This is a genomic window from uncultured Thalassospira sp. (assembly GCF_963976115.1).
Taxonomy (GTDB): Bacteria; Pseudomonadota; Alphaproteobacteria; order Rhodospirillales; family Thalassospiraceae; genus Thalassospira.
This window is the reverse complement of record NZ_CAXBJJ010000007.1, coordinates 57,305-114,975: the sequence shown is the minus strand read 5'-3', so window position 1 is coordinate 114,975 and position 57,671 is coordinate 57,305. Positions and strand designations below refer to the sequence as shown.

Sequence of the window (57,671 nt, the reverse complement as noted above, 5' to 3'; positions counted from 1 at the left end):
TGTGACATTGCCAGACTTGTTGCTCTGCTGCGCCATTGAAACGCTCCGTCCTCAATATTTTCATTTTTGTTACACCGCTTAAATGGGCGAAACGCCATAAAGTGCAATCAAAAATTCATAAAAAAATGGCAGCCATGCAGAACCGGAAAGCCGAAAATGGCATCAAACACCGACAAGTCCTGGTCAGACCTGTGAGAGAACCGGAGCGGGCAAATAGATCCGCGCCCGCAAACCGCCAAATTTAGAATCCTCAAGATATATCTCGCCACCATGCGCCCGAATGGCCGTACGCGCAATTGCCAATCCCAGGCCGATGCCGCCGGTTTCCTTGTTGCGCGATGCTTCAAGCCGGAAAAAGGGTTCGAAAACGCGATCCCGCTGATCTATCGGAATTCCCGGCCCGTCATCACACACATCCACCCACAGGCCCCCATCCTCGGCCCGGGTGACAAAGACAAAAACATGTTCACCATAGGCAAGGCCATTTGCCAGCAAATTGCCCAATGCCCGCTTGATCGATAGCGGACGACACGCATAGGAAAAATGCTCAACCCCGGTTTCAAATGTTACCGGATGCCCGGTTTCTTCCAGATCCGCACAACAGGCCTCAACCAGGGCCACAACGTCAATTTTGCGGGTTTTCTCGTCGGCGGTTTCTTCTCGGGCAAATGTCATGGCGGCGGCCACCATTTGCTCCATCTCGTTTAAGGTTTCGATAATTTTACGACGGTTTTCCGGGTCTTCAACAAATTCGGCCCGCAAGCGCAAACTGGTAATCGGCGTGCGTAAATCGTGCGAAATCGCGGCCAGCATCCGGGTGCGGTCCTGCACAAAGCGTTTCAGGCGCGCTGTCATCTGGTTAAAGGCCCGTGCGGCATGACGAATTTCAAGCGGGCCGGTTTCGGCCACCGGTTCGGGAAAATCGCCCCGCCCGACACGATCCGCCGCAACAGCCAAAGCCTTCCAGGGCCGGGTAATGCGCCGGGCAACAAAAAAAGCGATAATGCCAATCGACACAGCAGACAAAACCACCCGCACGATGCTTTGAAACACCACCCACGGCGGGGCAGAGAAATTATTGATCCGGGCATCAAGCCAGATGGTCGGACTGGCGATAGTGGCCGCTAAAACGGTATCGTCGCTGTCCGAACCGTCATCCGTACCTGCCTTGCCCCCGGCGAGAGCATTATCTGACTGCTGCGAGGGTATTTTGCCAGAATCCGGGGTATTATTAACCGCCCCTGGTGTCGGGCCCCCGCCCTCAAACAGCCCAAAAATGGGAACTGCAACACCCATGACCGGCGGACCATCGCAGGAAATGTTGCTAAAGAAGCGATGAAATTTTACCTTGTCACGGTCCGGGTGACCGCCATCGGATTTTTCGCCCTTCATCCGCATATCTTCGCGGTTACGTTCGCTGCGACAATCGCTTTGCGACAAAAAACTGACATGGGCCGCGACCGGCGGATTACCAAGGGCGGCATTGACCCGTTCGGATAATAAACGGGTTACGTCTGTTTTTTCGCTATAGATAACGGGTTTTGTCAGCAACCGCAGTTGAAATTGTGGGCTTTGCGCTACCCGCAATACATCGTGCCAATTTTCGCGCGGGGTTGTTGCCAATATGCGCGAAATGGCCGCCACCCGCGACAATGCCCCGCCGCGCCGTTCCGATAAAACGGCATCATGGCGTTCTTCGGCCAGCAAAACTGCCAGCACAACATGGGTCAGGATCACTGCGCCCAGCAACAGGGCAATAAGCTGTGCGGCCAGGCTGCGCGGCCACAGACGATACAACACATGTTTCATTGCGAAACCGCATCCACGGTCAGCATATAACCCCCGCCCCAGACGGTTTTAATGATCACCGGATTTTTCGGGTCCGGTTCAATTTTTTTACGCAGGCGGCTGACCTGGTTGTCAACACTGCGGTCAAACGGGGCGGCTTCGCGACCCTTGGTAATGTCAAGCAACTGGTCGCGGGTTAGAACCATATGCGGGTGTTCGACAAAGGCATTTAACAGGGCAAATTCCCCGGCACTTAGAGGCATGACCATATCATCATCACTGCGCAATTCGTGGCGGTTGCGATCAAGGATCCAGCGATCAAAATAAACTTCGCCACCGGCCAGAGGCCGCTTGCGCCCGGTTGGCAGGCTTTGCGCCCGGCGCAATACAGCTTTGATCCGGGCCAGCAATTCGCGGGGGTTAAACGGCTTGGCCAAATAATCATCCGCCCCCATTTCAAGACCGATGATACGGTCGGTTTCCTCGCCCAGTGCGGTTAACATCACCACGGGGATATCGTGGCTTTCACGCAGCCAGCGACACAGGCTCAGCCCGTCTTCGCCCGGCATCATCAAATCAAGCACCACCAGATCGGGCATGATCTCGTCAGCCAGCAATTTGCGCATTTCACGGCCATCGCCAGCCAGGCTAACCCGATAGCCATGCTGGCGCAAATAACGACCAATCAGGTCGCGAATATCGCGATGATCATCAACGACCAGAATATGTGCTGTATCCGACATCCGCTTGATCCTGCTGTTGGTGGCATCATGTCATGCAAACTTAACGCAGTAAGCCTACCGGCGGTAACCGCCAATTTGTATCAGACTGTCGCAAAGACCAGCCCTGCGACAGTCTGCGACCATTTTAGCGGTTTACCGGGATCATTTCGCGACATTTATCGGGTTAGATGTCCTCGTCAAACGGTTCCCCCAAACTGACGAGGAAAAAATGAAAACAACCCGCAAATTGATGATGACAGCCGCCCTTCTTGCTTTCACCCTGGGGGTCATCCCCACCGCATCGGCACTGGCGCAAAACCGCCCCGATGACATGCGCGGCACCATGCAGGATGGCATGCGCGGCGATTGTCAGGGAGGCAAATTTGACCATGGCCGTTTCGATATGAAAAAAGGCGGTTTTGATGGTTATCACAACAAGATGAACGCTATGAGACGCGACACAGCGCTGTCCGTTGACGAAGCCCGCCTGTTGATGGATGCCATGCTACTGCGTCACGGCGACAATGACCTGAAAACCGGTAAGGTGGTTGCCAGCAAGGATGGCGCCGAAATCATGCTCGAAGTGGTGAATGCCAAGGGGGATCTTGTCAAAGATATTACGCTTGATGCCTTTACCGGCCACCCGGATCGCGGAGAATTTAGGGAATTGCGCCGCATGATGGGCAAGCCCGACCGCAACAACCGCTATGACAATAAATATAGCACCGCCCAAATGGAAATGCTGACCAAAGCCATGATCCTGATGCGTGGTAACGGTGATCTGGTGCTGGGCAAGCTAACCGAAACCGACCGTGGCACCTATATGGCGACCATCACCAACAAGAGCGGCGATGTGGTCCGCGAAATCGAGCTGAGCCGCGTGACCGCCCGCCCCATCAATGGCGGCCCGGCCTTTGGCGGTAAAAAAGGCTCCCAAAGAATGTAATGCCCTTATCGGGCATTCACAAAAAAGAACCATTATGGCGCCGGGCCGTTCCCCCACGGCTTCCCCCTCCGCTTGAGTCCTCGGCGTAAATGGTTCTTTTTCGTCCGGCATATTTCCCCCAACCGATATGATAACCGGACGAAATGGTGGCCCTGCCATGTGCAGGGCCACTCTTTTTTATAACCTGCCCAAGAATAATTGACGCACCGGAAATTTTGGATAATTCTTTCTTTTTAGAAGGATGCCATCATGACTATTGTCGAAATCTCTCCCCATCCCCGCACTGCAAGACTTGATGATATCACCGCCATAACAATGCTATGGCAGGATACAAATCTGTATCGCCCCTATAACCCGCCCGAATGGGATGTTTCCTTTGCCATCCGTTCAGACAATGCAACCCTGCTGGTATGGGAAGATGTGAATGGCGTTATCATTGGCACCGTGATGATGGGCCATGACGGGCATCGCGGCTGGATTTATTATCTAGCTGTCGCCCCTGACCTTCAAAAAACCGGGCTTGGCCGCCGCCTTGTTCAAAAAGGCGAAGACTGGCTGCGAGACCAGGGCATTTGGCGGATGCAATTAATGGTTCGGGGCGAAAACACAAAAACCCAGGACTTTTACCGCCATCTCGGCTATCGCGCCCTTGATGTAACGGTGATGCAAAAAGACATCGCCCCCTGCCCGGCAGGTTTGAACGTTTCGGCGGAACCCGCAGCCAGCGATTGCTGATTTTGCACCCTCAATTTCGGGCATAAAATCGCTATTTCGCCAATGGCACCCGCAACAAATACCATCGGGCGCACATCAATGCGCCCGGATTTTTCTGGTTTAAAGGATGTTTCTTTTCAAGCACATTTCCTTTAATCAGCCACCTCGGCACTGATGGTAGGTGCCGGGCCGGAAAGACTGGTTTTGTTTTCAGCCAGATGCAGAGCATTGCGGGCAATGCGGCGTGTGCGGGTAAACAGGCGGTGTATGCGCTCGATCACGGATATTTCCAGCCGATAAAGCTTCACATCCTCCTCACTATTGCCAACTTTTTCGGCAATCACCAACTGCATATGATCCAGCCGGGCGCTAAAGGCGGCTTTACCCGCAATCAGGGCCTCGGCACGGGGGCCATCTTCGTCGGCCAGGGCATGCAGGGCTGCCTGAAAGGCCGTTTCGGCATCCCGATACAAGGTCACCAACCCGTCGGTGGTTTCCCGATCAGGTTCGCGGCCCAGGCGGGTTAACCGTGTTAACAAGTCGGCCAGTTCCTTGCTGACAATATCGCCAATAGCTTCAAGGTTGTTGGCAACGGCAACCAGTTCTTCCAACCGGGCACGATCGACCGGGGCGGCATCCTCGTGGCGCAGGCGCACGGCATAGGCGACGATGGCTTCTTGCAATCCGTCAACGCCGGCATCCTGTTCGACGATGCCTTGCAAATGCCGGGCATCGTGATGCAACAGGCAATGCCGCCCCTGGCTGGCCATATCGCGCACAATGTCACCCATATGCAAAACTTCCTGCTTCATCACCGCCAATGCCGCCGCCGGGGTATTAATCATATCGTTGTTCAAATATTTGGGCTGCGCATCCAGCGCAGAGTCCGGCCTGGCATGATCCGGCACAATCCGTTTGATCGCGCGCGCCATCAGTGGAACGGCCCCGATCATCAGCACAACGTTCAAAATATTGAAAATACTATGGGCATTGGCAATTTGCCTTGCAATGTCTTCCTGCGCCACGCCACCAGCCAATACAGCCACATGGTCCGGGGTTATATCGCGCACAATATCGGCCAAAACCGGAATAAGCGGCAACCAGATCAAAACGCCAATCACGTTAAAGGTCACATGGGCAATCGCGGTGCGCAAGGCTTCGCGGTTTTTGCCAATTGTGCCCAACAAGGCGGTGACACAGGTGCCGATATTGGCCCCGAATATCAGGGCAATGCCGGTATCAAGCGATAATAATCCCTGCCCCGCCAGCACAATGACAATGCCCGTTGTCGCCGCACTTGATTGCACCAGGGCTGTAAACAGGGCGGCAATGGCAATGCCCAGCACAGGGTTGGTCATCTGCGCCATTGTCGTAATAAAAGGCTGATAATGGCGCAGCGGTTCCATCGCATCGCCCATCATGCCCATGCCGAAAAACAACAGGCCCAGCCCCAACACCGCCCGCCCCAGTTGGGCCCAGTTTTCGGTTTTGATAAAAAACATCGCAGCAAAACCCGCCGCAATCAGGGCCGGGGCAATTTCGTTAATTTGAAAGGCAATGATTTGCGCCGTCAGCGTACTGCCAACATTGGCCCCCATGATCACCGCAATCGATTGTTGCAGGGTCATCAACCCGGCCGACACAAACCCCACCACCAGCACCGTTGTTACCGACGATGATTGCAACAACGCCGTAATTGCCGCCCCCGACACCACGGCAACAAACCGGTTGCGGGTCATTTTTCCCAAAAACAGGCGCAACTTGGCCCCGGCCAGCACCCGCAACGCCCCGGCCAGATGATCCATGCCATATAAAAACAGGGCCAGCCCGCCCAAAAGCTGAACGGTCATCCAGCCTTTGCGCAAGGATGTTACCCCCGGCACCGGACTTGCATTTACCGTTTCCGATGCCGGCACAGCCTGCGCCCAAGCCGAAATGCCCAGATAAGGCAGCAAAACAACGGTGCAAACCAAAAAAAGCGCACAACAGGTCAGATAGCGGGCCGAAAATTTGAAACGCATTTGAATAATCCACAAAACAAAGTCGGCCCTAATCTATAGACCAGGTTGGGGGTTTCGTTTGGAATAGATCAAATACAGCGCGAAATATTTTTGTCACTCCGATAACAAAGCCCGTTGATCACAACAGATCAACGGGCTGGTTAACTGACCTGATAGAGGTATCGAGGGCGCAGGATCGGCCTATTGGGCCGCATCAATAACCGTGGCATCCTGTTCCAGACGTTGGCGAATGCGGGTTATTTCAGCCTCGCTTAACCGCAAACCCAGCTTGGAGCGCCGCCAGATGACATCTTTAACGTCACAGGCCCATTCCTGATCGATCAGATAATAGAGCTCAGCTTCATAAAGATCATGTCCATAATGCTGGCCCAGGTCATCAAGGCTTCCGGCATCAGCCAAAACAGACGTGATTTTGCTGCCATAGGCACGGAGCAAACGATACAACATGGTTTTGGGCACCCACGGATATTTCCGCCCGTACTGCTCGAGGGCAGCACCAAAACCACCGGGCAAATCACCGCCGGGCAAAACGGCCTTTGCAGTCCAGGAAACATCGTCCTTGCCCAGATTTTTACAAATGATCTGCAAGGCATGTTCGGCCAACTTGCGGTACGTGGTGATCTTGCCGCCAAAGATGTTCAAAAGCGGCGCCTTGCCCTGACCGTCATCCAGTTTCAGGGTATAATCGCGCGACACTTGTGACGCATTTTCACTTTCGCCCCCATAAAGCGGCCGCACCCCGGAATAGGTCCAGACAACGCGATCGGGTGTAACCGGTTTTTTAAAATAACTGGTTGCCAGTTCGCACAGATAGGCGGTTTCATCCTCGGTGATTTTCACCTTGGAAGGATCGCCTTTGTAATCCACATCGGTGGTACCGATCAGGGTGAAATCGCCCTGATAAGGGATGGCAAAAACAATGCGGCCATCAGGGTTTTGAAAAATATAGCACTGATCATGATCAAACAGTTTGGGCACCACAATGTGGCTGCCTTTGACCAAGCGAATGGATGCCGGTTTTTGCGCATCCACCACACCGTTTTGCGGATCAATCAAGGATGCACACCACGGCCCGGCAGCATTGACCAGCATTTTTGCCCGCACCTTGCGGCTTGCGCCCCCATCCTTGCGGCGCAGGGTGACATCCCACCCGTCGGCCTGGCGCGCCGCACCAACACATTCGGTCCGGGTTAAAATTTCGGCCCCGCGATCCCGTGCGTCCATCGCATTTAGCACCACCAGACGCGCATCATCGACCCAGCAATCGGAATAAACGAACCCCTTGCGCAAATCGCCCCGTAACGGCTGCCCGGCGGCGTGTGTTGCCAGGTTGATACCTTCGCTGCCCGGCAGTTTTTTGCGCCCGCCCAAATGGTCGTATAAAAACAGACCCAGCTGGATCATCCATGTCGGCCGCAAACCCGGCACATGGGGCAGCACAAAGCGCAGCGGCCAAATAATGTGCGGTGCATTTCCCCACAAAACCTCGCGTTCTTTCAGGGCCTCGCGCACCAGCCGAAATTCGTAATGTTCCAGATAGCGCAGCCCACCATGAATAAGCTTGGTACTGGCCGACGAGGTGGCACTGGCAAGGTCGTTCATTTCGCACAACAACACACGCAAGCCCCGCCCGGCAGCATCGCGGGCAATGCCGGTGCCATTAATACCGCCCCCAATCACCACAAGGTCGTAATCGCCATCCGAAACGGACGGATTTTCAATGGCTGGATCGGAATGCTGCGATACACGTGACATTGCACTGACCTTGATAAATTTTCTGAATGAACGCTATTTAGTTCACTTTCGAACATTCTTCAAGACGAAGATTATGACATTTTGAAAGATGCGCCGGAAAAGACCACCCGATGCAGGCGTTTCAGGCCATCCTGCATTTGGAAATCAATGAATTCAGACATAAAGCACATTTCCTTTAATATGACCCATTTTGTTTGTTTTTGGCGTGTCGTTTGGCAAGGCACAGCGCGCTGCGCGATGCGGCGCATCGGGCGAGCGGTGTAACGCCGCCAAACACCGCCAAAAACAAACAAAATGGGTCATATTAAAAGAAAAGTACTTTCGACAGCATGATGCGGGACGTAAACTGTCCTTCATAAATCAGGGATGCGAAAACAAAATGTAATATTTCGAAAATATTTATGGGAATTGAAGGTTGCCACATCGGAACGCGTCCTATTCCGGTGCGCGCCACATCAAACAAGCAGGAAACAAACAGAAAACATCTGTCCCGCCGGGTGAAAACCCGCCCTCTATTGCCAGCGTTGCTGCCAGGCTGACAACATCAGAATGGACCATAGACGATGGGCATTGTTCGCGGCCCCTGCCTGATGATCTTTCATCGCCCGGTCTATCAGGGTGCGGTCGAGGCCAAGCTCATCATACAGGGCGGGGCGGGCCAGCAAATCATTGGCCCAGTCGCGCAAAGGACCGCGCAGCCAGCTTGCCAATGGCACGCCAAACCCGGTTTTGGGCCGATTGATCAGATCATCGGGCACGTATTTATGCAATATCCGGCGCAAGGCAACCTTGCCCACCCCGTCACTGATCTTTAAATGTGCAGGCAAGCGCCAGCCAAATTCAATCACGCGATGGTCAATCAAGGGCACGCGCACCTCAAGCGATGCCGCCATCGATGCCCGGTCAACCTTGGTCAGCACATCATCAACCATATACATCATCGTATCCATGACCTGCATGGACGAGATATAATCAAGGCTGCGATTGCGCGAAAATTTTTCGCCCGGCACATGGAAGATGGCGGGTTTTTCATCGCCGCGGCCATTGGGCCGCACAATTAGCGGGTCCCACAATTCCAGCAAGGCGACATAACGGTCAATATCATTGCCAATCGCCAAAAGCGGCGCAACCTTGTGAATTTTATCGCCAATCGTGCCGGTTTTACCACCAACCGGCAGAACCGAACACACCTGGTCCCACTGGCGGGGGGATAACAGGGTTAACGCCCCTGCAATCTGTTTTGCCCCAAACGGAATCGATTTCGCCGTTTTTGCCAGGTTTTTGGCCCACAAATAGCGATTATACCCGCCAAATGTTTCGTCCCCGCCATCGCCCGACAAGGCCACGGTGACTTCCTTGCGCGTCAATGTCGACATCAGGGCCGTGGGAATGCCCGAACTGTCAAAAAACGGTTCATCATACATATCGGCCAGTTTGGGCACGATATTAAGCGCATCCTCGGCTGTGACATAAAGCTCGGTATGATCGGTGCGCAAATGTTTTGCCACCGCACCGGCAAAGGCGGCCTCGTTAAAGGCTTCGTCTTCAAAACCGATGGAATAGGTTTTTACCGGGCGATCCGACACCGACTGCATCAGGGCAACGATGGTCGATGAATCAATCCCGCCCGATAAAAACGCCCCCAAGGGCACATCGGCAACCATCCGGCGTTTGACTGCATCGCGCAGCAAATCTTCCAGCGCCTCAATCGCACTGTCATCATCGCCTGCCCAGCGGTTGTTGCGGCCATTTAAAACAACATCTTCCATCGACCAATAGACGGAATCGCGCATTTGCCCGTCGGCATCAATTTCAATCATATGGCCCGGGCGCAATTGCCGGGTTTTACGATAAATCGACTGGCCCGACGGTACATATCCAAAGCGCAAATAAGTGTCGAGCGCACCACTATCGACGTCGCGCGGGCACACCCCGCCTGCCACCAGTGCCTTTAATTCCGATGCAAAGCCGAATTTGCCGTCATGGTGGGTCCAATAAAGCGGCTTGATGCCCAAACGGTCGCGGATCATGACCATTTTGTGGGCCTGGCGGTCCCACAACACAATGGCAAACATGCCAATCAGCAATTTTAGAGTTTCGCCAACGCCCCAATGGGCAAAGGCCTCCAATATCACTTCGCTGTCGGAATGGCCGCGCCAGGCAATGTTGTGGCGGGCCAGTTTGGCGCGCAGATCCTCGGCATTATAAATTTCACCGTTATAGACCATCACATAACGGCCATCGGCGGAATGCATCGGCTGTTTGCCCGCATCGCTCAGGTCAATAATTGCCAAACGCCGCTGCCCCAGGGCAATTGCGGCGGCATCATCCACCCACACATCGCCGCCATCCGGCCCACGATGAAACAGGGCATTGTTCATGGCGCTAACTGTCGCGCCGATGCTGCCTTGTCCTGTCTGCTTTGGTATCCACAGGCCGGTAATGCCGCACATAGGAATCCCCTGATGCCCTAGAGTCCTGACCCTGATAAATTTAACCGCGATCATTGCCGCTTTTGGGTCTGCTCCGGTAATAGCGAACACCAGCGCGCGCGACAATGGAAATCAGTAACTTTTCTTTCATGCCAGGTTAAGGCATAAGCAAGGAATGTTGAAACTTGACCGAATTTTCATTCGCATATTGCAGATCTTGCAAACCAATGGCCGGATATCGAACCTCGATTTATCCGAAGCGGTTAACCTGTCGCCGTCGCCCTGCCTGGAACGGGTGCGTAAACTTGAAGAAAACGGCATGATTTCGCAATATATCGCCGATATCGACCTTGATAAAATCGGGGCTAATTTGCATGTGATGGCCGAAGTCACCCTGGGCAGCCATCTGGTCGAAGATTTCAAACAATTTGAAGCCGCCATTGCCGAGGTCGACGAAGTTATTTCGTGCTATAAAATCGCCGGACCATTTGATTACAGCCTTGATATGATCTGCCGCGATATTCCGCATTTTAACAGCGTCAAGGAAAAGCTGATCAAAGACAGCATCGGCATCGAAACCTTTCGCGGCCATATTGTCATGGAACGCACCAAAAGTTTCGCAGGCTACCCGCTAGACAGCCTGACCGCCCCCACCCCGCTGCGCGGCGCTTTTTCAGATTAATACAGGCCCAAACAAACAGCCCGAAAGCTGTTCGTTCAGGCCCGATATTATGGCACGATCAGAAATCCACCTTCACGCTCAGCACCGCATTAAACGGCTCGCCAATCTGGTTCGAAAGGGTGTTCGACCCGATTGAGGATGTGTAATAAACCTTATCGAAAATGTTCTTAAGGTTAAGCTGAAACGTAACCGGGCGCGCCGCATCGACAGTATAGGCGGCAAACAGATCGGCTGTGGCATATCCTGGCAAATCATAGCTGTTATTATTATCTCCCGGGCGTTTACCAACCGCACGAATGCCCCCACCCGCGCGGAACTTGCTGGCACCGGGAACGGCATTTTCAAAATCATAAGCCAAAAACAGTGACCCGGTATGGCGCGCCACATTTGGCAACCGTTTGCCCTGATAATCCGGGTCTTCCATAATGCGGGTATCGGTAAAGCCATAACTGGCGATCAGATCAAGATGGTCGCTCAGCGCCCCGGCCAGATCAACCTCTAACCCGCGCGCCCGCACCAGTCCCGCCGCCTTGACCACGGTTTCCCCGCCAATCACCTCGGAATAGGCAACGTTTTGCTTTTCGCTGGTATAAACGGCGATATTTGATGTTAACCCGTCGGCGATTTGCAATTTGGTGCCAATTTCGTAAGACACCCCTTCTTCGGGCGCAATATTGCCAACATAACTGCCAATCGAAGATTGCGGGCGGAAAGTTTTGGCCGCATTGCCATAAAAAGAAACATCCGGCGTCAGCTTATAAACGATCCCGCCATTGGGAATAACCTCGTGGCCGTAACGTTCGGTATTGGTTTTAAACGGGCGGCCCTTGCCCGCCAGAATATCGTAATACTGGAACCGTAACCCGCCAACCAAAATCCACTGATCGCTCAGATGCAGCGAATCCTGCCCGTAAAATGAAACGGTCGACAGCTTTTCGGTCTGATCGCTATTGGGGGCCGATACCGTGCTACAGGCCGGCAAGGTGCCGTATACCGGATTATAAATGTTAAACCCGCCGGTATTGCCACAGCGGATCATATCGGTGCGCAAGGTATCACTGTTATCATAGGACGACCCAAACAAAATATCGTTCCGATACCCGCCAATGTCAGCCTTACCCGTCACATCGAGCCGGGCAGAATGCTGAATGATGGTGGAGCCTTGGGTGGCATCGGCGCGCCGCACCAGATTGCCCGTTGCCGGGTCATAGGACCGCAAACGCGCCTGATTGTCAGAATATGTGTTGCGGCTATAGCCATAATCAAAACCAATGTTCCAGCCATCACCAAGGTCATGGTCAACATCAAGCTGGACGGTATCGGTTTTCCCTTTGGTAATATTATAAGGTTCATCGAAACGAATTTCAGGATCAACCGCCACAGCATGGCCGGTATTGGGGTCAAACACCGTGCCCCGGTCAAAGGGCACGCTATATGTTTCATGAAAATACGACACAGTCACATCGGTATCGTCGCCCTGCCAGCGCAGCGACGGGGCGATCTGGTCGTGTTTTATGTCGCCAAAGTTCCGCCAGTAATCGGTTTTTTCATGCTCGCCCAACAAACGAAACGACAGCGGCGATCCCTCGGCGACCGGTCCGGTCACATCAAAGCCGGTGGTACCGCCGCCAAAGCTGGAAAGGCTGCCATAAACATTGCCCCCAAAGGTATCTTGCGGTTTTTTGGTGACCAGGTTGATCATGCCACCTGGATCAAGAATGCCATAAAGCGACGATGCCGGCCCCTTTAAAACTTCGACCCGGTCTGTGGTGATATTAAAGCTGCGCGGCAATGCCGATTTCAAACCGTTTGTCAAAATAGAGCCATCACGGTTGCTGCCAAAGCCACGGCGAATGATGGCATCCTGCGTGCCGCCCAGCGTATTGGTTTGTGAAATACCGCTGACATTGGCCAGGGCTTCATCTAGCGATCTGGCGCGCTGGTCTTCAATCACCTTCGAACTGACAACATTTACCGCCTGTGGCACGTCAATCAGCGGCGTTTCCATTCGGGTTGCCGTAGTTGTGGCAACAGGCTGATAGCCATTGACCTCGCGGGCGGTGTCTGTCATCTCGCGGTCGGCGGTAACGGTTACCGGGGCCAGTGTTACGCCATCATCCGACTCAACCGCAGCATCCTGTGCCGTTTGCGCGGTTTGCTGCTTTGGCATGGCATCATCTGCCTGCGCTGCCCGTCCGACAGTTAAGCCCCCAATCGATGCGGCAACCAGCGTTACCCGACATAACCGATGATATTTCTGTTTCATGCTCCGCCCTCACTTCGGGATATCCCGAAACCCCATATGCTGATAATGAGAGTGGTTATCATTGTCATTTTTGTAGTAGTCAAATTTCTATAATCGTCCAAAACTACCATCGGGCGTCATTCCCCTTGATCAGCAGGGTCCAGCGCCCCAAAAAATCGCACAAAAGTGCCAATTTCGATAAAAATGTCCCGCGAACAAAAAAACTTCATCGCTGTTTTCTTGACTACTACAAACGCAAATGTTTCTCATTCGCCTTGATCATCCTGCATATACAAAGAACCCAGATGCCCCAGATTGACCCAAACCCTGCCCAACACCCTTTGCTGACACAGAATTTATCTCTCAGCTTTGGGGAAAGTACGGTTTTACACGATATATCGCTGGCGATTCCCAAAAACTGTTTAACGGTTTTGCTGGGGCCAAACGGGTCGGGAAAATCGACATTGTTGGGCGCCTTGTCACGGTTAAACCGTCCGTCAGGCGGCATCGCCTATTTGAATGGCAAAGACATTGCCAGCCAAAACACCCGCGACATCGCCCGCAAGCTGGGTATTTTACCGCAAAGCCCGCTTTTGCCCGCCAATATGACGGTCTATGATCTGGTATCGCGGGGGCGGTTCCCACATCAGGGCTTGTTTTCGCACTGGACGGCGCGCGATGAAAACGCCGTTATCACCGCGCTTGAAATTACCGGTACGCTGGAATTTTCAAACCGTGCGGTCGATACCCTGTCGGGCGGGCAACGCCAGCGCTGCTTTATCGCCATGGCCCTGGCGCAAGAAACCGACATCATCTTGTTTGACGAACCGACAACCTATCTCGATTTGCGTTATCAGGTTGATGTGATGGACCTGATTGCACAATTGCGCACCCAACACGGGCGCACAATTGTTGCGGTTTTGCATGATTTAAACTTTGCCCTGCAATATGCCGATTACCTTGTTTTCCTGAAAAACGGGCGCATTCACCAAACCGCAACCTCGCCGCAGGATTGCACTGCCGAACTGATCACTGAAATATTTGAAACCCCGGTCACCAAACTGATCGAACCCGTTTCCGGCCTGCCGGTTTTTCTGCCCCTTCGCAAACAGGGCGGGTTTTAAAATGTCGGTTGACGCAACGTCTGCTGCCAAACCCGCGCCGGGTTTTCCGGCCTTATTGCTGGCACTGATTGCATTTGCAGGCATTTGCGCGGGGTTATATCTGATGCTCGGCCCCCGCACCCTGACATTCCAGACCATCCTTGGCACAATCACATCCTATGACAGCCTTAATTTCGATCATCGGGTACTGGCGGATATTCGCCTGCCCCGCTTGCTGGCTGCCATCATCGCCGGGGCCAATCTCGGCCTGTCTGGTTTGCTGTTACAAGGCCTGTTGCGCAACCCGTTGGCAGAACCCCATATTTTAGGCCTCAATGCCGGGGCCAGTCTGGCCGTTGTGCTAACCCTGGCCCTGCCGACGGCATCTTTGGCTGTTTTGGCACCGTTGCGCCCGTTTGCGGCGGCAGTGGGCGGCTTTGTCGTCTTTTCTATCACCGTGCTTTTTTCATCGGCCGGGCGCAGCGGCCTGACCTTGCTGAAGGTCACATTTTGCGGCATCGCCTTTTCCGCACTGGCATCATCGCTCGCCACCGCGATTTTGCTGCTGGATGAAGAAACACTGCAAAAAATTCGTATCTGGCTGGTCGGTGATCTGGCGGGGGTGACGATGCACATGCTCTATACCAGCCTTGCCCCATCGGCCCTGGCGCTGGGGCTGGCCCTGTTTATTGCCCCTCGCCTCAATGTTTTGGAACTGGGCGATCATGTTGCCACCGGCCTGGGCATTTCCATACGCCAAATCCGGTTTTTAACCATTTTGGCAGCGGCATTATGTGCAGGCACGGCCGTTTCCCTTGTCGGCCCCATCGGGTTTGTCGGGCTGATTGTACCCAATCTGGTGCGCTATCTTAATGGCAATAATTATCGCCAGGCCATCCCCCTTACCCTCCTTGCCGGTGCCATCTTGCTTATTCTGGCCGATCTTGCCGCCCGTATGGTGTTGCTGCCCCACGAAATTCCGACCGGCATTGCCACGGCACTGGTCGGGGTGCCGGTATTTATCATGATCGTGATAAGGACAAGCCGATGATCCGCCCGCATCACGGTATTGCCACTGGCCCTATCCGCATTCAATGGCGCAATTGGCTGGTTGTGTTTCGGGTGCGCCCTGTCTGCATCGCAACAATGCTGGTTTTAGCCCTGCTTGCCCTTGCCGCCACATCGCTGATGCTGGGCAGTTACCCCACCAGCGTTAAAGACATTTGGGCACTGTTTTCCCCAACCATCGAAAGCCCGGCCCATACCCGGGCGATTTTAATTCAGTTGCGCATCCCGCGTATTTTACTGGCAGCCCTGTGCGGCGCGATGCTGGGCCTTGCCGGGGCGGCAATGCAATCATTTACCCGCAACGGGCTGGCCGACCCCGGATTAATCGGTGTCCGCGAAGGCAGCATTTTTGCCGTTCTGGTCACAATCCTGTTTATGCCCGCTATCCCGTTATTTTTCCGCCCCATCATCGGCATGGCCGGTGGGTTGGCGGTTGCCGGGCTGGCGATTGTCATTGCCCGGTCGGTCGCGCATTTGCGGTTTGTTTTAGTGGGCATTGGCTTGTCATGGCTGCTGGCATCGGCCATCGCCATGCTGTTGGTCACACAAGACAGCCAAACCGCACAAACCGCCCTGGTCTGGATTGCGGGTAGCCTGTCATCCGCATCGTGGGATTTTTTCCCCGTCGCCGTATTTTTCACCTTCATTTCCGCGCTTGCCCTGTTTGCCACCGCACGATCCGCCGATATTGCCCTTTTGGGCGAGAAAGCGGCGATTGGCCTTGGCATCAACTTGAAACTTACCGCCATGGTTCAGCTTATTGCGGCGGCTGTGCTATCGGCCACCTGTGTGGCAACGGTGGGCGGCATTGGTTTTATCGGACTTATTGCGCCGCATTTGGCCCGGCTATCGACCGGGCAAAGCCGCCAGTTTTCCGTTCTGTTTAACAGTGCCATCTGGGGGGCGTTATTGTTGCTATGTGCCGATACCATTGGCCGGGAGGCCTTTTTGCCACTGCAACTGCCTGCCGGTGTGGTGCTGGCCCTGATCGGGGTGCCGGTTCTTTTGGGTTTGCTGTGGAAACAGCGTCATCAGCTTTAGGAAACATCTGTGTTCGCATTAAAAATACGCCCCGTTCTTACCTGCTGCCTGATGCTTTTCCCGCTGCTGGCAATCCTTCCCGGCGCACAGGCAAAACCCTTTATCGATGACCTGGGCCGCACGGTAGATGTACCCGCAACGCCCAAACGCATTATATCGCTTTATGATGTGGATATTACCGTCCCGTTGATCGAACTGGGCATTATCCCGATTGCCAGTCACGGCCGCATGGGCCTTAATGGCAAACCCTATTTGCGCACATCCAAATTGCTTACCGGGGTGGATTTTGATACCGACAATATCCGCTATATCGGCTCCACCGAGATTGATCTTGAAGCCATCGCCGCCCTAAAACCCGACCTGATCATTACCAGCCCGATCCGCACCACCCCGATTGAACCTTTGCAATATTTGGCCCCGACCGTATCGCTTGATGCAAGTATGCGCGGCACCCGTCACATTTATCGCAAACTGGCGCAACTGACCGGCACCCAAAACCGGCTGCGCGCCCTTGAAACACGCTATCAAGCGGGCATTGATGCATTGAAAAGCACACTTGAAACCGGATCAATCACGGTAAATGTCTTTCAGCCGTTAAACGGTAAAATCAGCGTCTATCACACCTATCGGTCTTTGGGCCGGGTGTTGCGCGATGCCGGTTTCAAATTCCCCGCCCTGACCGACAACATTCCCCAGGGCGAACGCATCGACGTGGGGGCCGAATATTTGCCCGACCTTGATGCCGATTTTATCTTTGATCCTTACCGGGCGGATCGCGGCGACGGGGCCGCGCAGGAACGCGCCGCAATGGAAAAGGTTTTTCCCGGTTTTTGCCAGTTCCTTAGGGCCTGCCAAAACGGACGTTACATTCTGGTATCGCGCGAAGTGGCGATTTCAAGCACCTACAGCGCACTGGCATTAATGACGTCTTTGGTACAATCGCATATCGCGTCACATCTGGCCTTTGCTGCGCCAAATTCGGCCAAGCCATAACCTGCCATAGCAAAACGCCCAAAGGATTGCATTTGCGTGAAAAAGCCGACACCCGAACTTGCAACAGACCGCATTGCCGAACGCATTACCCTGCGCGCCCAGCGGCTTTCGCCCAGTATGCGCGCCACAGCAGATTATATTCGCGATAATTTGCGTCATATCCTGGCCCTGTCAGCACTGGAAATTGCCCGCGAAACCGGCACCTCGGATGCAACGGTTATTCGCACCATTCAATCGCTGGGGTTTCAGGGGTTGCGCGACCTGAAAGACACGGTCGAACATTTGTTGCAATCCACCAGTTCGCCGACCGAAAAAATGGCGTCAACCACCGACGAAATTTCAAAAGATGCCGATGCCGCCATTGATTTCATAATTGCCGATCAAACCCATGCGATGCAGGAACTATCCAAACCCGAAAACCGCGCAGGGATGCAGCGCGCCATATCCTTGCTGGCACAGGCCCGCAGGATCGGGGTTTTTGGTATCGGGGCATCGGGCATTATTGCCACCTATGCCGCCCGCCTGTTTGCGCGCAGCGGCTTTCCATCCTATGAATTAAACCGCACCGGCATTTCCCTGGCCGAACAGCTTATTGCCATGGCAGCGGGCGATGCGCTTGTCATGATGGCACATGGGCGCATTCACCGCGAAGCCGCCGCCACCATCGCCGAGGCCGAACGGCTATCCATCCCGATTATCGTTATTGTGACCGATGGGCAAAGTGCGCTGTTAAAACATGCCGCCACCGCAATTATATTGCCACGCGCCAAAAGCGAACATGTGGCGATGCACGCGCCGTTACTGTGCTGCATTGAAACGCTAATGCTGGGGCTTGCGGGGGTTGATCGTCAAAAAACCCTGCAAACCCTGAACCGGCTGGTCGATATTCGCAGCAATATTCGCCCCAAACGATAAACCCGATAAACTCGATGAACACGGCAATCGCGGCGTCACTCCGCCCTATCGGCAACCGGATTCCCCCCGGTTTCTTCGGTTATAATCGCGCTAAAATCCGCACGATCGGCAATTTCAACCCGTGCTGTCCGGCCAAACTTGCCGGTTATGGCTAATAAAAAGGACTTTCGCGCAACCGACATCGCCATGCGTTTCACCGCGATCTTGCCGGGGTCAAAATCCATCACGCTGCCGCCCGGTTCAATCGCGGAACAACTGACAAGGGCGAAATCGGGCCGCAGGGCGCGCAGGGCCAAAACCGTTTCTTCCCCGGTGATCGAGCCATCCGGCCCGCTGAGCCGACCGGGCAAAATCCGTACATCATGCCGGGTCGGGTCAAAGGCCGCCGCCACATGCAAGCTGTTGGTCACAACATACAGGGCGGGCTTCAACGCCAGCATTTCGGCGGCCGCTTCCATCGTTGTGCCCACATCGATATAAACAAACGCCCCGTCCGGCACCAGGCTTGCCACATGTTCGGCAATGCTGCGTTTTTCGCTGCGGCCAATCATGCGTTTTTGCCCATGATCCATCCGGTCGACCAAAACACCGCCCTTGGCCCCGGCCCCGCCATGAAAACGTTCAATCAAACCGGCTTCATGCATCGCAATCACATCACGCCGAACCGTTTGCATCGACACCGAAAACATGTCGGCCAAGGCTTCAAGGGTGATAAATCCCTTGGCCTCGATCCGGGCCAAAACTTCCTGTTGCCGGTCTGACAGTGAAAACATCTTGAAAATCCCCTATGGACAACACCATGAAATGGAAGATACCTTACAAAACAACTTCCCTACAAGGATTAACATGACAATGACATTTCTTTGGTCCGATAAAACCGGCCACCTGTGGCAGGAAGAAAATATGTATTTTGATGCGTGGCAATGGCAATGGGTGCAGGGGCAGAACACCCCCGATGACCTCACCGCCATCAGCGCGCAAAATGCCGTGCGTGCCGTTACCGGCAGCGGCAAATGCCGGACCATCCCCGTTGCTGTCATTGGCCCGCGCGAAGCCGATGATGACGAAACCGCCACCGCCGAAAGCATTGGCAAGGCATTGGCAAATTTGGGGCTGGCAACAATTTGCGGTGGCAAAACCGGCGTGATGGAAGCCGCAGCACGCGGGGCCTACACGGCAGGCGGGTTAACAATTGGCCTGCTGCCCGACGAAGACTGGCACGCCGCCAACCCGTTTATTTCACTGCCGCTGGCCACCGGCATTGGCCGGGCGCGCAATGCCTTAATCGCGCAATCGGCACAGGCCTTAATTGCGGTGGGGGGCAAATACGGCACCCTGTCGGAAATTGCCTACGGGTTGCAATTTGGCAAGCCGGTTTTTGGGTTATGTACAACGCCCGATGTACCCGGCCTGCGCAAGGAAGGGTCGGTTGACGCGACAATCGAGGCTCTGGCAATCGCCCTTCTGGCCCCGTAACATATGTAACAATAATTACACTTAACTCGATAACTGTTAGCGATATATTACATGCAACAAGCATGACGCGACAGGAACCGAGAAATGATAGAGATCGACGCCGTTACGCGCCGTTTTGGCGAAAATACCGTTCTCGACGGCGTATCCCTTGTCGCCGAGGAAGGAAGTTTTCTGGCCCTGCTGGGGCCATCGGGCTGTGGTAAATCAACTTTGCTGCGCCTGATTGCCGGTCTTGATGATCCGGACGCCGGGTGCGTTCGGATCAAAGGCCGGGATATTGCGGGGTTAAGCGCCGTGGAGCGCAATGTCGCCATGGTGTTTCAATCCTACGCCCTTTACCCGCACTTGACGGTTGCCGAAAATATCGGCCTGCCGCTGGCCATGCGCGAACTCTCGCGCATTGACCGATCCCCCCTTGGCCGCCTTTTCCCCGCCAGCCGCGTGCGCCGCAGCGACACACAGGCCCGGGTTAAAAAGGTTGCGGCATCAGTTGGCATATCGGACTTGCTAAACCGCAAACCCGGTGCCCTGTCGGGCGGGCAAAAACAGCGCGTTGCGCTGGCCCGTGCGCTGGTGCGCGATCCGTCGGTCTTTTTGCTCGACGAGCCGTTATCCAACCTTGATGCCAAATTGCGCGTGCAAATGCGGGCCGAAATTGTGGCGTTAAACCGCGCAACTGGTCGCACATTTGTGCATGTCACCCACGATCAGGTTGAAGCCATGAGCATGGCCGACCGGGTTGCCGTGATGCTGGGCGGTCGGGTGGCACAATTTGGCACCCCACGCCAGCTTTATGAAACACCGGCCAGCCGCGATGTCGCGGCCTTTGTCGGCACCCATCCGATCACCTTTGTGCCAGGTCCGCAGTCGGGCGGCCTGCACCCAATATTTCACAATGTTGGCATTGCAGCCCCCGGCGGCCCGGTTATCACCGGCATTCGGCCCGAACATTTAACCCCGGCCCCGCACGGCCCCATTACCGGGCGGCTGCACACGATTGAATATCAGGGGGCAGAAATGTTGCTGAATGTGATTTGCGATGGCGGCATCACCCTGCGCGCCACCGCAACCGGCGACTGGCAGCCCCCGGCACCGGGATCGGAAATTCACCTCGCCTGCGCGCCCGCCCATCTGCATGTGTTTAACGCCGCCAGTGGCAAACGCCTTGAAACCACGCATACAGGGGCACCATCATGCGCCTGAGCCGCACGTCAAGATCGACCCTGACCGACATCTGGCTGGCAGGCCCGGCCACCCTGGCAATGATTGTGCTGATCTTTATTCCCGTGGTCATTGTCGCCCTGATGTCCTTTACCGATTACCAGTTTGGCGCGCGCAGCTTTAACTGGATTGGCGGGCAAAATTACATCGTCATGCTGACCGACCCGACCGCGCGCCGTGCCGTAACCAACACCCTTGTTTATGCGGCCATTGTTATTCCGGCATCCATCTTTTTGGGATTGATTGTGGCATTGGGGTTGCATCGCCTGGCGCAAAAATCACCGCGCTTTGCCAGCGGATTACGCGCCGCCTATTTCCTGCCGGTTGCCGCCACGATCGTTGCGATGGCGGTGGTGTGGCAAATGCTGCTGCATCCCAGTCTGGGGCTGGTCAACCAGTTGCTTGCCGCCGTGGGGCAACAAGGCCCGGCATGGTTGTCTGATCGCGGGCTGGTTCTTTATACGCTGACTGTGATCGGGATATGGCAATCGGTTGGCTATAACATGGTGTTGTTTCTGGCTGGCTTGGCCGCCATCCCCGAAGACCTTTATGACGCCGCCCAACTGGATGGCGCAGGCAGCGGCTGGAACCGGTTTTGGACCGTGACATGGCCGATGCTGGGCCCGACCACCCTGTTTGTGACAGTCATTACTGCAACGGGCGCCTTTCGGGTGTTTGAAACCGTCGCCACCCTGACCAAGGGCGGCCCGGCCTTTGCGTCTGACGTGCTGGTTTATGCGATGTACCGCGAAGGATTTGTTTACTTCAAAGCGGGCTATTCCAGCGCCCTGACCATCGTTTTCTTTCTTCTGGTCCTGCTTGTCACGGCCTTGAAATTTGGCATCCTCGAAAAAAAGGTCCATTACCGATGATCGGCCGCATTTTCCTCATCACCGCCCTGGTGCTGGGCGCGTTTCTTATGCTTGTGCCCTTCTTCTGGATGCTGTCCTTATCGTTTAAGGACAGTGCTGAAATTTTCAGCCCGGTACTCAATTTTTTCCCCGCCCACCTGTCGCTGGATAATTACATCACCGCCTTCACCAAGGTGGATCTTGGGCGCTTTTTGTTTAACGGGGTGGTTGTCTGCGCCGGTATTCTGGTTTTCCAGCTACTGTTTTCAGTCCCCTGCGCCTATGCCCTGACCCAGCGCCGGTTTCGCGGCCGTCAGGTTATTTTTGGTCTGGTTCTGGCAGGGCTTTTGGTGCCGTTTCATGTCACCGCCATTCCGTTGTTTCTGGCCCTGGCGAAACTGAACCTGCTCGATACCTACACCGCCCTGATTGTGCCTTTTGTCACCTCGATGTTTGGCATTTTCCTGTTTCGTCAGGCCTTTGCCGCGCTGTCACCCGACCTGTTTGATGCGGCCCGGCTTGATGGCCTGTCAGAAACCGCCATCGTCTGGCGCATCGCCTTGCCACTTGTTCTGCCCGCAGCCACGGCCTTTGGCATCTTTTCGGTTGTCGCCCACTGGAACGATTTGTTCTGGAACCTGATTGTCACCTCCGACCCGCAGCTTGCCACCCCGCCCCGCGGCATTCTGTATTTCCGCGACCGTGAATCAGGCTCCGATATTGGCCCGCTGATGGCGGCCACCGTTATCGTCATCGCCCCCATGATCGTTGGTTTTTTAATGGCACAACGCCGCTTCATTCAGGGGCTGGCAACGGGCGGCCTTAAGGGATAGCGCCTCACAAAACATGCCTGCCGACAAGTTCTCTGGACTTTTTCTTTTCCCTTTTCACTCCGCTTTGCATCCGACCTTAATCCAGGAGAAGACCCGTGAAGAAAACCCTGCTTGCCGCCGCCCTCGGCCTTTGCGCCCTTGCGCCCGGCTTCGCCTCTGCTTCCGCCCCGGAAACCACCATTCGCCTGCATTACAGTATCCCCACCATTTGGGCCAACCCCCAGGAACAACTGGCAAACGCCTTCATGGCCGCCAATCCCGATGTTAAAGTCGTGCTTGATGGTCCGGCTGACAGCTATGAAGATGGCACCCAGCGCCTGTTGCGTGAATCGGTCGCAGGCAAGCTGCCCGATATCGCCTATGTCGGCCTTAATCTGTGGCGCGTTCTTCAGGCACGCGGCCTTGCCCAGCCGCTTGATCCCTTTATTGGCGACATGAAAGCGTTTGATGAAAAGGGTTACGGCCCTGCCGTTCGTTTGGGGCAATACAAAGACCAGACCTGGGCGCTGGGTGTTTCGGCCTCAACGCTGGTGATGTATGTAAACCCCGATCTGGTCAAACAGGCGGGCGGGTCGATGGCAACCTTCCCGACCGATTTTGACGGGATCATCAAACTGGCAGCGAAAATCAACGCTCTGTCGCCAACCACCGATGGTATCTGGATTGAACCGCATGACTGGCGTTTTCAATCCTTGTTGGGTGCCTATGGCGGGCGCCCGATGAATGCAGATGAAACCGACATCACCTTTGACAGCCCGGCTGGCATTGCGGCGGCAACCCTTTATCAGCGTTTCGCCAAAGAAGGCGGCATGAAAACCTATGGCAGCAATGACGCCCGCCAGGCTTTTCCGGCCGGCAAGCTTGGCATCATGCTGGAAAGTTCGTCGCTTCTGAACCGTTTCGTGCAGGGTGCAGGCGACAAGTTTAATGTTACCGTTCGTCCCTTGCCTGTCATGGCACCGGCCAACACGGTCTATTTCCCCACCGGTGGTTCAGGCATGGTGATGCTGGCAACCGACCCCGCCCAACAAAAGGCCGTCTGGCGCTATATGCAGTTTGTGACCAGCCCGGCAGGCGAAAAAATCATTGTTGAAAATACCGGCTATGCCCCGACCAATTCCATTCTGGTCAAGGATGACAGCTATCTTGCCAGCTATTATGCCGCCAACCCGCAGGCCCGCCCGGCCCACCAGCAAATCGCCAAATTTGCCGGTCCCTGGTACGCCTATCCGGGTGACGAAGGCGTTGCCGTAAACGATTTGATCGCGGCGGCTCTGGTCAATGTTACGGACGGTGCCAACCCGGCAGAAACGATTAAATCCCTCGCCGCAACGGTCCGTACCCGCCTTGGCATGAAATAATCGATCTTTCAAAAAAATTACACAGCAACCCCGGCGGGTTCCTTCGCCGGGGTTCTTTTTTGCCCACTACATGGCACATCATAACACGGCTAAATCAGCCAACACGGGCTTGCCGCGCGCCCCGGCAAAATTATCCGTTCTGCCGCCCAATGCCGTATTTTTCCATTTTGCGATACAGGGTATTGCGGCTGATCCCCAGCATTTTTGCGGTTTTGCTGACATGCCAGCACTGATCGTTCAGGGCTTTGCCAAGGGCATCGCGCTCGGCCTGCCACAGGGGATTATGGCCGTTCGTCTGCGCCGGTACGGTTGCCTCGGCATTTTTGATCAATCCGTTTAAATCATCGGGCAGATGCGACACCTTGATGATACCATTTTCGGCAAAAACACAGGCATATTGCAACACATTAACCAGTTCGCGCACATTGCCCGGCCAGTTATGGCGGTGCAACACATCCATCACCCCGTCATCACAGCGCACCGGCCCGTTCTTGGCAAATCCGGCCAGCAACCGCGCCACCAGATCGGCCATATCCGCCCGTTCGCGCAGGGGCGGCAATGCCAGGCGCGCCCCCTTAATGCGATACAAAAGGTCTTCGCGGAATTTGCCGTTGGCAACCGCATGTGCCAGATCAACATTGGACGCACAAATCAGCCGGAAATTAACCGGCACCGATTTGGTACTGCCCAGGGGTTCGACACAGCGTTGTTCCAGCACCCGTAACAACCGCCCCTGAATGCCCACCGGCATATCGCCAATTTCGTCCAAAAACAGCGTCCCGCCATCGGCCTGTTTGATCCGTCCGCCAAACCCGTCGCGCGCCGCCCCGGTAAAAGCCCCGCTGGCATGACCAAACAATTCACTTTCAATCAGGCTTTCGGGCAGGGCCGCACAATTAATCGCAACAAACGGCTTGCCTGCCCCCATGGCGCTGTTGTGAATGGCACGCGCCAGATGTTCCTTGCCGCTGCCGGTTTCACCCGACATCAACAGGTGAATATCATTGGCCAGCAATTTGCTGCCCACCTGAAACAGTCGGCGAAGGACCCCATCCTGATCGGGAATATCATGGCCATCATTGGCCGGACGCTGCACGGGCTGTGGTTTTGCTGTATAAAACCGGCGACGCTGTTTTTCGGGCAGGGTTAACTGGCCAAACATCACCCCGCCGCCGCCAATCGGCACGGCCTGGGTGCCGGTATTACCGGAGGCAACCGGGTTTGCGGCCAACATCCGCGCCATTAAACTGTCCATATCAGCACCCAACAGGGACTGAATATTTTGCGCCCCGCCCGACGCCGAAAGCAACCTGCGCGCAAGCGCCGTGCTGCCGGTAATCGCCCCGTCGGGGCGCACCGCAATCAGGGCGTCACGCGCGGTGCCAACATGTTCGGCATCGGGGTGCAAATGCACGATGATATCGTTGGCGCATTCATCGAAAAACAAAATACGTTCCAGCGCATCGGCATAATCGGCCACCAGGCTGCGCACCCGCAGGCAATCTTCGCGGCGAATGTCGTTACGCACAGCGGAAATATCAAGCACCGAACACACTTTGCCATCCGGGTCAAACACCGGTGCGGCGGTACAGGTCAGCCCGGCATGCTGGGTTAAAAAATGTTCGTCCTTGTGAATGGTAATGGGCCGTCCTTCGACCAGGCAGGTGCCAATACCATTGGTTCCTTCGCGTTCCTCGCTCCAGATCGCACCGGGCAAAAGGCCGTTGGTGCGAAAAGATGGCAACATGGAATGGGCGGCAACACTGTCAAGAATAACGCCGTCACGGTCGGTTAGAAAAACCGCATATCCCGCCGTATCAATCTTGCGATACAGGGTGCGCACCATTTCATGGGCATGGTGAAACAACCGGCCACTGCGATCCCGGCGCTGGCGGGTCTGACTTTCAGATATAATTTCGGGGCGTCGGGCTGTTTCGTGAACAAGACCGAACTGGTCGTGGCATCGCTGCCACGATTCAAGGACGGCACGGTTCTGGGCAACACCGCTCAGTTGCAAGGCAGCCTCGATCCGTCCACCGACATGGCTTCCAGACATCAGACGTTCCTTTTTCTTGTGCCGGTTGTTTTCATGGCCTGTTTTTTTGGCCTGCGCTGTGTAGGAACAGCAACCCGGTCACCGCCAAATCCTAACAAAGCCCGCAACAAGCACCAACCTGTTTCGTCATCCTGCGACCAAAGCATAAAAGATGTGTCAAAAACGAGACACTTTGTTCCATCTGTCACGGCCTTCCCGCCAGAACACGACACAGTGCATCCCCACGGCAAGTCTTGGCAACCGTTTGAAATTTTTATGATTTTACCTGTTCTGCATCATCAGCCACAACTTGGCACAGACTTTGCCAGTCTGAGATGGAGAAATTAAAAAAGTGGCAAAACGCCATTCATCACGGAGGATAAGTTCAAATGATCTATAAAAACCCTGGCGATTCCGACAGCCTTGTTTCTTTCAAATCACGTTATGAAAACTTTATCGGTGGCGAATGGGTCGCCCCGGCAAACGGTCGCTATTTTGAAAATGTTACGCCGGTGAATGGCAAAGTTTTCTGCGAGGTCGCGCGCTCCAGCGAAGAAGACGTCAACAAGGCGATTGATGCCGCCCATGCCGTTGCCGAAAAATGGGGCAAAACGTCGGTTACCGACCGCGCCAATATCCTCAATAAAATTGCCGACCGCATGGAACAGAACCTGGAAATGCTGGCGGTTGCCGAAACCTGGGATAACGGCAAGGCCGTGCGCGAAACCCTGGCTGCCGATATTCCGCTGGCAATTGACCATTTCCGTTATTTTGCCGGTGCCATCCGCGCACAGGAAGGGTCGCTTGGCGAAATTGACGACAACACCGTTGCCTATCATTTCCATGAACCGCTGGGCGTTGTTGGCCAGATCATTCCCTGGAACTTTCCGATCCTGATGGCGGTCTGGAAACTGGCCCCGGCATTGGCCGCTGGCAACTGCGTTGTTTTGAAACCGGCCGAACAAACCCCGGCCTCGATCTGCGTTCTGGCCGAGCTGATTGGTGATTTGTTGCCCGCCGGTGTATTGAACATTGTGCAGGGCTTTGGCGTGGAAGCAGGCAAGCCGCTGGCGCAAAGCAACCGCATTGCCAAAATTGCCTTTACCGGCGAAACCACCACTGGCCGCCTGATCATGCAATATGCCAGTGAAAACATCATTCCGGTTACCCTGGAACTTGGTGGAAAATCGCCCAACATTTTCTTTGCCGACGTCATGGCACAGGATGACGATTTCCGCCAGAAAGCCGCCGAAGGCCTGACCATGTTTGCGCTTAACCAGGGCGAAGTTTGCACCTGCCCGTCGCGGGCTCTGGTCGAAGAAAGCATCTATGACAAATTCATGGATAACGTTCTCTCGCGTGTTGCCAAAATCAAACAGGGCAACCCGCTTGATACCGACACCATGATCGGCGCACAGGCATCGACCGAACAGATGGAAAAAATCCTGTCCTATCTTGATATTGGCAAACAGGAAAAAGCCGAAGTTCTGTGTGGCGGCAACAAGGCCGAACTTGAAGGCGATCTGGCGGGTGGTTTTTACATCCAGCCAACCATCTTCAAGGGCAACAACAAAATGCGCATCTTCCAGGAAGAAATCTTTGGCCCGGTGGTTTCTGTCACCACCTTTAAAGACGAAGCCGAAGCCATGCATCTTGCCAATGACACCCTGTATGGCCTGGGGGCCGGGGTATGGACACGCGATGCCAACCGCGCTTACCGCTTTGGCCGCGGCATCAAGGCGGGCCGCGTCTGGACCAACTGCTATCACCTCTATCCGGCCCATGCTGCCTTTGGCGGTTACAAACAATCGGGTATCGGTCGTGAAAACCACAAGATGATGCTGAACCATTATCAGCAAACCAAAAACCTGCTGGTCAGCTACGATCCGAAACCGATGGGCTTCTTCTAAGGTCTCCCTGAGCGTTGCCGGGCTATCTCCCTCCCGGGTGGCCCGGCAACATTCCCGCAACAGGAGCCAAAAATGACAATGGATAGCGCAGCCGATACAAACCCGTCTGCCACCACAATCACAAACGACGTTCCGCCCCGCGTCATCGCAACCGATGCCGCCACCGCCCTGATCCGGACCCTAAAGGACATTCACGGCCCGGTCATGTTTCATCAATCAGGCGGATGTTGTGATGGCAGTGCGCCCATGTGTTTTGCCCTGGGCGATTTCAAAACCGGCGCCCAGGATATTTTACTAGGTGAAATAGAAGGAAGCCCCTTTTACATAGGGCGTGCACAATTTGAATATTGGCGCCACACCCAATTGATCATTGATGTTGTGGACGGGCGCGGCGGCATGTTCTCGCTTGAAGGCCCCGAAGGAAAACGCTTTTTAACCCGGTCACGCGTGTTTAACGACGATGAATGGGCAAGGTTAAAGGACGTCGAGCAAACGAAAGCCTGAAAATCTGGCTGAATAACGGCAAGAACGAAACTGAATTGAACGGAACACAGCAAGATAAAACGGAACCGGTCTTTACCCCGATCCGGTTGATGTGGCGCAGACTCCTTGCCTCCCGTCCCACGCGGGTCGTCCACCCCGCCTGGATGGTCCTGGTTGCGCCAACGTTTTATCTTGCAAACTTGTCCGCCGCCCTTAACGGGATGGCGGACTTTTTTTGCCTGGCACCAACTTTGGCGCATATCTTCAACAAATTTTTAATTGTTGTTGAATGACTTGATTATCTAACGCTGCATCTAAATACCAGTTAACGCAATCAAACAATTTGCAACACCGCCAGCAAGCCGAACGCCGCCAGCGACAGGCAGACCAGCGACAATTTAGCTGCAAAAATCACCCGTCCCCCGGCATTCATCACACTGCGGACATCCACGCTCAGGCCCAGTGCCGCCATTGCCATCACCGTCAGGATCGACGAAACATGCTGCATCGGAATAACCGCTGCATCGGGCAACATCCCGATCGAGCGCAATGTCATCATGGCGAGAAAACCAACAATAAACCACGGCAACAATTTACTGAGTGGCACCCCGGCCCCCAGCCCTTCCTTTACGGCCAGTTCTGCGTCATCCTGTCTTTCGTCGGTAATGTCGCCATTACCTGCCACAGCGCCTTCTGCCGTTGTCGCACCAGTCCCGGTGAATGCAACATTATTACTTTGCATACGGGCAGCATGGCTGCGCGCCATTTGGCGACGTGCGCCGAGCCCCAGCGTACAAATTACCGGGCCCAACATTAAAACACGCACCAGTTTCACCAAGGTGCCAATTTGTGTTGCCACCAACCCGGCCGGGGCGGTCGCGGCCAATACCTGGGGCACGGCATAAACGGTTAACCCGGCGAAAACCCCGTATTGCGTTGCCGACATGCCCAATGCGTGCTGCAAAAATGGCAAAATCAAGACAAACACCACGCCCAAAACGGCGGTAAAGGCGATGGACGCGGCCACATCTTCGGCATCGGCATTAATCACCGGGGCGGTTGCGGCAATTGCCGAATTACCGCAAATCGAATTGCCACAGGCCACCAATATTGCCAACCTCGCGGGCAAGCCCAAAGCCCGGCCAATGCTGTAACTGACCACCAGGCTTAGGCACACCACCAGCACAATGCCGCCAACCAGGTAAAACCCGGCCCCTTTCAGGGCCTCAACACTGATCGACGCGCCAAGCAACACAATCGCCACCTCTAATATGGTTTTGGCGCTAAACGTTACCCCGGCGTCAAATTTATCGGGCAGACCAAAAATACTGCGATACGCCGTGCCCAGCAAAATCGCCAGCACCAGCCCTTCGATCCAGGGGTGCCCGAACAGGCCAAGTTCAACCTTTTCGCCAATTTGCGCCACCAGGGACACCACAGCGGTCAAAGCAAGGCCGGGTAAAAGCAGTTTAATACGATCAAAAATTAACATGGCGACACCTGTAGAATTAAGACAGGCGGAATTTCACATTTTACACAGTTCACTTCCATCGAATAAAATGATATAAATCATTCGATTTTATGACACAATCAAACAAGGGTTGCCGCTCATGACATTCGAACAGTTGCGCATCTTTGTGGCTGTCGCCCAGCGCGAACATCTGACACGGGCAGCCGAAATCATCAATCTCACGCCATCTGCCGTCAGTGCCGCGATCAAAAACCTGGAAACTTTTTATGGGGTTGAGCTGTTTCACCGCGTCGGGCGCCGAATCGAACTAACCGACACCGGGCGTATTTTTCTGGTCGAGGCCCGCGCCACCCTTGCCCGCGCCCGGGCTGCCGAACTGACCCTTGCCGAATTAGGCGGGCTCCAGCGTGGTACCTTGAATGTATCGGCCAGCCAAACCATCGCCAGTTACTGGTTGCCGCCGGTTTTAATGCGCTTTCACGACCAATATCCGCGCATTGAAATCAACCTTGTGATCGGCAACACCAAAAATGTCAGTGACGCCATTGTCGAAGGTGCGGCCGATCTGGGTTTTATCGAAGGTGAAATTAACGAACCCGCCCTGATGATGCGCGAAATTGCCAGGGATGCGCTAATGGTTGTGGTTGGCCCCGACCATATCTGGGCCACATCGCAAGATGCATTATCCTTTGACGATCTGATCACGCACAGCAGTTGGGTCCTGCGTGAAACCGGGTCGGGCACACGGTCCGAATTTGAAAATGCCATCAAGCGTGCCGGGTACAACCCCGATACCCTTAATGTCGTGCTGACTTTACCGTCAAATGAATCGGTCATTTCCGCCGCCGCCGCTGGCAATGCCGCCACCGTCGTCTCAAGCAGCGTCGCCCTGCCTTTCATCGAACAGGGCCGCTTGTTTCGGGCCAGCATCACCCTGCCCGAACGGTCTTTCATGATGCTGCACCACAAAGAACGCCATCATAGCCGGGCGGCCAGTGTCCTGGCCGATATTGCCCTGAACCGGCACTTGCCTGCAAAAAGCATCTCTGCACCATGAACCGCCCATCAACCAGGCGAAATTGGCGAGTCTGACGAGTCTGGACCAAGTTCCGGCGTAATCGGCTTGCCACCTTGGCATACGCCTTCCATACAAGATGCCGTCCCTCTGGCCCGGGCGAGATAAAACGACCCTTTCCAGCCCCAATTTATCATTTTTCTAATATGAAATTGCGCAAACGCAATGCAGCATACTGCCCGTGGATGTAGCGATCAGCCGGGCTAAACCATCTTATCGAAATGATCGTACAAAGGCACAAGTTCTACAAAAAGTGCCGTTCAGCCTTGTTACGCCCTGAGTGCTCGCGCCTGCAACATGGCGAAAAGCATAATACAGGCCCGACAGGGTTGGAAACAAAAGGGATGCTTCGCATAACACAAGGACAAACAGGCAATGCTTGATCCTGAAATACTGGCGCGTGTGCAATTTGCCTTTACCATGGCATTTCACATTATCTTCCCGTCCCTGACCATCGGGCTCGCCAGCTTTCTTCTGGTGCTTGAAGCAATGTGGCTTCGCACCGGCAATGACACCTACCTTTCGCTTTATAAGTTCTGGATAAAAATCTTCGCCCTGGCTTTTGGCATGGGCGTGGTTTCGGGCATTGTTATGTCCTATCAGTTTGGCACCAACTGGGGGCCGTTCTCCAAACTTTCCGGCCCGGTCATTGGCCCGCTGATGGCCTATGAAGTGTTAACGGCATTTTTCCTTGAAGCCGGTTTTCTGGGCGTCATGCTGTTTGGCCTTAACAAGGTGGGGCCTAAATTGCATGTTACCGCCACCGCGATGGTGGCGATTGGCACGCTGTTTTCCGCATTCTGGATTTTATCGGCCAACAGCTGGATGCAAACCCCGGCGGGCTACACCATTGAAACCGGTCGTATTGTGGTTGAAAACTGGTTTGACGTCGTTTTCAATCCCAGCTTCCCCTATCGTCTGGTCCATATGGTGCTGGCGGCCTATCTGACCACCGCCTTTGTTGTGGCCGGTGTGGGTGCATGGCATTTGCTGCGCAACCGTGAAAACGATGCGGCGCGAATCATGTTTTCCATGGCCTTGTGGCTGATCACGATTTTTGCCCCCTTGCAAATCATTGCGGGTGACATGCATGGCCTTAACACCCTTGAACACCAACCCGCCAAAGTCGCCGCCATGGAAGGCCATTTTGAAACGACCAAAGGTGGCACCCCGCTGATCCTGTTTGGCTGGCCCGATATGAAGGCTGGTGAAACCAGATATGCCGTTGAAATTCCCTATCTGGGCTCCATCATTTTAACCCATACGCTCGATGGTGAAATTCGCGGGTTAAACGAGTTTGCCCCCGAAGACCGGCCCAATGCCACCATCCTGTTCTGGTCATTTCGCATCATGGTTGGCCTGGGCATCCTGATGTTGCTGATCGCGGTTGGCAGCCTGTGGGCGCGCTATCGCAAAACATTGTTTGACTGCAAATGGCTGCATCGTTTTGCCCTGATCATGGGGCCAAGCGGGTTCATTGCCATTCTGGCAGGATGGATCACAACCGAGGTCGGCCGCCAGCCCTGGGTGATTTACGGCATCATGCGCACCGCCGATGCCGGATCGCCGATATCGCCGGTGGCCATTGCCGGGTCGCTTGCCGCGTTCTTTGTTGCCTATACCATCGTCTTTGGGGTTGGCACGGCCTATATCCTGCGCGCCATGCGCCAGGACCCGCGCCATGCCCATATTGACCCGCACGAAATCTATCGCGCCGATCATGCGAATGTTGTCGATCATATCGACACATCCAAACATTAACCGGCAGGAGAAAGATTATGGATTATCAACTTATCTGGGTCCTGCTAATTGCTTTTTCCGTCTTTGCCTATGTCACACTCGACGGCTTTGATCTGGGCATCGGCATTCTGTTTCCGTTTGAAAAGAAAGCGGAAAACCGGGGCAAGATGATGAATTCCATCGCCCCGATCTGGGATGGCAATGAAACCTGGCTGGTACTGGGCGGCGGTGGCCTTTATGCCACCTTCCCCGAGGCCTATTCCCTGTTACTGACGGCTTTTTATATTCCTGTCATCATCATGCTGCTGGCATTGGTGTTTCGCGGGGTGGCGTTTGAATTTCGCTTTAAAAGCCGCGATCACACCAACTACTGGGATTTTGCCTTTGCCGCAGGCTCCATTATTGCCGCTTCCATGCAAGGGGCGATGCTGGGGGCCTTTATCGAAGGTATCAATATCAAGGATGGGCACTTTATCGGCGGCCCGTTTGACTGGATCAGCCCGTTCTCGGTATTCTGTGCCAGTGCCGTGGTCGTTGGGTATGCCCTGCTTGGCGCAGGCTGGCTGATCATGAAATGCGATGGCCCCTTGCAGGGAAAATTACGCGCCATTGCCAAACCCGCCGTGATCTGGATGGCGGCCAATCTTGGCGTTGTTTCACTGATGACGACCTATTTAAACCCGGCCTATGGCGAACGCTGGTTTTCAACACCGAACATCTATTATCTCGCCCCGATCCCGATTGTAACGGTGGGGTTGATGTTCTGGCTGTGGCACGCGGTAAAACGGCGCGAAAAGACCGTTTTTGGCATCACGCTTTCGGTGTTTTTCCTAAGCTATCTGGGGTTCGGCATTACGCTGTTTCCCCATATCGTGCCGCCTGTCATCAGCTTTCGTGATGCGGCATCGCCCGATAACAGCCTGTCCTTTATGCTGGTGGGCGCAGCCATTTTCCTGCCCGTCATTCTGGGCTACACCGCTTATGCCTATTATGTGTTTCGCGGCAAAACTGACGATGCAGGGTATCATTGATCATGGCTCAGGTTCAAAACAGCAAAACGCAGCGCCTTTTATGGTTCGCGGGCCTTTATTTGGCCGGGTTAGGCACACTTACCATCGTTGCCTATGGCCTGCGCGCCCTGATGGGACTTAACTAGATCAGACAAAAAACGGGCCACCCAACATCCAGGGTGGCCCGTTTTCATTTCGGTCAAAGTTAAATGACAGATCCTGCCCGTCAGGCCGCCGCCACCGGTTTGCGCGCCCAAACACCAACCGTCACTGCCAGCCCCGCAACCACCATCAAGGCGCTTAACCCTAGAATCACCCAGCCGGTTTGTGCCGGGCTTGCAGCCAAACCCACAATTAACCCCGAAAGCGGCAAGCTAAGACTATTAAACAAAATCACCACGCCGGTCGTTTTACCCAGATCGCGGGCGGGAATAATGCGCTGGCGGGCCGTGCGGATATAAACCGCATACATGCCATCAAACCCCAGAATAAAGACAAAACCCAACGCATAAACCCAGTAATTGGGGCTGAACGCGGTAATAATGCCGCCCACAATCACCATGACATAGCCAATGGTGCCAATGCGGCCAATGCCCAGATTGGTCATCGCGATAATCAGCAATACCGACACCGTCGCCAGCGCGCCCATTGTTTGCAGCAGGGCATAATAATTGCCGGGCAACTCAAACAGGCCGGTTACCATGGCCGCCGAGGTTGCCAGGGTCGCCCCGAAAACAAGGTTGATCGCGGCAGTTAAAATCACCAGCCGTTTTAAGCCCGGCAAATACATCACATGATGAAACGCCACCCTTAACGGGGCCATGAAAGGGGTTTTGGTGACTTCGGGTTCAATCAGTTCAACCGTGTTAATCCGCCGCCACACCATCATGGCGCCCTCGCCCAGCACAAACAGCACAACTGCGCCGCCAACAACCACCTGCCAGTTGGTGAAACCAAACAGGGTGGCGGCAGCCAGCGGGCCGATAATGATGCAGCATTGATCCACCGTTTGCGCCAAAGACTGCACCCGGTCAAACCGGGCGGTGGAGAAAATTTGTGGCAGCATCACTTCACGCGCCATAAAGCCCTGGCTTGCCAACACCCCGCACAAGGCCGAAATCAGCACCACCCAGACCGGGTTGGGGAACAGCACAAAACCGACCAGGCCGACACAGGCAATCGCCGCCCGGCCCAACTGGGTGATGCGAATCAGGCGAATGGGGGAAACGCGATCCGATAAAATACCGCAAAAGGGGAAACACAAGGTACGCGGCAGGGTTTCCGCCGCATAGGCCAGCCCGGAAAGGGCAACACTTTGGGTCGTCTGGTAAACAACCAAAGGCACAATAAACAGTAAAAACTGATCGCCCAAACGGGCAGAAAACATCGAGGCAAAAAACAGCCTGGCGTTAAGGGTCATCGGGTGGGGCTTTCGCGAAGGCGGTGTGGTGGCACCAAAATGATGTTTTGACGATATACCCGCCCTGCGCGCAGTCAATTAAATCAGCAGCGTGAAAAAAGCCGCCCTGCCATGCATTTAGCGCAGTTATTCAAACGGATATACTGCTCCAACCCAACGCGCTGCTCCCTTGTTGAGCCAGAATGCAGCATCTCTCATCTGCTGGCGTGCCGTCAAAAGTTTACGAAGTGCCCCAACGTCAAGCTCTTCACCTTCCGTCCGCTGGCGCAGCAATTCCAGCCTCTGTTGAAGGACAGAACTGATACTTGACTATCAGCCCTGCACCACAAGCGCACGCGCAAAGGCACCCTGGCTATCGCTCAGGGATATGGAGAATTTAACCGTCATCAGCATACTCCTTCCGTTAAACAATGGTGCGACCTGGTCACACCATTGTTAAGCAGCATCGCCTTCAAACCATCCGCCACACTCATGCTGCAAACGCATAAACCCATGCGGCGAAACAGGTTAATACTGATTATGCACACGCCGGATCAATGCCGCCAACCGTTCGATCCCGGCACGAATACGCTCCGGTTTTTCGGTTGCAAAGCTAAGCCTTGCGGTATGACAACCACTATGATCACAGAAAAAAGCCTGACCGGGAACGAAGGCAACCTTTGCTTCCGCCAATGCCAGTTCCAGCAATGCTCGGCTGTCGATATTTTCCGGCAATGTCAGCCAGATAAACATACCCCCTTCCGGTCGGGTATAGGTCACGCCATCGGGCATAAATTCATCAAGGGCAGCCAGCATCGTGTCGCGTTTGCTGCGATAGGCATCGCGCAGAGTATCGATATGGGCCGGGAACAACCTGCGCGCCGCCCGCAAGGCGACTTCCTGATTGATGGTCGACACATGCAAATCACCGGCCTGCTTCATCAGCACCAGCCGTTCAATTGCCGGGCGCGGCGCACAAACCCAGCCAATGCGAAGGGCCGGTGCCAGTGTTTTTGAAAATGTACCCAACTGAATAACGGTACCGGCATTCTGATCGCCATGCGTTTCATCAAGGGCCAACAACGACGGTATAACCTCGCCATCATAAGACAGCTTGGAATAAGCTGCATCTTCCAAAATAACCGCCCCATGTTGACGCGCAACCTCAAGAACCGCCAAACGGCGTTCCAGACTATAGGATCGCCCGGTCGGATTTTGAAAATCCGGTGCCAGATAGGCGATCCGCGCGCCCGCCGCAAAGGCGGCATCAAGGTCGGCAACCACCGGGCCATCCGCGTCCATATTCACCCCGACATAGGTCGGACGGCGCATGGAAAACGCCTGCATCGCCCCCAGATAGGTCGGCTTTTCAACAACAATTTCCCGCCCCGGCTCCAGCAACAGCCGGGCCAGCATATCTAGCCCCTGCTGCGCGCCACAGGTGATCAGGATGTTATCAATACCGCGCACGGCCCCGCTTGATGCCAGATCATCGACAATCCACTGGCGCAAGGCCGGTAATCCTTCGCTGATCGAATATTGCAGGCTGCGGCGGCCTGCGACATCGTCATCCATCAAATCGCGGTAAACATCATTAAAATCCCCCAACGGAAAAAGCGACGGGTCCGGCACGCCCCCGGCAAAGGAGGTAATTTCCGGGCGCTCTGCCACCTTCAGCAAATCGCGGATTTCAGATGCGGTCAGGGCGCGGGCATCGCGCACGATCAGGTCATTCCATTGGATGGTCATGGGGGTTCTCTATGTTTAGGTCAGCCTTGCTGCCATTATTAAGCGAGCAACCCTGCTTTAAATCAAGTTTATTTTTCTAGATGGTCAATTTTTGAAATAAAATTACCCATGTAGCTTTTCGCCGACCGCAAGTAATGCTGTTTACAACCCCGCATCCCGCACCACCTGCCGGGCAGATTTTGGCACTCTATCGTCAACAAACACCCAAAAACGCCAAACCATCACACAGGGCAACATGACCGAACATGCAAAATTTCAGCCGTGGCTGGACTGGCTGGACCCGCGATACGACCAAACGCTGGATCGCCTGAAAACCTGGTCGGCCATCAATTCGGGAACCGGCAATATCGATGGTCTGGCGCAAATGGCCGATGCCATCCTGCCCGCCTTTGCCGAGCTTGACGCCGACACAAAATTAATCGACCTGCCCGATGGCGAAGCAGTATCACCTGGCGGCGATAGTGTCCCGGTGCCCTATGGCAAGGTTTTGCAATTTTCCAAACGTCCCCAGGCCCCGGTGCGTGCGCTTTTGTGCATTCATTACGACACCGTATTTGGCCCCGAAAGCCCCTTTCAAACCCCGCGCCAACGAGACGACACCACCCTGAACGGGCCCGGTGTCGCCGATGCCAAAGGCGGCATTCTAACCATCCTTAATGCGCTGGCCGCATTGGAACGCAGCCCCTTTGCCAACGGCATTGGCTGGGATGTGGTTTTAAACCCCGATGAAGAAACCGGGTCGGCAGGGTCATCGCCAATATTGGCCGAACGCGCCCGTGCCGCCGATTTCGGCATGATCTTCGAACCCGCCCTGGCCGATGGCACCCTTGCCGGGGCACGCAAGGGATCGGGCAATTTTTCAATCCGCATTCGTGGCAAAGCCGCCCATGCCGGGCGCGAATTTTACGCCGGGCGCAGTGCCATGGTGGCCGCTGCCCGCTGTGTCACCGCCCTTGATGCACTAAACGGCAAAACCGGCGATGCCACCTTTAACATCGGCAAAATTGATGGTGGCGGGCCGGTCAATATCGTCCCCGATACCGCCATTGTGCGCTTTAACGTCCGGGTCGCCACCCATGATGAACGCCACAGCGCCGAGGCCCGCATTAACGCCATTATCGACCAGCTAAATGCCATGAATGGCATCACAGCCGACCTGCATGGTTGCTTTGGCCGTGCCCCCAAGGAAATGGCAGGCAAAACCAAAGCCCTGTTTGAATGGGTGCGCGATATTGGAAGCGACCTTGATCTCGACATTGCCTGGAAAGCCACCGGCGGCTGTTGTGATGGCAATAACCTGGCCGAAGCCGGATTGCCCAATATCGACACCCTTGGGGTGTGCGGCGGTCTGATCCATTCCGATCAGGAGTTTGTCAAACTCGACAGCCTGATCGAACGCGCCAAATTATCCGCCCTGATTTTAATGAAGGCCGGTGCCGGTGAATTGCCCGCCAGTTTTGTGAAATCGGAGATTTAAGCACATGATGCGCGTGCGCCCTGCAATAATGGCCGATCTGGACCGGCTGGTTGATCTGGCATCTGGTGCGTCAAAGGGGCTAACCACCCTGCCCGCCAATCGCGGTATCCTTGAAACCCGCATTGCCGATTCCATTATTGCCTTTGAAAGCGACGTCGACGGCCCTGGCGGCGAAAGCTATTTTATGGTGCTGGAAGATACCGAAAACGGCAAGGTTGCCGGTACCTGTGCAATCTATGCCGGGGTCGGATTATCCAAGGCATTTTATAACTATAAAATCCTGAAAATCACCCAATATTCGCACGAACTGAATGTCACCTCGACCTCGCACCTTTTAAACCTTGCCAATGACTATCAGGGTGCAACCGAAGTTGGCACACTGTATCTGGACCCGGCCTATCGCAAGAACGGCAATGGCCAGCTTCTCGCGCGCTCGCGTTATTTACTAATGGGGTGCTTTGCATCGCGCTTTTCCGACATCGTCATGGCCGAAATGCGCGGCTGGCAGGACAAAGATGGTAAATCCCCGTTATGGGAGGCCCTGGGCTCGCACTTCTTCCAGTTGCCCTTCCCCGATGCCGATTATATTTCGGGCGTAGGCAATAACCAGTTCATCGCCGATCTGATGCCAAAATTCCCGATCTATATCGAACTGCTGCCCAAGGCGGCACAGGATGTAATTGGCAAAACCCATGATGAAACCCGCCCGGCCCTGAACCTGCTGAAAAAGGAAGGCTTTCGCTTTTCCAACGCGGTGGATGTGTTTGACGGCGGGCCGTGTGTTGATGTGCGCCTGGAAGATATCCGCACCATTCGCCATTCCCGACTGGCTACCGTGCGCAACCTTGTGGATCGCAACACATCCATGCGCCGCCATCTTGCCTGCACCATCGCGCTGAAGGGCTTTCAGTCCAGTTGGCTCCATATGCACCCGATCAATCGCGATACCGTCGATCTTGACCGCAACGAGGCCGAAAAACTGGGCATTTCCGTGGGCGATCAGATCCGCTACGTCGCCGATTAAACCAAACCCGACGCGGCCCTGTTCATTCGGGCACCAACATGACGGAAGGCACATTATGTCCACCACATCGCATTCAGGCCTTTATATCAATGGCGCATGGTCCGTGGCGGGCGGGGCTTCATTTGCATCGCTCAACCCGGCAACTGGCAAAACGCTTTGGCAGGGCAATGCCGCCAATGCGGCCGATATTGACCGCGCCCTTGATGCTGCCCGTGCTGCCCTTGGGAACTGGTCGTCGCGCCCGCTATCGCACCGAATTGAAATACTCGAACGCTTTGCCCAATTGCTGGTCGATCACAAAGATACACTCGCACGCGCCATCAGCGATGAAACCGGCAAACCGCATTGGGAAGCCTTGACCGAAGCAAGCGCAATGGCCGGTAAAATCGCCATTTCGATCCGCGCCTTTCATGAACGCACCGGCACCCAAAATGCCGATGCCCCCGGCGGTGGGCGGGCCGTTTTGCGCCATAAACCGCACGGGGTTGTGGCCGTGTTTGGCCCCTATAATTTCCCCGGCCATTTGCCTAACGGGCATATCGTTCCGGCTCTTTTGGCGGGCAATTGCGTGGTGTTCAAACCCTCCGAACTGACCCCGCTGGTGGCGGAGGAAACGGTAAAGCTCTGGCATAGCGCCGGGTTGCCCAATGGCGTTTTAAACCTGACCCAGGGCGAACGCGATACCGGCATCACCCTTGCCAATCATGCACAAATTGACGGCCTGTTTTTTACCGGCAGTGCCGCGACCGGGCGCCATCTTGCCCGCACCTTTGTCGACCAACCGCAAAAAATCCTTGCGCTTGAACTGGGTGGCAACAACCCGCTGGTGGTTTGGGATGCCAGCGATTTGGCCGCTGTCGCCCACCATACGGTCATGTCCGCCTTTATCAGCGCCGGGCAACGGTGCACCTGTGCCAGACGGCTGATTGTGCCAAAGGGGGCTGCGGGTGATGCCATCCTGGATGCCATACAGGCCCTGACCGACAGGCTGATTGTCGCCGCCCCCGGCCACACGCCGGAACCCTTCATGGGCCCGGTTATTTCAAATGCCGCTGCCGATAGGTTGATGGCGGCGCAGGATCATCTGATTGGCAATGGGGGCATTGCCCTGCGCGCCATGACCCGGCCAGATATAGACCTGCCCTTTGTTACCCCGGCCATCATCGATGTTACCAATGTTAACAACCGCGGCGATGACGAATTTTTCGGCCCGCTTTTACAGGTCATCCGGGTCGATGATTTTGATGCTGCAATGGTTGAGGCCAACAACACCCGCTTTGGCCTCGCGGCTGGTTTACTATCCGATGATGCCAAGCTGTGGCAGCGCTTTTTGCACGAAAGCCGGGCGGGCATTGTCAATTGGAACAAACAGCTTACCGGGGCGTCCAGTGCCGCCCCCTTTGGTGGCATTGGCGACAGCGGCAATCATCGCCCCTCGGCCTATTACGCGGCAGATTATTGTGCCTGGCCGGTGGCCTCGCTTGAAAGCGAAACTCTTATTGCCCCGGCCAACTTGCCCAACGGAGTTCGCCCATGACCCGCGATTTTGCCTTTTCCACCAGTGTCGAGGCCAATTTTGACGGGCTGGTCGGCCCGACCCATAATTATGCCGGGCTAAGTTTTGGCAATGTCGCCTCGACGCGCAACGCCACCGCCATCTCCAACCCCAAAGCAGCCGCTTTGCAGGGCCTGACCAAAATGAAAGCCCTGCATAATATGGGCTTTGTGCAAGGGGTTCTTCCGCCCCACGAACGCCCGCATATCAAGACGCTTCGCGATGTTTTTGGCTTTACGGGCACCGATGGCGACATTCTTGCCAAGGCATGGCAAGCCAACCCCAATTATGTGCTTGCCAGTGCATCGGCCTCACCGATGTGGACGGCCAATGCCGCCACCGTATCGCCCAGTGGCGACACTGCCGATGGCAAGGTGCATTTCACCCCGGCCAATCTCTGCGCCATGTTTCACCGATCGATCGAACACGACGTTACTGGTCGCGCCCTTGCCGCAACCTTCCCCGATCCTGACCATTTCACCCACCACCCGGCCCTGCCCGCCGTCAGCCATTTTGGCGACGAAGGGGCCGCCAACCACACCCGTTTTTGTGATGATTACGGCACAGCAGGCATCGAATTTTTCGTTTTTGGCCGCTATGCCTTTCAGGGTAGCCATACTCAGCCCGGCAGGTATCCGGCCCGGCAAACATTTGAAGCAGGCAGCGCCATCGCCCGCCATCATGGCCTGTCGAATAATCGCGTTATCCATGCTCAACAAAACCCGCATCTGATTGATGCCGGGGTTTTTCATAACGATGTTATTTCGGTCGGCAATGCCAATACCCTGTTTCATTATCAGGATGCCTTTGTCGATACCCCGGCGGTGCTAGATGAAATCCGCCGCAAACTAACCGGCATCGCCGATTTCGCCAGCATCGAAGTCCCCAGGGATCGTGTGCCGCTGGATGATGTGATCAAAAGCTATCTGTTTAATTCACAGCTTTTGCGCCTGCCCGAAAATGGCGACATGATACTGGTTCTACCCACCGAAGCCGAAGACACTATTTCCGTCCGCGATTATGTTTATGATCTGATCGGCAAGGGCAACACGCCGATCAAACAGGTCAAATTTTTCGATCTGCGCCAAAGTATGCAAAATGGCGGCGGCCCCGCCTGCCTGCGCTTGCGCGTTGCGCTTAATCAGGCCGAACTGGCCGCCACCAACCCAAAAACGCTTCTCGATAACGACGGCTTCACCCAACTCACCAACTGGGTCAATCGCCATTACCGCGACCACCTCATCGCCGACGATTTCCGCGACCCGCAATTGCTAACCGAGGTTCGCACGGCATTAGATGAGCTAACCCGATTGCTTGATCTGGGGCCGATTTATGATTTTCAGCGGGAATCAAGAATCTAGTTTTAGAAAAAATTGCACTTTCCCAAGAATTAAGATTGAACGCGATTCCTTTCGCTGCTAAATAATACACGGCTTGCAGACAGATTTGTTGCCGTGAATCGCGGCATATAAAAAACATGCCAGATGGGGGTTCTGCTCCCTGATGATCTTTATGCCAATGAATGCTATGTTGGCTGGACGTTTTGCATAAGAGTGTCTGCAAGCCAATCATAAGATCAAGATGACAAATATGACAAAATTAGATCAGCTTAAAACAGCAAATAACTTATCTGAATTTTCAGAAATAATTGGATACAAGCCAAAAAATTTATCATACATCATATACAAGATACCTGATAACAAAAAATACTATACCTTTTCAATAGAAAAGAAAAACGGCACTGAAAGAATGATTAACGCGCCGTGCGAAAGATTGAAAGAAGTGCAACAAAGAACGGCTCAGTTATTAAATATATGCTATACAGAGATATATGCCGTCAAAAAATATAGAAACTCGCTATCTCATGGCTTTCGACCTCACGAAACAATAAACATCGGAGAAAAGGACGAAGAGAAAGTTGCCTTCGGGATAAAGAGCAATGCAAAAAAACATAAAAACAAAAGATTTGTTTTCAATATTGACCTTGAAAATTTCTTTCCCTCCATAAACTTCGGAAGGGTACGAGGATATTTTATGGCAAGCAATGACTTTAAATTAAACCCAAAAGTTGCAACCTTAATTGCACAAATTGCCTGCCATAACAACGAGCTTCCTCAAGGAAGCCCCTGCTCCCCAATAATATCAAATTTCATTGGCCATATACTGGATGTGAGATTATCTAGAGTTGCAAAAACAGCCAAATGCACATATTCACGATATGCGGACGACCTCACATTTTCAACAAGAGAAAAATGTTTTCCTGAGTTAATCGCGGTTAAAGACGAAAATAATTCGTGGACACCAAGCAAAGTTATAACAGATAAAATTAATACAACAGGATTCAAGATAAACAATAAAAAAACATCCATGCAGCTAAATGCTTACCGCCAATCAGTAACGGGATTAACGACAAACAAGAAAGTAAACGTAAAAAAAGAATATTACAAACAAGCCCGCTCAATGTGCCACAATATATTTACATCCGGTAAATTTTATATTGGAAAGGAGATGAAATCTGGCTCGTTGAAAACACCCGCACCAACAGCACTAGGAACAAAAGACCAACTTCGCGGAGTATTAAGCTTCATTTACGACATCAAATCAGATCACGACGAGAGAGATATAAAAGAAAAGTGGAAAAACCCCACTGCCATACACAACTTGTATCGTAATTTTTTGTACTTTGACAAATTCCATTCACTTGAAAGACCTCTTATATTATGCGAAGGAAAAACTGATAACATATACTTAAAGTGCGCGTTAAAAGCCCTACACAAAAAATACCCCTCATTAATAGAGAAAAAAGATATCTTTGAATTAAAAATAGACTTTTTCAATTACTCAAAAATGAACATGGATATAATGCAATTTTCTGGAGGGACCGGGGACTTGGCAGCATTAATCCACCATTACAACGACAGAACAAAAATATTCAAATGCTCCGGAAAAAAATTCCCCGTTATTATTCTTGTCGACAATGACTCAGGTGCAAAACCTGTATTTGAAAAAGCAAAAAACATAATAAAATCATCTATTGACGGCAAAGATGAATTCTATCACATAACTCAAAATCTTTACTTAATCTCCATCCCGAGACCGTCACCAAAGATCGAAATGATGATTGAAAATTTATTTGAATCTAAAATATTAAAAACAAAAATAGGCGGAAAAGAACTGGAATTGGACGAAAAAAAATTCAACAAAACGAACCACTATGGCAAAAATATATTTGCAGAAAAATTAATAATGCAAAAGAGAAAAGAAATAAATTTTGAACAATTTTCAATAATTTTAGATAGAATTTGTGCAGCAACACTTCACCACAAAAGCATCTAAAATACAGCAAATAAAAAATCAACCAGCAGCATCTACTGCCAACCGTAATGGCTTCAAAATTTAATGCCGCTTACGGCATGGCACTATGGCGATGAAGACTAAAACGCCACCCCGTCCGGGAGACCTGCCATGCCCACCTCTTACGATAGCGACCGCCTGAAAAAGGCGGATTCTGCCAATATTTTGCATCCTGCCAGCGTCGTTGCCGATGTTGCGGCCAAAGGCCCGCGCATTATTGCAAAGGGTAAGGGATGTTTCATTACCGATACCGATGGCAAACGCCAGCTTGATGGTGTCGGCGGGCTTTGGTGTATGAATATCGGTTATGGTCGCCCCGAAATTGGCGATGCCATGAAAAAAGCATCGGACCAGCTGGGCTATTTCCACACCTTTGCCGGGCATTCCAACCCCGCGCAAATCGAACTGGCCGAACGGCTGGTGGCGAAAATGCCCGACCATATCAACAAGGTATTTTTTGGCAGTTCCGGGTCGGATGCCAATGACAGCCTGATGAAAATCGTGTGGTATTATAATGGCCTGCGCGGCAAACCGGAAAAACGCAAAATCATTTCCCGCCGTCAGGCCTATCACGGCACCACCATTGCCTCGGCCAGCCTGACCGGCCTTGCATCCTTTCACCGCAATTTCGGCCTGCCATTGGCCGAGGTGAAACACACCTCCCTGCCCCATTATTACCGCGAAGCCAAACCGGGCGAAAGCGAGCTGGAATTTTCCTACCGTCTGGCGTGCGAGCTTGAAGACATGATCATCGCCGAAGGCCCGGAAACTGTGGGTGCCTTCATTGCCGAACCGGTTATGGGCGCTGGCGGTGTTATCACCCCGCCCGAAGGCTATTTTGCCGCAGTTCAAAATGTGCTGAAAAGGCACGATATCCTGTTTATATGCGACGAGGTTGTGTGTGGGTTTGGTCGCCTGGGTGACTGGTTCGGCCACCGGGTGTATGACATTCGCCCCGACATGGTCGCCACCGCCAAAGGCATCACCAGCGGTTATTTCCCGCTATCGGCGGCGTTCATCAGCGATGATATCTGGAATGTTTTGCGCGAGGGGTCGGCGACACTGGGCGCATTTGCCCATGGCTTTACCTATTCCGGCCATCCGGTTGGGGCGGCGGTCGCCATGGCCAACCTTGACATTCTGGAAAACGAAAACCTGATCGGCAATGCCGCCGATGTTGGCGCGTATCTGCATCAGTCCCTTGCCGACGCATTGGGCGACCATGCCCATATTGGCGAAATTCGCGGACGTGGCATGATTGGCGCGATCCAGTTGATGGCGGATCGCGAGACCAGAACCGGCTTTGACCTTAAACACAAAATTGCCGCCCGCTGCGTTGCTGCAATTGGCGAGCTTGGTGTCATCTATCGCCCGCTTCCCACCGCCGACAGCATTGCATTTTCCCCGCCCCTGTGCCTGACACGGAACGAAGCCGACCAGATGGTCGATGCGCTGTGCAAAGGGCTTGATCAGGTGACTGGCGGGCTTAGCCGCGAAGAACGCAAGGGCCTGGCTGCCTAAAGCATATTTCCTTTAATATGCTTTAGGTCAACAAAATACAGGTGCTGTTTACGACCACACTGCCCCGGTTTGCTTTTTGCAACCGGGGTTCTTTCGTTCGCTCTCATTCCCCGCTACAATGCGCGGGCAACACGAGATTGGGCACAATGATAAAAATAGACGCGATCAACCATAAAATCCTGCGCGCCTTGCAGGCCAATGCCAAACTAACCAATCTTGCCCTGTCAAAACTGATTGGTTTAAGCCCCAGCCCCTGCCTGGACCGGGTGAAAAAGCTGGAACGCGAAAAGGTGATCAAGCGCTATCGTGCCGTGATCAACATTGAGAAGCTGTGCCCGCATGTCCGCGTCTTTGCCGAAATCACGCTGGAAGGCAAAGGGGCGGATGATTACACCAAATTCGCCGATGCCATCCGCGACATTCCCGAAGTGGTCGCCGGATACCGCATTTCCGGCCCCTATGATTACATGCTGTGCCTGGTCTGCCGCGATGTGCAGCATTACCATTCGCTGTCCGAGGAGATGATTTACGGCAACCTTGGCATCACCAAATTCATTGGTCACGTTGCGCTTGCCCAGACCAAAGCGTTCAAGGGCTTTCCGGTTTAATTTCCTGCCCTGACAATCACCCACCGCATTCAAGCCCTTTAATTGCACAAATTAAAACTGGAATTCGCCACAGAGACAACAAATTTAGTGTGAATTGTCAAATGGCGCTTGCATCGGAACGCAATCCGTATTACCCGGTTTGTAGTGGTGAAATTAATTCAATAACACTTTAAAAATGTTATTTACCGTCAGGAAAGACAATGCAGCCTAATCTGACCCATCTCCGCCAGCTAGAGGCAGAGAGCATTCATATCATTCGCGAAGTGGCGGCATCCTTTGAGCGCCCGGTGATGTTATATTCCATCGGCAAGGATTCATCGGTTTTGCTGCATCTGGCGCGCAAGGCGTTTTACCCGGCCCCGCCGCCCTTTCCCTTGATGCATGTCGACACGACCTGGAAATTTCGCGAAATGATCGAATTTCGCGACAAGGTTGCCGCACAATATGGTTTCGAGCTGATTGTGCACATCAATGAAGACGGTGTGAAACAGGGCATTGGCCCGTTCACCCATGGCTCTGGCGTGCATACCGATGTTATGAAAACCCAGTCGCTTAAACAGGCGCTGAACAAATACAAATTTGATGCAGCCTTTGGTGGCGCGCGCCGCGACGAAGAAAAAGCCCGTGCCAAGGAACGCGTGTTTTCCTTCCGCACCGAAACCCACCGCTGGGACCCGAAAAACCAGCGCCCGGAATTGTGGGACATTTACAATGCGCGCATCAACAAGGGCGAAAGCATCCGCGCCTTTCCAATCTCGAACTGGACCGAGCTTGATATCTGGCAATATATCTATCTCGAACAAATTCCGATTGTGCCGCTGTATTACGCCGCCAAACGCCCGGTTGTTGAACGTGATGGCACCCTGATCATGGTCGATGACGACCGGATGCCGCTCAAAGACGGGGAAGTGCCGGAAATGCGCTCTGTCCGGTTCCGCACCCTTGGCTGTTACCCGCTGACCGGGGCGGTTGAATCCGAGGCGGCAACCCTGCCCGACATCATTCAGGAAATGCTGCTGACCCGCTCTAGCGAGCGTCAGGGGCGCATGATCGACCATGACGAAGCCGGGTCGATGGAAAAGAAAAAGCAGGAAGGCTATTTCTAATGGCACATAAATCCGATTTGATCGCGGGTGACATTCTTGGCTACCTCAAGGCTCAGGAAGAAAAAAGCCTGCTGCGTTTCATCACCTGCGGCAGCGTTGACGACGGCAAAAGCACCCTGATTGGCCGCCTGTTGTGGGATTCCAAACTGATCTTTGAAGACCAGTTGGCAGCGTTGGAAGTAGATTCCCGCAAGGTTGGCACCCAGAACGGCGAAATCGATTTTGCCTTGCTGCTTGACGGGCTTCAGGCCGAACGCGAACAGGGCATTACCATTGATGTCGCCTATCGCTTTTTTTCGACCGACAAGCGCAAATTCATCGTCGCCGACACCCCGGGCCACGAACAATATACCCGCAACATGGCCACCGGTGCCTCGACCGCCGATGTCGCCGTGATCCTGATTGATGCCCGCAAAGGCATATTGACCCAAACCCGCCGCCACAGCTTTATTACCTCCCTTCTGGGTATTCGCAATGTGGTGCTGGCCGTCAATAAAATGGATCTGGTCAATTATGACCAAGCCACCTTTGACCGTATTGTTGGCGAATATCAGGAATTTGCCCAACAACTGAATTATGCCTCGATCCAGGCGATCCCGATGTCGGCTCTGCGCGGCGATAACATCATTGACTCCAGCCCCAATACCCCGTGGTATGACGGCCCCAGCCTGCTGGGTCATCTTGAAACGGTGGAAGTTGAACAGGAAGCGATCGAAAAACCGTTCCGCCTGCCTGTTCAATGGGTTAACCGCCCCAACCTCGATTTTCGTGGTTTCTCGGGCACGGTATCGTCGGGTGTTGTCAAACCGGGTGATAAAATTGTCGTTTCGTCCTCGGGGCAGACCAGCACGGTCAGGGAAATCGTCACCTATGATGGCAATCTTGACCAAGCCATTGCCGGACAGGCAATTACCCTGACACTGCAAGACGAAATCGACATTTCGCGCGGCGATGTTTTGGCATCCAGCGAGGCCCGCACCGATTATGCCGATCAGTTTGAAGCCCGCATCATCTGGATGCACGAAGACGAAATGCTGCCCGGCCGCCCCTATCTGATCAAGATGGGCGGGCAGCTTTCCGGTGCGCAAATCAGCACCCTGAAATACAAGGTCAATGTTAATACGCTGGAACATGTGGCGGGTAAAACGCTGGAACTAAACGAAGTTGGCATTGCCAATATTGCGGCTGACCGTGCACTGGCGTTTGATCCCTATGATGATAACCGCCATACCGGGCGTTTCATCATCATTGATCGTTACACCAACGCAACCGTTGGCGCGGGGATGGTCAACCATTCCCTACGCCGGGCCACCAATATCAAGTGGCAGGAAATGGATGTTAGCAAACAGGTGCGTGCCACCCAGAAAGGCCAAAAATCGGCTGTTCTGTGGTTTACCGGCCTGTCGGGTGCGGGTAAATCCACCATCGCCAATCTGGTGGAAAAAAAGCTCAATGCGCTGGGTAAACATACCTATAGCCTCGATGGCGACAATGTACGCCATGGCCTGAACAAGGACCTTGGCTTTACCGACGCCGACCGGGTAGAAAACATCCGCCGGGTCGGCGAAACCGCCAAGCTGTTTGTCGATGCCGGGCTGATCACACTGGTATCGTTCATTTCACCGTTCAAAAGCGAACGGCAAATGGCACGCAGCCTGCTTGAAGATGGCGAGTTTATCGAGGTATTTATCAATACCCCGCTAGAAGTCTGTGAAGAACGCGATGTGAAAGGCCTTTATAAAAAAGCCCGCGACGGCAAAATCGCCAACTTCACCGGCATCGACAGCCCCTATGAAGCCCCGGAAAACCCGGAGATTACGGTCAACACGTCAGACCAAAGTGCCGAAGACGCCGCCGAAATGGTGGTCAACCAGCTTGAAGAATTTGGCATTTTGGCCGCGTGGTTCCCGGACATCTGACCAGAAAAAACGGCTGCCATATTTCGCTTTTATCACCACCCGGCACCTTGTTGCCGGGTGTTTTTTTATGTGTCGCCCAAACAGACGTTGCGCGCTACACGCACATTTATTGACGCATAGCGCGCAAACATGAGAAGATGGAAGAAATACGGAAAGGAGCAAGCCTTGGCAGATACATCTCAGAAAATGGTCAAACGCCTGAACACGACGCTGCCAGATCCATTAGCACTCTATGTTGGTGAAATGACCGGCAAAGGCTCGCTTTACGAAACCCCAAGCGAGTTTATTCGCGATCTGGTGCGCAGACATATGGAAAGAACGCTTGAACACGAAAGCAAGGATATTCGTGCGATGCTTGTGCAGTCTGTGCAAGAAAACGATTATTCTGACTGGACAGACACCGACTTGGCCGATGCGCGCAAGGCTGCTGTTGAATAGGTTCTCATGTCCAGGATCATCCGTAGCGCAGCCTTCAAACGCCAGCTCATTGAAATCACATCCGGATATCGCACACGCGCGGGTTCAAAAACAGCCCTGAAATTTGTTGATAAAGTCGATGTCGGTATTCGCTTTATTGTCGAAAACCCCTTGGCCTGCGCTGTTTACACCCGCCTTGAAAACAAAGAGTTCCGAAAATGGAGCCTTCAGGATTTTCCGACATCTATCTTCTTCCGCCTTGATAGCGATGGCACCATTATCCTCGAAGCCCTTTACGCCCAAAGAATGAATATCACGGCTCGCCTGCCGAAAGCCTGACAGAAACGCCATCCCTTATTGATAACCGGGGTTCATTCCACCGCTTGCTCTTTCGATTTTTTACCAATCTCAAGTGCGGTATCCAGCAAAGGCTGGCAGCGTGAAATATCAAAGCGCAGATTGCTTTGGCGGGCATTGGCAAAAATGGCGCGCAAGGCATCATCACCAACCGGGGCGGCCAGGGCGCCAAAGGCATTTTGTAAAAACGCATGATACTGTTCTGGCAGCGGAGCCAGATTGTTTTTGCGGTTAAACAGATACATTTCTGACAGCTTGAAATTCTGTTCCATGTTGCGATACAGAATTGTCTGGTAATTCGCGTGCATTTCGAGTTCGCCGTATCTGTTTACAAACAGGATCGGGAACATCACGGCAAGTTCGGGCAAATAGCGATTGGCATAAACCTGCCCGCCCCAGTATTTCTCTGCCAGCTTGCCATACATGTTATAGTCGCGAATGCCATAAAAACCGGACTTCGCCCACGGTAAAATCTCGATCTGCGGTTTGCTGGGGTTCACCGTATCATTGGCAACATCAACATACAGATTGCCAATCTGAAACGCGTTCTGGAAATAATTGTTGCGCAAATTTCCCCATACCCGTTTGGCAATGCCACCATTGGCACAAAAATCCCGCAGGGCCTTCATCGCCGGTGTGGTCGGGTTATGGATCTGATTTTGCAACAAATCGCGCACCCCCTTGGTAATCTCAAGGCAATAGCCCTTGGGGTAGGTTCGGCGCGGGTTATTGCGGACTTCAGCCGAATTTTTGTAACTGTTATCAAAGGCCGTGCGCAATTGCTGAAGATCAGCCCTCAACCCCTCTATATGCGGAGCCAGATATGTTTTTGACAATTTGTTCTGGCGAAAATTAATCTCCGCCGGTGTTTCCTCGTCAGCACGGGTTGCGATTTGCTCAAGGGTCAGTTCCTGCACGGCCATCAAGTCTGCCTTTGTTTCCAATTTGCGTTATCAACACCACCATACACAGCATCGCGCGAACGATCATGCTCAAAACATATCAACACACATTATCGCGCACGGCGGCACCTGCCTGCCCACGAAACAAAACCAGAAGTTTCCAAAGCCATCCAACGTCAACGGCCCGGCTTCCTGCCGTGACAAAAAAAATTCATTTATGCAAAATCCCGCCATTTCTCGCGTGAAATGGATCATAGGCAGGGGGGCACAGCGCCCCTTTCATCAGGTTTTTCATTGCGCCAAACGTTTCTAAACCCCATCTTATCATTAAGACTTTTAGACAGGGTCCGTAACCGGAAATTCAGGATCGCACGTAAAAAACATTCAAACATTGCTGTTTGCCCAAGCACGCAGTTTCACCGCCCCGGTCACCCTCCGGCATTGGTTCTGCCAACAGGTGATTTGCCCTGCAAAGGTCGCGATTTCAACCGGGGATTTACAAAAATCCTCAATTGCTTTCCCCGAACGATTAAACTGGAAAGATATATGCCTGTGACGACCAACGCCCCGGCCCCCGAAACACAGCCGCATCACGACGATATTATATATCCGTCACTGATCCCGTTTTCACTGGCGCATCTGGCGTGTTTTGCCGCCATCTGGACCGGCATCACGTGGCAAGCCGCCGTGCTGGGCCTTGTGTTATATGTGGTCCGCATGTTTGGCGTAACAGGCGGTTATCATCGTTATTTTTCCCATCGTGCTTTTGCCACCAGCCGTTTTTTCCAGTTTGTGCTGGCCGTGCTGGCGCAAAGCAGTGCGCAAAAAAGCGTGTTGTGGTGGGCGGCCAAACATCGCCATCATCACAAATATTCCGACACCGTGGACGATGTGCATTCACCGCGACACAAGGGCTTTGTCTATAGCCATGTCGGCTGGATTTTTGCCCGCAAACACGACACTGCAGACCTTTCGGTTGTCAGCGATTTAACCCGCTATCGTGAACTGATGTGGTTACATAAATTTGAAACCGCCCCGGCCATTCTGCTGGCAATTGCCTGCTTTTTCATTGCCGGTTGGTCCGGCCTTGTTGTCGGCTTTTTCTGGAGCACGGTTGCCTGCTATCACGGCACATTCGGCATTAATTCGCTGGCCCATGTCCGGGGCAGCACGCGCTATGTCACCGGTGATGATTCCCGCAATAACTGGCTGCTGGCGATTTTCACCCTGGGCGAAGGCTGGCACAATAATCATCACGCCTATCAAAGCAGCGCCCGGCAGGGGTTTCGCTGGTGGGAATATGATCCGACCTATTATGCCCTGTGCCTGCTGTCGTGGGTCGGGCTGGTGCGTGATTTAAAACAGCCGCCCCAACAAGTGCTGCGCAATGAACAGCGCCTTGGCACCAAGGTGATCAACCGTGCCGCCGAACAACTGGCCGCCCATTTTGATTCCGACCGTATCGCCAGGGCGATCTGCAATTCCCTGCATGGCCCGGAATTGCAGAACCTGCAACAGGCGTTGACCAATGCGCGGGATCGCACCAGCGACGCCCTGAACGGGCTTCATCTACCGCATCTTCCCAGCCGCGATGAATTTATGGCAACCGCCCGGCAAATGTTCGCCAAGACCAAATCGCTAGATGACATTATCGACCGTGCCTATGACTATTTCCTGGCATCTGTCGGCAACCGTCTGGCAGCAGTACCTGTCCCGGCCAAATAACATTTGCCTTGCGATCATCGAACAACGACACAATTTTTCACCCCCGGCACGATAGCGCGCCGGGGGTTTATTATTTGCAAGCGTCATCGCCCCACAAAACCGCAAGCCATGTTAAAGCGCATTTCGGGTCAAAAACATCTCCAGTCCATCCATCGCCCGATGGATAAGGTCTTCCGATACAGCGTAGCAGGCCCGGATATAGCCTGCCCCCTCTGGCCCGAAGGCCTCGCCCGGTGCCAGGCCAATGCCTTCGTCACGCAACAGGTTTTTGGCAAATGAAAGCGTATCAGACACACCATCAACCTTGAAAAACGCATAAAAGGCGGCTTCGGCCTCGGGCAGCATAATACGCGGCATGTTGGATAATCGTTCAACCAGCACCTTGCGCGAGCGGGCATAGCGATTGCGTGCAGACACCACAAAATCCTCGCCATCGCGCAGGGCAACAATGCCCGCTTGTTGAATAAACCCGGCCGGGCAGGACACATTAAATTCCATCAGTTTTTCAAGCTCGCCGGTAATGGCGGCAGGTGCCGTAATCCAGCCCAGCCGCCAGCCTGTCATCGCCCATGCCTTGGAAAAACTGTTAATAACCATGATACGGCGGTTCTCCGTCATAAACGGCACAAAGGACGGCGCACAATCCTGCCCGTTATAAACCAGGCGGGCATAAACCTCGTCGGCGATGATCCATATGCCATGTTTGTCGGCAAATTCTACCAACCGCACCTGGTCTTTGGCGGGCATCATCCAGCCGGTCGGGTTATTGGGCGTATTTAACAAAATGACCTTTGTTTTCGCGCCACACGCGGCAAACAATGCCTCAAGATCAAGCTGCCAGCCGCCATGTCCATGTCCCCCGGTGCCGTGCGCGCGCAAGGGCACCGTGCTAACATCGGCGCCCAACACACGGGGAATGGCAACAATATTGGGCCAGATCGGTGCCGTGGTCACCATATGGTCACCCGCCCCCAGCACCGCCTGCAATGTCACCATCATCGCGTTCAGACCCGATACCGTGACAATGACATTTTCCGGGACCAGCGCGGTTTGATAAAGCCGGTTCATATAGCCTGCCAATGCCTTGCGAAGCGGCGCGATCCCGGCATTGGGCTGATAAAATGTATCCCCGGCCGCCAGGGCATTAATGGCGGCCTGACGGATAAATTCCGGCGTTGGCTGGTCGGGTTCGCCAAACCACAAAGGCACAACATTTTCCCGCCCCATGCCCAAATGGGCAACTTCACGAATTTGTGACGGCACTATATCGCGCACCACCTGACGAATGCCTTGATGGACGAAAGGGCTGCGGGCCGCAAAATCATTGGCGCTCATAATAAAGGGGCTCCTGTCATCAAAACAATCTGATGCACAATTTCAGCGCGAAAAGGGGCATCGGGTCAACACGCATTTAAGTAAATATCCCAAATCGCTCACTTTCATTCCGGAAGGGTCAAATCCAAAATCCTCTGCGGCCAAACAGCCATGCCTTTTGCACATAGGTTCTTTGCTGCCCCTATGATTGACATTTTAAATGCAGTAAAAGGATAATCTACCACACCATTTTCAGTGGACAACCACCCACCCCTCCAAGATCGGACCTGTTTCCATGCGTGATACGCCTGCTTCTGCGAAGAATTCATCGGGCTGGACCCTGTTTTTGCCCAAACTGGTAACCGTTTTCCGCGAAGGATACGGCTTGGCAGATTTGCGCCAGGATGCAATCTCGGGGTTAACGGTGGCGGTGGTTGCCCTGCCCTTGTCGATGGCGCTGGCCATTGCCAGTGGTGCCAGCCCGGATAAAGGCCTGATCACGGCCATTATCGCCGGTTTCGTCATTTCGGCATTTGGCGGCAGCCGGTTTCAAATTGGCGGGCCGACCGGGGCGTTTGTGGTTGTGGTGTTCAATGTCATTGCCCAATACGGCTATGACGGGTTGATCATTGCCACTTTGATGGCCGGGATCATGCTGATCATTGCCGGACTGGCGCGGTTTGGCACCTGGATCAAATATATCCCCGAACCGGTGGTTACCGGGTTTACATCCGGCATTGCCGTGATCATTTTTACCAGCCAGATCAAAGATCTGTTCGGGCTGAAAATGGCCGAAATGCCGGCCGAGTTTATTGCCAAAATCGAGGCCATGTGGCAGGCACGCGATACCCTGGACCCTGTTAACCTGGCAATTGCCGTGGGCGCGCTGGCCGTGATCATCCTTGCCCGGCGCACCGCCCCGAAATTACCCAGCTTTTTAATCGCGGTCACCATCGCGTCACTCATTGTGGCCGCAGGCAACCTGCCGGTTGATACCATTGGCTCGCGTTTTGGCGGTATTTCGGCCAATATCGGCCTGCCGCACCTGCCAACGATCACAATGGCCCGCATCATGGAACTGATGCCCAGCGCCTTTACCATTGCCTTTCTCGCCGGGATCGAAAGCCTGCTTTCCGCCATGGTCGCCGATGGCATGACCGGGCGGCGTCACCGCTCGAACTGCGAACTGGTGGCACAGGGTTTGGGCAACCTGGTGTCGGGTGTATTTGGTGGACTGCCCGCCACAGGGGCCATTGCGCGCACAGCAACCAACATTCGTTCCGGGGCAAAATCACCCGTTTCAGGCATGTTGCACGCCGTATTTTTGCTGATTTTCATGCTGGTTCTGGCCCCGCTGGCCAATTACATTCCGCTGGCCGCCCTGGCCGCGGTGTTAATGGTTGTCGCCTGGAATATGAGCGAGATAGACCGTTTCGCCCGCTTGCTGCGCGGCCCGATTGGCGACCGGCTGGTGTTAATCGTTACCTTCGGGCTTACCGTCATGGTCGATTTGACTGTGGCCATTCAGGCCGGGGTGGTGCTGGCTGCCATCCTGTTCATGCACCGCATGTCTGAAAGCGTGATCATTTCGCAAACCTCGGCCAGCGATGCCGTGGGCGATGATGTTTCCTCCTCCGCATCCTCGCGGGTGTTAATCCGCCAGGATCAGCCTGATGCAACGTCCGACCGGCCCATTACGCGGGAAGGTATCCCCGACAATCTTGAAATTTACCGCTTGTCCGGCCCGCTGTTTTTTGGCGTTGCCAACCGCTTGACCGACGTGATTGACAGTGTGGCAGGGTACCCGCGCGACTTTATTTTATGTATGGATGATGTCCCCATGATCGATGCCAGTGGCGCATCGCGCATTGAACATTTCGTCTCGACCTGCAATCGCCACGGCACCCGGCTGTTTTTATGCGGCTTGCGCCCACAACCCCAAAAGGTTCTGGCTGGCATGGGCATCCTTGATCGAACCGGCCTGCATGTCGAAGCCGATATCGCTGCTGCATTGCAAAAAATTACACAGCCTTCTGCCGCCTAGGCGATTGGCAAAACCTGTATATCAGCCAAAAGACACAGCCCCGGACAGAAAAATCTGCTCCGGGGTTTTTGCTGTTTTTTACCCGTGAAATGACACGCAACACCTCGCAAACACCCCGCCACCTGCCGGTTTGAAGGACCTTCACAGGTGCATCGCCTGATATCGAATTTGCGACAAACAACGTCAAGAACCGGAATAAAACTTTGCGATCACATATTTTTTTGGAAACCTGTTTCAAATTACGACGTTTCAATTAACATGGCAGAACATTCAGACATTCCACCGTGGCCGCAAGAGCCCTTCATTCATTCCTGACTGACCGGACAGACAAGAATTAGTGCAAGATGGCTGGAAGTTTGTACAATCAATAATTGTGAAATCAGGGAACTTTTATGTCAGAAGTGGTGATCTCGGCCCGCTCGGTCAGCAAGCGATTTGGCAGTGGCACGCATGCTGTCCATGCATTAGACGATGTTTCGGTTGATATTTTCCAAAACGAATTTTTCACCATGCTCGGCCCGTCTGGCTGCGGTAAAACCACTTTGCTGCGCCTTATTGGCGGGTTTGAACAAACAACAACCGGCGAAATTGCGCTGGAAGGCCAGGTTTTAAACGACCTGCCACCGTTCAAACGGCCGATTAATACGGTTTTTCAATCTTATGCCCTGTTTCCGCATTTAACCGTGCGCCAGAACATTACCTTTGGCCTGGAAATGCAAAATATCTCGCGCCAGAATGCCGCCAAACGCGCCGATGAAATGCTGGAGCTGGTGCGCCTGTCGCAATTTGGCGACCGCCAGCCCAGCCAGCTTTCAGGCGGGCAACAACAACGTGTTGCCCTGGCCCGCGCCCTGGCCCCTGCCCCAAAGGTTTTACTGCTTGATGAACCGTTATCAGCCCTTGATTTGAAATTGCGCAAGGAAATGCAGATCGAACTAAAACGTCTGCAAACCGAAACCGGCATTACCTTTGTGTTTGTCACCCATGACCAGGAAGAAGCCCTGACCATGTCAGACCGCATTGCGGTGATGCAATCGGGTAAAATCTTGCAAATTGGCACCCCGCGCGACATTTACGAAACCCCGACCCACCGCTTTGTTGCCGACTTCATTGGCGACAGCAACTTTTTGCATGGCGACATCAAACAAAATGGCGGCCATGCTGTACTTGCACTCCCGGGCGGGCAACATGTCAGCCTTGCTGATGTGGATACGGGCGCACGCCTGTCAAAAACGGCCACCATCGCCATCAGGCCCGAACGTTTGATGGTGCACCCCGTCGGGGTTGCCGAAACCACCTACACCACCTT

48 protein-coding genes (2 of these 48 running past the window's edge) are annotated in these 57,671 nt (G+C 53.9%); 34 read left to right on the top strand and 14 right to left on the bottom strand.

What is annotated here, in order from left to right; all coding sequences use genetic code 11:
* The 3 genes from AAC086_RS10645 to AAC086_RS10635 all read right to left on the bottom strand — a co-directional run.
* Positions 1-36, bottom strand: partial view of an adenylate/guanylate cyclase domain-containing protein gene (locus AAC086_RS10645; protein WP_339778583.1) — the 5' portion only. It extends 1,269 nt beyond the left edge of the window; only the first 36 of its 1,305 coding nucleotides appear in the window; its start codon is at positions 34-36; its stop codon lies beyond the left edge, outside the window.
* Positions 37-183: 147 nt separating this feature from the next.
* On the bottom strand, positions 184-1,809 hold the full coding sequence (locus AAC086_RS10640; RefSeq protein ID WP_339778581.1) for an ATP-binding protein: 1,626 nt from the start codon (positions 1,807-1,809) through the stop codon (positions 184-186).
* On the bottom strand, positions 1,806-2,531 hold the full coding sequence (locus tag AAC086_RS10635; RefSeq protein ID WP_339778579.1) for a response regulator: 726 nt from the start codon (positions 2,529-2,531) through the stop codon (positions 1,806-1,808). The genes AAC086_RS10640 and AAC086_RS10635 overlap by 4 nt, the downstream gene beginning before the upstream one ends.
* Positions 2,532-2,739: 208 nt before the next feature.
* Here AAC086_RS10635 and AAC086_RS10630 point away from each other — a divergent pair, with 208 nt between their 5' ends.
* Both AAC086_RS10630 and AAC086_RS10625 read left to right on the top strand, forming a co-directional pair.
* Positions 2,740-3,456 carry a hypothetical protein gene (locus tag AAC086_RS10630; protein WP_339778577.1) on the top strand — a complete coding sequence of 239 codons (717 nt, stop codon included), beginning with the start codon at positions 2,740-2,742 and terminating at the stop codon, positions 3,454-3,456.
* A gap of 249 nt (positions 3,457-3,705) precedes the next feature.
* The gene (locus AAC086_RS10625; RefSeq protein WP_339778575.1) at positions 3,706-4,191 is read left to right on the top strand and encodes a GNAT family acetyltransferase; all 486 of its coding nucleotides are present in this window, start codon (positions 3,706-3,708) and stop codon (positions 4,189-4,191) included.
* A 131-nt stretch (positions 4,192-4,322) separates the two neighbouring features.
* Here the strand turns inward: AAC086_RS10625 and AAC086_RS10620 are convergent, their stop codons facing one another.
* From AAC086_RS10620 to asnB, 3 genes are all read right to left on the bottom strand, one after another.
* A complete protein-coding gene (locus tag AAC086_RS10620) occupies positions 4,323-6,191 on the bottom strand; it encodes a Na/Pi cotransporter family protein (protein ID WP_339778574.1) in 1,869 nt (622 codons plus the stop codon).
* 180 nt (positions 6,192-6,371) lie between these two features.
* Entirely contained in the window at positions 6,372-7,946 is a 1,575-nt protein-coding gene (gene glpD, locus AAC086_RS10615; protein WP_339778572.1) for a glycerol-3-phosphate dehydrogenase, read from the bottom strand.
* A gap of 512 nt (positions 7,947-8,458) precedes the next feature.
* Positions 8,459-10,399 (bottom strand): asparagine synthase (glutamine-hydrolyzing), encoded by a 1,941-nt coding sequence (gene asnB / locus AAC086_RS10610; protein WP_339778571.1) that lies wholly within the window; start codon positions 10,397-10,399, stop codon positions 8,459-8,461.
* Positions 10,400-10,553: 154 nt separating this feature from the next.
* Here asnB and AAC086_RS10605 point away from each other — a divergent pair, with 154 nt between their 5' ends.
* Positions 10,554-11,060 carry an Lrp/AsnC family transcriptional regulator gene (locus tag AAC086_RS10605; RefSeq protein ID WP_339778570.1) on the top strand — a complete coding sequence of 169 codons (507 nt, stop codon included), beginning with the start codon at positions 10,554-10,556 and terminating at the stop codon, positions 11,058-11,060.
* Positions 11,061-11,118: 58 nt separating this feature from the next.
* Here AAC086_RS10605 and AAC086_RS10600 read toward each other — a convergent pair whose 3' ends face one another.
* Entirely contained in the window at positions 11,119-13,326 is a 2,208-nt protein-coding gene (locus tag AAC086_RS10600) for a TonB-dependent siderophore receptor (protein ID WP_339778569.1), read from the bottom strand.
* A 284-nt stretch (positions 13,327-13,610) separates the two neighbouring features.
* Here AAC086_RS10600 and AAC086_RS10595 point away from each other — a divergent pair, with 284 nt between their 5' ends.
* From AAC086_RS10595 to AAC086_RS10575, 5 genes are read left to right on the top strand one after another with little or no spacing between them, the layout of a single operon-like run.
* Positions 13,611-14,429, top strand: a complete 819-nt coding sequence (locus tag AAC086_RS10595) for an ABC transporter ATP-binding protein (RefSeq protein ID WP_339778567.1) — start codon at positions 13,611-13,613, stop codon at positions 14,427-14,429.
* Between the two features lies 1 nt (position 14,430).
* Positions 14,431-15,459, top strand: coding sequence for an iron ABC transporter permease (locus tag AAC086_RS10590; protein WP_339778565.1), 1,029 nt, complete (start codon positions 14,431-14,433; stop codon positions 15,457-15,459).
* On the top strand, positions 15,456-16,517 hold the full coding sequence (locus AAC086_RS10585; protein WP_339778563.1) for an iron ABC transporter permease: 1,062 nt from the start codon (positions 15,456-15,458) through the stop codon (positions 16,515-16,517). Before AAC086_RS10590 ends, AAC086_RS10585 begins: the two co-directional genes overlap by 4 nt.
* 9 nt (positions 16,518-16,526) lie before the next feature.
* On the top strand, positions 16,527-17,510 hold the full coding sequence (locus AAC086_RS10580; protein WP_339778561.1) for an ABC transporter substrate-binding protein: 984 nt from the start codon (positions 16,527-16,529) through the stop codon (positions 17,508-17,510).
* A gap of 36 nt (positions 17,511-17,546) precedes the next feature.
* Positions 17,547-18,425, top strand: a complete 879-nt coding sequence (locus tag AAC086_RS10575) for a MurR/RpiR family transcriptional regulator (protein ID WP_339778560.1) — start codon at positions 17,547-17,549, stop codon at positions 18,423-18,425.
* Between the two features lie 35 nt (positions 18,426-18,460).
* On the opposite strand, the gene AAC086_RS10570 is transcribed toward AAC086_RS10575, so the two are convergent.
* A complete protein-coding gene (locus AAC086_RS10570) occupies positions 18,461-19,198 on the bottom strand; it encodes a DeoR/GlpR family DNA-binding transcription regulator (RefSeq protein ID WP_339778559.1) in 738 nt (245 codons plus the stop codon).
* 79 nt (positions 19,199-19,277) lie between these two features.
* Between AAC086_RS10570 and AAC086_RS10565 the strand changes: the two genes are divergently transcribed.
* The 5 genes from AAC086_RS10565 to AAC086_RS10545 all read left to right on the top strand — a co-directional run bounded on the left by AAC086_RS10565 (position 19,278) and on the right by AAC086_RS10545 (position 24,167).
* Positions 19,278-19,901, top strand: coding sequence for a TIGR00725 family protein (locus AAC086_RS10565; RefSeq protein WP_339778557.1), 624 nt, complete (start codon positions 19,278-19,280; stop codon positions 19,899-19,901).
* Positions 19,902-19,985: 84 nt separating this feature from the next.
* Positions 19,986-21,104, top strand: coding sequence for an ABC transporter ATP-binding protein (locus AAC086_RS10560; protein WP_339778555.1), 1,119 nt, complete (start codon positions 19,986-19,988; stop codon positions 21,102-21,104).
* On the top strand, positions 21,095-21,994 hold the full coding sequence (locus AAC086_RS10555; RefSeq protein ID WP_339778553.1) for a sugar ABC transporter permease: 900 nt from the start codon (positions 21,095-21,097) through the stop codon (positions 21,992-21,994). The genes AAC086_RS10560 and AAC086_RS10555 overlap by 10 nt, the downstream gene beginning before the upstream one ends.
* Complete coding sequence (locus AAC086_RS10550) at positions 21,991-22,806, top strand: carbohydrate ABC transporter permease (RefSeq protein ID WP_339778551.1); 816 nt, start codon at positions 21,991-21,993, stop codon at positions 22,804-22,806. The genes AAC086_RS10555 and AAC086_RS10550 overlap by 4 nt, the downstream gene beginning before the upstream one ends.
* Before the next feature lie 95 nt (positions 22,807-22,901).
* Entirely contained in the window at positions 22,902-24,167 is a 1,266-nt protein-coding gene (locus AAC086_RS10545) for an extracellular solute-binding protein (RefSeq protein WP_339778549.1), read from the top strand.
* Positions 24,168-24,297: 130 nt separating this feature from the next.
* On the opposite strand, the gene AAC086_RS10540 is transcribed toward AAC086_RS10545, so the two are convergent.
* Positions 24,298-26,223 carry a sigma-54-dependent Fis family transcriptional regulator gene (locus AAC086_RS10540; RefSeq protein WP_339778548.1) on the bottom strand — a complete coding sequence of 642 codons (1,926 nt, stop codon included), beginning with the start codon at positions 26,221-26,223 and terminating at the stop codon, positions 24,298-24,300.
* Positions 26,224-26,591: 368 nt separating this feature from the next.
* On the opposite strand from AAC086_RS10540, the gene adh reads away from it, so the two are divergent.
* The 3 genes from adh (at position 26,592) to AAC086_RS10525 (ending at position 28,888) form a co-directional block, all read left to right on the top strand.
* Positions 26,592-28,112 (top strand): aldehyde dehydrogenase, encoded by a 1,521-nt coding sequence (gene adh / locus AAC086_RS10535; RefSeq protein ID WP_339778547.1) that lies wholly within the window; start codon positions 26,592-26,594, stop codon positions 28,110-28,112.
* Positions 28,113-28,190: 78 nt separating this feature from the next.
* Positions 28,191-28,616, top strand: a complete 426-nt coding sequence (locus AAC086_RS10530; protein ID WP_339778820.1) for a DUF779 domain-containing protein — start codon at positions 28,191-28,193, stop codon at positions 28,614-28,616.
* Positions 28,577-28,888: a hypothetical protein gene (locus AAC086_RS10525; RefSeq protein WP_339778546.1), complete on the top strand. Its 312-nt coding sequence runs from the start codon at positions 28,577-28,579 to the stop codon at positions 28,886-28,888. The genes AAC086_RS10530 and AAC086_RS10525 overlap by 40 nt, the downstream gene beginning before the upstream one ends.
* A gap of 41 nt (positions 28,889-28,929) precedes the next feature.
* On the opposite strand, the gene AAC086_RS10520 is transcribed toward AAC086_RS10525, so the two are convergent.
* The gene (locus tag AAC086_RS10520; RefSeq protein WP_339778544.1) at positions 28,930-30,087 is read right to left on the bottom strand and encodes a YeiH family protein; all 1,158 of its coding nucleotides are present in this window, start codon (positions 30,085-30,087) and stop codon (positions 28,930-28,932) included.
* A 118-nt stretch (positions 30,088-30,205) separates the two neighbouring features.
* Between AAC086_RS10520 and AAC086_RS10515 the strand changes: the two genes are divergently transcribed.
* The 4 genes from AAC086_RS10515 (at position 30,206) to AAC086_RS10500 (ending at position 34,037) form a co-directional block, all read left to right on the top strand.
* Positions 30,206-31,123: a LysR substrate-binding domain-containing protein gene (locus tag AAC086_RS10515; RefSeq protein ID WP_339778542.1), complete on the top strand. Its 918-nt coding sequence runs from the start codon at positions 30,206-30,208 to the stop codon at positions 31,121-31,123.
* 393 nt (positions 31,124-31,516) lie between these two features.
* Complete coding sequence (locus tag AAC086_RS10510; protein ID WP_339778541.1) at positions 31,517-32,902, top strand: cytochrome ubiquinol oxidase subunit I; 1,386 nt, start codon at positions 31,517-31,519, stop codon at positions 32,900-32,902.
* 17 nt (positions 32,903-32,919) lie between these two features.
* A complete protein-coding gene (cydB, locus tag AAC086_RS10505) occupies positions 32,920-33,912 on the top strand; it encodes a cytochrome d ubiquinol oxidase subunit II (RefSeq protein WP_339778540.1) in 993 nt (330 codons plus the stop codon).
* Between the two features lie 2 nt (positions 33,913-33,914).
* Entirely contained in the window at positions 33,915-34,037 is a 123-nt protein-coding gene (locus tag AAC086_RS10500) for a hypothetical protein (protein WP_339778538.1), read from the top strand.
* 80 nt (positions 34,038-34,117) lie between these two features.
* Here the strand turns inward: AAC086_RS10500 and AAC086_RS10495 are convergent, their stop codons facing one another.
* Positions 34,118-35,311 carry an MFS transporter gene (locus AAC086_RS10495; RefSeq protein ID WP_339778536.1) on the bottom strand — a complete coding sequence of 398 codons (1,194 nt, stop codon included), beginning with the start codon at positions 35,309-35,311 and terminating at the stop codon, positions 34,118-34,120.
* Positions 35,312-35,818: 507 nt separating this feature from the next.
* Positions 35,819-37,039, bottom strand: a complete 1,221-nt coding sequence (locus AAC086_RS10490) for a PLP-dependent aminotransferase family protein (RefSeq protein ID WP_339778534.1) — start codon at positions 37,037-37,039, stop codon at positions 35,819-35,821.
* Positions 37,040-37,274: 235 nt separating this feature from the next.
* On the opposite strand from AAC086_RS10490, the gene AAC086_RS10485 reads away from it, so the two are divergent.
* The 11 genes from AAC086_RS10485 to AAC086_RS10435 all read left to right on the top strand — a co-directional run bounded on the left by AAC086_RS10485 (position 37,275) and on the right by AAC086_RS10435 (position 50,359).
* Positions 37,275-38,516, top strand: coding sequence for a hydrolase (locus tag AAC086_RS10485; RefSeq protein ID WP_339778533.1), 1,242 nt, complete (start codon positions 37,275-37,277; stop codon positions 38,514-38,516).
* A 4-nt stretch (positions 38,517-38,520) separates the two neighbouring features.
* Positions 38,521-39,540: an arginine N-succinyltransferase gene (locus AAC086_RS10480; RefSeq protein WP_339778531.1), complete on the top strand. Its 1,020-nt coding sequence runs from the start codon at positions 38,521-38,523 to the stop codon at positions 39,538-39,540.
* 55 nt (positions 39,541-39,595) lie between these two features.
* Positions 39,596-41,077 carry a succinylglutamate-semialdehyde dehydrogenase gene (gene astD, locus AAC086_RS10475; protein WP_339778529.1) on the top strand — a complete coding sequence of 494 codons (1,482 nt, stop codon included), beginning with the start codon at positions 39,596-39,598 and terminating at the stop codon, positions 41,075-41,077.
* The gene (astB, locus tag AAC086_RS10470) at positions 41,074-42,456 is read left to right on the top strand and encodes an N-succinylarginine dihydrolase (RefSeq protein ID WP_339778527.1); all 1,383 of its coding nucleotides are present in this window, start codon (positions 41,074-41,076) and stop codon (positions 42,454-42,456) included. Before astD ends, astB begins: the two co-directional genes overlap by 4 nt.
* Positions 42,457-42,685: 229 nt before the next feature.
* Positions 42,686-44,431: a retron Ec67 family RNA-directed DNA polymerase/endonuclease gene (locus tag AAC086_RS10465; protein ID WP_339778525.1), complete on the top strand. Its 1,746-nt coding sequence runs from the start codon at positions 42,686-42,688 to the stop codon at positions 44,429-44,431.
* Between the two features lie 129 nt (positions 44,432-44,560).
* Entirely contained in the window at positions 44,561-45,970 is a 1,410-nt protein-coding gene (locus AAC086_RS10460; protein WP_339778523.1) for an aminotransferase, read from the top strand.
* A 146-nt stretch (positions 45,971-46,116) separates the two neighbouring features.
* Positions 46,117-46,578 (top strand): Lrp/AsnC family transcriptional regulator, encoded by a 462-nt coding sequence (locus AAC086_RS10455; protein WP_339778522.1) that lies wholly within the window; start codon positions 46,117-46,119, stop codon positions 46,576-46,578.
* A 200-nt stretch (positions 46,579-46,778) separates the two neighbouring features.
* On the top strand, positions 46,779-47,684 hold the full coding sequence (cysD, locus tag AAC086_RS10450; protein WP_339778520.1) for a sulfate adenylyltransferase subunit CysD: 906 nt from the start codon (positions 46,779-46,781) through the stop codon (positions 47,682-47,684).
* A complete protein-coding gene (gene cysN, locus AAC086_RS10445) occupies positions 47,684-49,603 on the top strand; it encodes a sulfate adenylyltransferase subunit CysN (protein WP_339778519.1) in 1,920 nt (639 codons plus the stop codon). Before cysD ends, cysN begins: the two co-directional genes overlap by 1 nt.
* Before the next feature lie 165 nt (positions 49,604-49,768).
* A complete protein-coding gene (locus tag AAC086_RS10440; protein WP_339778518.1) occupies positions 49,769-50,041 on the top strand; it encodes a hypothetical protein in 273 nt (90 codons plus the stop codon).
* A 6-nt stretch (positions 50,042-50,047) separates the two neighbouring features.
* Positions 50,048-50,359: a type II toxin-antitoxin system RelE/ParE family toxin gene (locus tag AAC086_RS10435; RefSeq protein WP_339778517.1), complete on the top strand. Its 312-nt coding sequence runs from the start codon at positions 50,048-50,050 to the stop codon at positions 50,357-50,359.
* Positions 50,360-50,391: 32 nt separating this feature from the next.
* Here the strand turns inward: AAC086_RS10435 and AAC086_RS10430 are convergent, their stop codons facing one another.
* On the bottom strand, positions 50,392-51,300 hold the full coding sequence (locus AAC086_RS10430; protein WP_339778516.1) for a hypothetical protein: 909 nt from the start codon (positions 51,298-51,300) through the stop codon (positions 50,392-50,394).
* Positions 51,301-51,825: 525 nt separating this feature from the next.
* Here AAC086_RS10430 and AAC086_RS10425 point away from each other — a divergent pair.
* Positions 51,826-53,004: an acyl-CoA desaturase gene (locus tag AAC086_RS10425; RefSeq protein ID WP_339778515.1), complete on the top strand. Its 1,179-nt coding sequence runs from the start codon at positions 51,826-51,828 to the stop codon at positions 53,002-53,004.
* A 111-nt stretch (positions 53,005-53,115) separates the two neighbouring features.
* On the opposite strand, the gene AAC086_RS10420 is transcribed toward AAC086_RS10425, so the two are convergent.
* A complete protein-coding gene (locus tag AAC086_RS10420; protein WP_339778513.1) occupies positions 53,116-54,339 on the bottom strand; it encodes a pyridoxal phosphate-dependent aminotransferase in 1,224 nt (407 codons plus the stop codon).
* 274 nt (positions 54,340-54,613) lie between these two features.
* On the opposite strand from AAC086_RS10420, the gene AAC086_RS10415 reads away from it, so the two are divergent.
* On the top strand, positions 54,614-56,362 hold the full coding sequence (locus AAC086_RS10415) for a SulP family inorganic anion transporter (protein ID WP_339778511.1): 1,749 nt from the start codon (positions 54,614-54,616) through the stop codon (positions 56,360-56,362).
* 392 nt (positions 56,363-56,754) lie between these two features.
* Positions 56,755-57,671, top strand: the 5' portion of a protein-coding gene (locus tag AAC086_RS10410; protein WP_339778510.1) for an ABC transporter ATP-binding protein. 184 nt of this gene lie beyond the right edge of the window; the window shows 917 of its 1,101 coding nt (coding positions 1-917); its start codon is at positions 56,755-56,757; its stop codon lies beyond the right edge, outside the window.

Excerpts from the sequence above, each read along its gene's own strand:
- AAC086_RS10540 (WP_339778548.1), bottom strand. The coding sequence starts at position 26,223 with ATGTCTGGAAGCCATGTCGGTGGACGGATCGAGGCTGCCTTGCAACTG.
- cysN (WP_339778519.1), top strand. The coding sequence starts at position 47,684 with ATGGCACATAAATCCGATTTGATCGCGGGTGACATTCTTGGCTACCTC.
- AAC086_RS10510 (WP_339778541.1), top strand. The coding sequence starts at position 31,517 with ATGCTTGATCCTGAAATACTGGCGCGTGTGCAATTTGCCTTTACCATG.
- glpD (WP_339778572.1), bottom strand. The coding sequence starts at position 7,946 with ATGTCACGTGTATCGCAGCATTCCGATCCAGCCATTGAAAATCCGTCC.
- astD (WP_339778529.1), top strand. The coding sequence starts at position 39,596 with ATGTCCACCACATCGCATTCAGGCCTTTATATCAATGGCGCATGGTCC.
- AAC086_RS10605 (WP_339778570.1), top strand. The coding sequence starts at position 10,554 with ATGTTGAAACTTGACCGAATTTTCATTCGCATATTGCAGATCTTGCAA.
- AAC086_RS10515 (WP_339778542.1), top strand. The coding sequence starts at position 30,206 with ATGACATTCGAACAGTTGCGCATCTTTGTGGCTGTCGCCCAGCGCGAA.
- AAC086_RS10625 (WP_339778575.1), top strand. The coding sequence starts at position 3,706 with ATGACTATTGTCGAAATCTCTCCCCATCCCCGCACTGCAAGACTTGAT.
- AAC086_RS10520 (WP_339778544.1), bottom strand. The coding sequence starts at position 30,087 with ATGTTAATTTTTGATCGTATTAAACTGCTTTTACCCGGCCTTGCTTTG.
- AAC086_RS10495 (WP_339778536.1), bottom strand. The coding sequence starts at position 35,311 with ATGACCCTTAACGCCAGGCTGTTTTTTGCCTCGATGTTTTCTGCCCGT.
- AAC086_RS10420 (WP_339778513.1), bottom strand. The coding sequence starts at position 54,339 with ATGAGCGCCAATGATTTTGCGGCCCGCAGCCCTTTCGTCCATCAAGGC.
- adh (WP_339778547.1), top strand. The coding sequence starts at position 26,592 with ATGATCTATAAAAACCCTGGCGATTCCGACAGCCTTGTTTCTTTCAAA.
- AAC086_RS10570 (WP_339778559.1), bottom strand. The coding sequence starts at position 19,198 with ATGTTTTCACTGTCAGACCGGCAACAGGAAGTTTTGGCCCGGATCGAG.
- AAC086_RS10500 (WP_339778538.1), top strand. The coding sequence starts at position 33,915 with ATGGCTCAGGTTCAAAACAGCAAAACGCAGCGCCTTTTATGGTTCGCG.
- AAC086_RS10530 (WP_339778820.1), top strand. The coding sequence starts at position 28,191 with ATGGATAGCGCAGCCGATACAAACCCGTCTGCCACCACAATCACAAAC.
- AAC086_RS10525 (WP_339778546.1), top strand. The coding sequence starts at position 28,577 with ATGGGCAAGGTTAAAGGACGTCGAGCAAACGAAAGCCTGAAAATCTGG.
- AAC086_RS10455 (WP_339778522.1), top strand. The coding sequence starts at position 46,117 with ATGATAAAAATAGACGCGATCAACCATAAAATCCTGCGCGCCTTGCAG.
- AAC086_RS10630 (WP_339778577.1), top strand. The coding sequence starts at position 2,740 with ATGAAAACAACCCGCAAATTGATGATGACAGCCGCCCTTCTTGCTTTC.
- AAC086_RS10465 (WP_339778525.1), top strand. The coding sequence starts at position 42,686 with ATGACAAAATTAGATCAGCTTAAAACAGCAAATAACTTATCTGAATTT.
- AAC086_RS10590 (WP_339778565.1), top strand. The coding sequence starts at position 14,431 with ATGTCGGTTGACGCAACGTCTGCTGCCAAACCCGCGCCGGGTTTTCCG.
- AAC086_RS10560 (WP_339778555.1), top strand. The coding sequence starts at position 19,986 with ATGATAGAGATCGACGCCGTTACGCGCCGTTTTGGCGAAAATACCGTT.
- AAC086_RS10635 (WP_339778579.1), bottom strand. The coding sequence starts at position 2,531 with ATGTCGGATACAGCACATATTCTGGTCGTTGATGATCATCGCGATATT.
- cysD (WP_339778520.1), top strand. The coding sequence starts at position 46,779 with ATGCAGCCTAATCTGACCCATCTCCGCCAGCTAGAGGCAGAGAGCATT.
- AAC086_RS10485 (WP_339778533.1), top strand. The coding sequence starts at position 37,275 with ATGACCGAACATGCAAAATTTCAGCCGTGGCTGGACTGGCTGGACCCG.
- AAC086_RS10460 (WP_339778523.1), top strand. The coding sequence starts at position 44,561 with ATGCCCACCTCTTACGATAGCGACCGCCTGAAAAAGGCGGATTCTGCC.
- AAC086_RS10620 (WP_339778574.1), bottom strand. The coding sequence starts at position 6,191 with ATGCGTTTCAAATTTTCGGCCCGCTATCTGACCTGTTGTGCGCTTTTT.
- asnB (WP_339778571.1), bottom strand. The coding sequence starts at position 10,399 with ATGTGCGGCATTACCGGCCTGTGGATACCAAAGCAGACAGGACAAGGC.
- cydB (WP_339778540.1), top strand. The coding sequence starts at position 32,920 with ATGGATTATCAACTTATCTGGGTCCTGCTAATTGCTTTTTCCGTCTTT.
- AAC086_RS10600 (WP_339778569.1), bottom strand. The coding sequence starts at position 13,326 with ATGAAACAGAAATATCATCGGTTATGTCGGGTAACGCTGGTTGCCGCA.
- AAC086_RS10640 (WP_339778581.1), bottom strand. The coding sequence starts at position 1,809 with ATGAAACATGTGTTGTATCGTCTGTGGCCGCGCAGCCTGGCCGCACAG.
- AAC086_RS10490 (WP_339778534.1), bottom strand. The coding sequence starts at position 37,039 with ATGACCATCCAATGGAATGACCTGATCGTGCGCGATGCCCGCGCCCTG.
- AAC086_RS10565 (WP_339778557.1), top strand. The coding sequence starts at position 19,278 with ATGACATTTCTTTGGTCCGATAAAACCGGCCACCTGTGGCAGGAAGAA.
- AAC086_RS10585 (WP_339778563.1), top strand. The coding sequence starts at position 15,456 with ATGATCCGCCCGCATCACGGTATTGCCACTGGCCCTATCCGCATTCAA.
- AAC086_RS10480 (WP_339778531.1), top strand. The coding sequence starts at position 38,521 with ATGATGCGCGTGCGCCCTGCAATAATGGCCGATCTGGACCGGCTGGTT.
- AAC086_RS10555 (WP_339778553.1), top strand. The coding sequence starts at position 21,095 with ATGCGCCTGAGCCGCACGTCAAGATCGACCCTGACCGACATCTGGCTG.
- AAC086_RS10435 (WP_339778517.1), top strand. The coding sequence starts at position 50,048 with ATGTCCAGGATCATCCGTAGCGCAGCCTTCAAACGCCAGCTCATTGAA.
- AAC086_RS10425 (WP_339778515.1), top strand. The coding sequence starts at position 51,826 with ATGCCTGTGACGACCAACGCCCCGGCCCCCGAAACACAGCCGCATCAC.
- astB (WP_339778527.1), top strand. The coding sequence starts at position 41,074 with ATGACCCGCGATTTTGCCTTTTCCACCAGTGTCGAGGCCAATTTTGAC.
- AAC086_RS10550 (WP_339778551.1), top strand. The coding sequence starts at position 21,991 with ATGATCGGCCGCATTTTCCTCATCACCGCCCTGGTGCTGGGCGCGTTT.
- AAC086_RS10415 (WP_339778511.1), top strand. The coding sequence starts at position 54,614 with ATGCGTGATACGCCTGCTTCTGCGAAGAATTCATCGGGCTGGACCCTG.
- AAC086_RS10595 (WP_339778567.1), top strand. The coding sequence starts at position 13,611 with ATGCCCCAGATTGACCCAAACCCTGCCCAACACCCTTTGCTGACACAG.
- AAC086_RS10430 (WP_339778516.1), bottom strand. The coding sequence starts at position 51,300 with ATGGCCGTGCAGGAACTGACCCTTGAGCAAATCGCAACCCGTGCTGAC.